44 protein-coding genes and 1 pseudogene are annotated in these 42,378 nt (G+C 62.9%); 23 read left to right on the forward strand and 22 right to left on the reverse strand.

The features are described from left to right. Positions 1-51: 51 nt before the first annotated feature. The 5 genes from Q0094_RS02425 to argE all read right to left on the reverse strand — a co-directional run bounded on the left by Q0094_RS02425 (position 52) and on the right by argE (position 6,099). Entirely contained in the window at positions 52-1,302 is a 1,251-nt protein-coding gene (locus Q0094_RS02425; RefSeq protein WP_297614887.1) for an META domain-containing protein, read from the reverse strand. A gap of 99 nt (positions 1,303-1,401) precedes the next feature. Beyond that, positions 1,402-2,565: a M20 aminoacylase family protein gene (locus Q0094_RS02430; protein WP_297614889.1), complete on the reverse strand. Its 1,164-nt coding sequence runs from the start codon at positions 2,563-2,565 to the stop codon at positions 1,402-1,404. A gap of 21 nt (positions 2,566-2,586) precedes the next feature. After that, positions 2,587-3,750: a M20 aminoacylase family protein gene (locus Q0094_RS02435; RefSeq protein WP_297614892.1), complete on the reverse strand. Its 1,164-nt coding sequence runs from the start codon at positions 3,748-3,750 to the stop codon at positions 2,587-2,589. Between the two features lie 11 nt (positions 3,751-3,761). Further along, positions 3,762-4,934 (reverse strand): M20 aminoacylase family protein, encoded by a 1,173-nt coding sequence (locus Q0094_RS02440; RefSeq protein ID WP_297614894.1) that lies wholly within the window; start codon positions 4,932-4,934, stop codon positions 3,762-3,764. 4 nt (positions 4,935-4,938) lie between these two features. Beyond that, positions 4,939-6,099: an acetylornithine deacetylase gene (gene argE, locus Q0094_RS02445; RefSeq protein ID WP_297614896.1), complete on the reverse strand. Its 1,161-nt coding sequence runs from the start codon at positions 6,097-6,099 to the stop codon at positions 4,939-4,941. 226 nt (positions 6,100-6,325) lie between these two features. Here argE and Q0094_RS02450 point away from each other — a divergent pair, with 226 nt between their 5' ends. From Q0094_RS02450 to Q0094_RS02485, 8 genes are all read left to right on the forward strand, one after another. Beyond that, positions 6,326-7,333, forward strand: a complete 1,008-nt coding sequence (locus Q0094_RS02450; protein ID WP_297614899.1) for an ABC transporter ATP-binding protein — start codon at positions 6,326-6,328, stop codon at positions 7,331-7,333. Beyond that, positions 7,326-8,363 carry an ABC transporter ATP-binding protein gene (locus tag Q0094_RS02455; RefSeq protein ID WP_297614901.1) on the forward strand — a complete coding sequence of 346 codons (1,038 nt, stop codon included), beginning with the start codon at positions 7,326-7,328 and terminating at the stop codon, positions 8,361-8,363. Before Q0094_RS02450 ends, Q0094_RS02455 begins: the two co-directional genes overlap by 8 nt. A gap of 29 nt (positions 8,364-8,392) precedes the next feature. After that, positions 8,393-10,099, forward strand: a complete 1,707-nt coding sequence (locus Q0094_RS02460; RefSeq protein WP_297614903.1) for a peptide ABC transporter substrate-binding protein — start codon at positions 8,393-8,395, stop codon at positions 10,097-10,099. Positions 10,100-10,185: 86 nt separating this feature from the next. After that, on the forward strand, positions 10,186-11,193 hold the full coding sequence (locus tag Q0094_RS02465) for an ABC transporter permease (protein WP_297614905.1): 1,008 nt from the start codon (positions 10,186-10,188) through the stop codon (positions 11,191-11,193). Continuing rightward, entirely contained in the window at positions 11,186-12,142 is a 957-nt protein-coding gene (locus Q0094_RS02470; protein ID WP_297614907.1) for an ABC transporter permease, read from the forward strand. The genes Q0094_RS02465 and Q0094_RS02470 overlap by 8 nt, the downstream gene beginning before the upstream one ends. A 144-nt stretch (positions 12,143-12,286) precedes the next feature. Continuing rightward, positions 12,287-12,613: a multidrug efflux SMR transporter gene (locus Q0094_RS02475; protein WP_297614909.1), complete on the forward strand. Its 327-nt coding sequence runs from the start codon at positions 12,287-12,289 to the stop codon at positions 12,611-12,613. Positions 12,614-12,693: 80 nt separating this feature from the next. Beyond that, a complete protein-coding gene (locus tag Q0094_RS02480) occupies positions 12,694-13,158 on the forward strand; it encodes a (2Fe-2S)-binding protein (protein ID WP_297614911.1) in 465 nt (154 codons plus the stop codon). A 3-nt stretch (positions 13,159-13,161) separates the two neighbouring features. Further along, entirely contained in the window at positions 13,162-15,411 is a 2,250-nt protein-coding gene (locus tag Q0094_RS02485) for a molybdopterin cofactor-binding domain-containing protein (RefSeq protein WP_297614913.1), read from the forward strand. Between the two features lie 71 nt (positions 15,412-15,482). Here Q0094_RS02485 and phaR read toward each other — a convergent pair whose 3' ends face one another. From phaR to phaC, 3 genes are all read right to left on the reverse strand, one after another. Next, on the reverse strand, positions 15,483-16,034 hold the full coding sequence (gene phaR / locus Q0094_RS02490) for a polyhydroxyalkanoate synthesis repressor PhaR (RefSeq protein WP_297614915.1): 552 nt from the start codon (positions 16,032-16,034) through the stop codon (positions 15,483-15,485). A gap of 174 nt (positions 16,035-16,208) precedes the next feature. Then, the gene (locus Q0094_RS02495) at positions 16,209-16,661 is read right to left on the reverse strand and encodes a phasin family protein (RefSeq protein ID WP_297614917.1); all 453 of its coding nucleotides are present in this window, start codon (positions 16,659-16,661) and stop codon (positions 16,209-16,211) included. A gap of 130 nt (positions 16,662-16,791) precedes the next feature. Next, entirely contained in the window at positions 16,792-18,567 is a 1,776-nt protein-coding gene (gene phaC, locus Q0094_RS02500) for a class I poly(R)-hydroxyalkanoic acid synthase (RefSeq protein ID WP_297614976.1), read from the reverse strand. Between the two features lie 147 nt (positions 18,568-18,714). Between phaC and phaZ the strand changes: the two genes are divergently transcribed. After that, positions 18,715-19,977, forward strand: a complete 1,263-nt coding sequence (gene phaZ / locus Q0094_RS02505; RefSeq protein ID WP_297614919.1) for a polyhydroxyalkanoate depolymerase — start codon at positions 18,715-18,717, stop codon at positions 19,975-19,977. Positions 19,978-20,011: 34 nt separating this feature from the next. Here the strand turns inward: phaZ and Q0094_RS02510 are convergent, their stop codons facing one another. Further along, a complete protein-coding gene (locus tag Q0094_RS02510; protein ID WP_297614921.1) occupies positions 20,012-20,668 on the reverse strand; it encodes a hypothetical protein in 657 nt (218 codons plus the stop codon). Positions 20,669-21,189: 521 nt separating this feature from the next. Here Q0094_RS02510 and Q0094_RS02515 point away from each other — a divergent pair. The 7 genes from Q0094_RS02515 (at position 21,190) to Q0094_RS02545 (ending at position 25,555) form a co-directional block, all read left to right on the forward strand. After that, positions 21,190-21,582, forward strand: coding sequence for a hypothetical protein (locus Q0094_RS02515; RefSeq protein ID WP_297614923.1), 393 nt, complete (start codon positions 21,190-21,192; stop codon positions 21,580-21,582). A 93-nt stretch (positions 21,583-21,675) separates the two neighbouring features. After that, positions 21,676-22,062: a hypothetical protein gene (locus Q0094_RS02520; RefSeq protein WP_297614925.1), complete on the forward strand. Its 387-nt coding sequence runs from the start codon at positions 21,676-21,678 to the stop codon at positions 22,060-22,062. Positions 22,063-22,112: 50 nt separating this feature from the next. Beyond that, the gene (gene csgH, locus Q0094_RS02525) at positions 22,113-22,535 is read left to right on the forward strand and encodes a curli-like amyloid fiber formation chaperone CsgH (protein WP_297614927.1); all 423 of its coding nucleotides are present in this window, start codon (positions 22,113-22,115) and stop codon (positions 22,533-22,535) included. A gap of 232 nt (positions 22,536-22,767) precedes the next feature. After that, positions 22,768-23,934, forward strand: a complete 1,167-nt coding sequence (locus Q0094_RS02530) for a helix-turn-helix transcriptional regulator (protein ID WP_297614929.1) — start codon at positions 22,768-22,770, stop codon at positions 23,932-23,934. Positions 23,935-24,028: 94 nt separating this feature from the next. After that, positions 24,029-24,556, forward strand: coding sequence for a universal stress protein (locus tag Q0094_RS02535; protein ID WP_297614931.1), 528 nt, complete (start codon positions 24,029-24,031; stop codon positions 24,554-24,556). 29 nt (positions 24,557-24,585) lie between these two features. Then, on the forward strand, positions 24,586-24,897 hold the full coding sequence (locus Q0094_RS02540) for a hypothetical protein (protein WP_297614933.1): 312 nt from the start codon (positions 24,586-24,588) through the stop codon (positions 24,895-24,897). Between the two features lie 4 nt (positions 24,898-24,901). Continuing rightward, complete coding sequence (locus Q0094_RS02545) at positions 24,902-25,555, forward strand: phosphoribosyltransferase (protein WP_297614935.1); 654 nt, start codon at positions 24,902-24,904, stop codon at positions 25,553-25,555. Positions 25,556-25,558: 3 nt separating this feature from the next. On the opposite strand, the gene Q0094_RS02550 is transcribed toward Q0094_RS02545, so the two are convergent. Further along, positions 25,559-26,587: a hypothetical protein gene (locus Q0094_RS02550; protein WP_297614937.1), complete on the reverse strand. Its 1,029-nt coding sequence runs from the start codon at positions 26,585-26,587 to the stop codon at positions 25,559-25,561. A 17-nt stretch (positions 26,588-26,604) separates the two neighbouring features. Beyond that, positions 26,605-27,030: a DUF2267 domain-containing protein gene (locus Q0094_RS02555; protein ID WP_297614939.1), complete on the reverse strand. Its 426-nt coding sequence runs from the start codon at positions 27,028-27,030 to the stop codon at positions 26,605-26,607. Positions 27,031-27,139: 109 nt separating this feature from the next. Here Q0094_RS02555 and prs point away from each other — a divergent pair, with 109 nt between their 5' ends. Genes prs through Q0094_RS02570 form a run of 3 tightly spaced genes read left to right on the forward strand, consistent with a single transcriptional unit; the run spans position 27,140 to position 28,912 of the window. Then, on the forward strand, positions 27,140-28,147 hold the full coding sequence (gene prs / locus Q0094_RS02560) for a ribose-phosphate diphosphokinase (RefSeq protein ID WP_297614941.1): 1,008 nt from the start codon (positions 27,140-27,142) through the stop codon (positions 28,145-28,147). Positions 28,148-28,202: 55 nt separating this feature from the next. Beyond that, positions 28,203-28,646, forward strand: a complete 444-nt coding sequence (locus tag Q0094_RS02565) for a CBS domain-containing protein (protein WP_297614943.1) — start codon at positions 28,203-28,205, stop codon at positions 28,644-28,646. Then, positions 28,643-28,912, forward strand: coding sequence for a glucose-6-phosphate isomerase (locus Q0094_RS02570; RefSeq protein WP_297614945.1), 270 nt, complete (start codon positions 28,643-28,645; stop codon positions 28,910-28,912). Before Q0094_RS02565 ends, Q0094_RS02570 begins: the two co-directional genes overlap by 4 nt. 173 nt (positions 28,913-29,085) lie before the next feature. On the opposite strand, the gene Q0094_RS02575 is transcribed toward Q0094_RS02570, so the two are convergent. Then, positions 29,086-29,730 (reverse strand): Crp/Fnr family transcriptional regulator, encoded by a 645-nt coding sequence (locus tag Q0094_RS02575; protein WP_297614947.1) that lies wholly within the window; start codon positions 29,728-29,730, stop codon positions 29,086-29,088. 298 nt (positions 29,731-30,028) lie between these two features. On the opposite strand from Q0094_RS02575, the gene Q0094_RS02580 reads away from it, so the two are divergent. The 3 genes from Q0094_RS02580 to Q0094_RS02590 all read left to right on the forward strand — a co-directional run bounded on the left by Q0094_RS02580 (position 30,029) and on the right by Q0094_RS02590 (position 32,076). Continuing rightward, positions 30,029-30,496, forward strand: a complete 468-nt coding sequence (locus Q0094_RS02580; protein ID WP_297614950.1) for a host attachment protein — start codon at positions 30,029-30,031, stop codon at positions 30,494-30,496. 27 nt (positions 30,497-30,523) lie between these two features. Continuing rightward, positions 30,524-31,420, forward strand: a complete 897-nt coding sequence (locus Q0094_RS02585) for a Crp/Fnr family transcriptional regulator (RefSeq protein ID WP_297614952.1) — start codon at positions 30,524-30,526, stop codon at positions 31,418-31,420. Between the two features lie 125 nt (positions 31,421-31,545). Next, positions 31,546-32,076, forward strand: coding sequence for an Hsp20/alpha crystallin family protein (locus Q0094_RS02590; protein ID WP_297614954.1), 531 nt, complete (start codon positions 31,546-31,548; stop codon positions 32,074-32,076). Positions 32,077-32,180: 104 nt separating this feature from the next. Here Q0094_RS02590 and Q0094_RS02595 read toward each other — a convergent pair whose 3' ends face one another. Next, a complete protein-coding gene (locus tag Q0094_RS02595; RefSeq protein ID WP_297614956.1) occupies positions 32,181-32,606 on the reverse strand; it encodes a cytochrome c in 426 nt (141 codons plus the stop codon). Between the two features lie 176 nt (positions 32,607-32,782). Between Q0094_RS02595 and Q0094_RS02600 the strand changes: the two genes are divergently transcribed. Beyond that, positions 32,783-33,430, forward strand: a complete 648-nt coding sequence (locus Q0094_RS02600; protein WP_297614958.1) for a BON domain-containing protein — start codon at positions 32,783-32,785, stop codon at positions 33,428-33,430. 11 nt (positions 33,431-33,441) lie between these two features. On the opposite strand, the gene Q0094_RS02605 is transcribed toward Q0094_RS02600, so the two are convergent. The 9 genes and pseudogenes from Q0094_RS02605 to Q0094_RS02645 form a co-directional block, all read right to left on the reverse strand. After that, positions 33,442-34,386: a DNA-binding protein gene (locus Q0094_RS02605; RefSeq protein ID WP_297614960.1), complete on the reverse strand. Its 945-nt coding sequence runs from the start codon at positions 34,384-34,386 to the stop codon at positions 33,442-33,444. 535 nt (positions 34,387-34,921) lie between these two features. Beyond that, positions 34,922-35,242, reverse strand: a complete 321-nt coding sequence (locus Q0094_RS02610) for a hypothetical protein (protein ID WP_297614962.1) — start codon at positions 35,240-35,242, stop codon at positions 34,922-34,924. Between the two features lie 137 nt (positions 35,243-35,379). Continuing rightward, positions 35,380-35,550 (reverse strand): annotated as a pseudogene (gene cpsB / locus Q0094_RS02615) (mannose-1-phosphate guanylyltransferase/mannose-6-phosphate isomerase); the annotation flags it as partial. Between the two features lie 267 nt (positions 35,551-35,817). After that, positions 35,818-36,639: a polysaccharide pyruvyl transferase family protein gene (locus tag Q0094_RS02620; protein WP_297614965.1), complete on the reverse strand. Its 822-nt coding sequence runs from the start codon at positions 36,637-36,639 to the stop codon at positions 35,818-35,820. Continuing rightward, positions 36,636-37,388, reverse strand: coding sequence for a glycosyltransferase family 25 protein (locus Q0094_RS02625; protein ID WP_297614967.1), 753 nt, complete (start codon positions 37,386-37,388; stop codon positions 36,636-36,638). The genes Q0094_RS02620 and Q0094_RS02625 overlap by 4 nt, the downstream gene beginning before the upstream one ends. A gap of 190 nt (positions 37,389-37,578) precedes the next feature. Next, positions 37,579-38,328 carry an FkbM family methyltransferase gene (locus tag Q0094_RS02630; protein ID WP_297614969.1) on the reverse strand — a complete coding sequence of 250 codons (750 nt, stop codon included), beginning with the start codon at positions 38,326-38,328 and terminating at the stop codon, positions 37,579-37,581. Between the two features lie 270 nt (positions 38,329-38,598). Continuing rightward, the gene (locus tag Q0094_RS02635) at positions 38,599-39,669 is read right to left on the reverse strand and encodes a glycosyltransferase family 4 protein (RefSeq protein WP_297614971.1); all 1,071 of its coding nucleotides are present in this window, start codon (positions 39,667-39,669) and stop codon (positions 38,599-38,601) included. Between the two features lie 101 nt (positions 39,670-39,770). Further along, a complete protein-coding gene (locus tag Q0094_RS02640; protein ID WP_297614973.1) occupies positions 39,771-41,081 on the reverse strand; it encodes an HlyD family type I secretion periplasmic adaptor subunit in 1,311 nt (436 codons plus the stop codon). A gap of 9 nt (positions 41,082-41,090) precedes the next feature. Further along, a complete protein-coding gene (locus Q0094_RS02645; RefSeq protein WP_297614974.1) occupies positions 41,091-41,969 on the reverse strand; it encodes an ATP-binding cassette domain-containing protein in 879 nt (292 codons plus the stop codon). Between the last annotated feature and the right edge of the window lie 409 nt (positions 41,970-42,378).

A 42,378-nucleotide genomic window follows, 5' to 3' on the forward strand; every position in this document is an offset into this window, starting at 1 on the left:
GGGCATGGGGATCTGGTTTGGGCTGGCGCGGACAAGACGCCCGATCATGCGCTAGGGCGCGCTGCCATCGGTTGCGGCGCGCAAGGTCATCACGGCGCCATCCGGGCCCAGCAAGACAAGCGCGCCGGTCGCGTCGATGTCAAAGCCCCTGACCACGGACAGCGCTGCAAGAAAGCGGCGTTCCTGATCCATCAGCGCGGGCGCACAGGCCATCATCGTGGCCCCCGCAGGCCCGATGCTCAGCGTCTCGCCGGTCAGATCAAAGCGGGCGAACCAACGGTTGCACCCGCCCGAACCCGCGACACGGCCATCGGTGCCAAATCCCAGCGACACCCGCGCGCGATCGATCACACCCGCGCCGGCGATATCCTCGACCAGCCAGGTCCGACCATGCAGGAGACGGGCGGGATCGCCGCCACAGCCATGGATCGTGTGATCGCCCATCGACAGGGCGACGGTCTCGGGATGCGGCATGCCGGTCATGGTGTCGCGACAGATCACGGGGCGGCGCAGCAGAACGGCGCGCAAGGCGCGGTCGGGATCGGCCGCAATCACCACAATGTCCCCGGCATCGGTCATTTGCGGCGCCGTGAGCGGCAGGATCAGATCCTGCATCCCCAAGCGGCTCAGGGCCATTACCCCCGCATCGACCCTGACCGACCAGAAGGGTTCGTTGCCGCCCCCGCGCCACGGCGTCTCGGGGGTGGGCAGGGCGAGATGACATTGTGCCAGCTCGATCCCGTCGACCGAGACAAGCGCCGCGTCGGATCGCGACCAGAAAGAGGTCATTGGATCGTCCGGGGCCTCGTATCGGGCCCCCGATGCGGCGGGAACGGCGCGCAAGAGCCGGCGCGCGCCCGCCACATCCAGCACCAGACCCGTATCGGACAACCCCACATGCACATCCACGGCGCCACAGCGGTAATCGGCCACAAATCCCATGGGCGTGTGACGGGCCAGCATGATCTCGCCCAGATCATCGGCACCGTCGGGTGCAACGGTAACAGGCGCACCCAGCCAGACCACACGGCCCCCGATGGCCAGACCGGCGCGCAAGCTGCCCGTGACGGTGTCGGGAAGGTCGATCTGAAACATGATGGGCACCTGCTGCCCGTCGGTCGGGATGCGCGCCTCGGCCAGACGCGACAGATCAGGGCCCAGCACCTCGATGATCACACGCGCCTCGGGTGCAAGAGCCATGCGTTCAAGATAACTGACGCTGCCCGACAGGCTGCGCTGGTCTTGCGCGATCAGCGCATGGGGCAGCACCATAGCGGCAAGGAAAACGAACACACGCCACATGACAGGGCCTCTTGCGGTAACTGGAGACAAGCATAGCCAACGCTGCGCTGTGCGCAAAGTGCTTGCGCACAAGCCTTGGGCCCTTGTCACGCGGTCGTGTCAGGCCACAGGCAAACGCCGTTCGACGATCTCGGCCCACCAGCTGCACCCGGCAGGGATCGCATCATCGTTGAAATTGTATTTGGGGTGGTGGACATTGGCGGTATCGCCATTGCCCACCAGAATATAGGCGCCGGGCCGGGCGTTGGACATGAAGGCGAAATCCTCGCCACCCATGACCAGCGGCGCCTCGGCGCAATCGCCCGCGACGGCGCGCGCCACATCGGCGGCAAATTCGGTCTGGGCGTCGGAATTGACCATCACCGGATAGCCGCGCCGGTAATCGACCCGCGCCACCCCGCCAAAGGTCGCGGCGGTGCCTTCGGCGATGGCCTTCAGCCGCGCCTCGGCCATGTCCTGAATGCCCGCATCAAGCGTGCGCACCGTGCCCTTGAGATGCACGGTTTCGGGGATGACGTTATAGGCTTTCGACCCCGTCTCGAAGCTGGTGACCGAGACCACGACCTGTTTCACCGGGTCGGCATTGCGGCTGGCGATGGTTTGCAAGGCCAGCACCAGATGCGAGGCGATGACCGTGGTGTCGAGCGTTTCCTGCGGTTTGGCGGCATGCCCGCCCTTGCCCGTCAGATAGATGTCGAACTGGTCAGCGGCGGCAAAGAAGGGGCCAGAGCGGATGGCAAAGCTGCCCGTGGGCACGCCGGGCCAATTGTGCATCCCATAGACCTCGGCGATGTTCCAGCGGTCCATCATGCCATCATTGACCATCTCGCGGCCGCCGCCGCCACCCTCTTCGGCGGGTTGAAAGATCACCGCCACCGTGCCGTCGAAATTGCGCGTTTCCGCCAGATATTTTGCCGCCCCAAGCAGCATCGCGGTATGCCCGTCATGGCCGCAGGCATGCATCGCCCCGGGGGTTTTCGAGGCGTAGTCGAGCCCCGTCGCCTCGTGGATCGGCAATGCGTCCATATCGGCACGCAAGCCGATCGTGCGGCCCGATGTGTTCGATCGGCCCTTGATGATCCCCACGACGCCCGTGCGCCCGATGCCGGTCACCACCTCGTCACAGCCGAAATCCCGGAGCTTGTCGGCCACCATCGCCGATGTGCGGTGCGTCTCGAACAGGATTTCGGGGTGTTCGTGCAGATCGCGCCGCCAGGCGGTGATCTCGGGCAGAAGCTCGGCGAAACGGTTCTTGACGGGCATCTTTGATCTCCTTCTCAAGGGTCAGGCGGTCGGCAATCGTCGCTCGACCAGTTCGGCGAAGAAACTGCACCCATAGGGGATGGCCTCGTCGTCGAACACATATTTCGGATGGTGGCACATGGGCGTGTCGCCATTGCCAAGGAACACATAGGCGCCGGGGACCTGTTCCAGCATGTAGCTGAAATCCTCGGACGGCATGATCGGATCGGCGTCGTCGATCACGTGAAGCCCAACCGCGCGCGCGGCGTCTGCGGCACGCGCGGCGCCTTGTGGGTCATTGACCGTCACCGGATAGCCGGGATCCCAGATCATTTGTGCCGTGGCGCCATAGGCGGCGGCGGTATGGGTCACGACATCGCGAATGCGCGCCTCGGCGATGGTGCGATATTCGGGGTCAAGCGTGCGCACCGTGCCGGCCATCCGCGCCTCATCCGGGATGATGTTGGAGGCGGCGCTGTCGGTCCAAAAGGTGCCAACCGTAAGGACCACGCGCTTGAGCGGATCGACATTGCGCGACACGATGGAATGGAGCGCGATCACGATATGGGCGGCAACCAATGTGGTGTCGATGGCGCGATGCGGTTCGGCGGCATGGCCCCCCTTGCCCTTTACGATGATCTCGAACTCGTCCGAACTGGCCTGAAGCGGGCCCGGGCGGGTCATGAGCGTGCCCAAAGGCACGCCGGGCGCATTGTGGATGCCATAGACCTCATCCATCGGGAAGCGGTCAAACAGGCCATCATCGATCATTGCCTTGGCGCCTGCCCCGCCCTCCTCGGCCGGTTGAAAGATCACCACCACGCTGCCGTCGAAATTGCGCGTCTCGGCCAGATATTTGGCCGCCCCGAGCAGCATGGAGGTATGCCCGTCATGGCCGCAGGCATGCATCTTGCCCGGAACCTTCGAGGCATAGGGTAGCCCCGTGGCCTCTTCGATGGGCAGCGCGTCCATGTCGGCACGCAAGCCGATGGCGCGCGTCGATGTGCCCCGCCCCCGGATGATGCCCACCACGCCGGTGCGCCCCACGCCCGTCACCACCTGATCCACGCCAAATTCGCGCAAGCGCGCCGCGACAAAGGCCGCGGTTTCATGCACCTCATAGAGCAGTTCGGGATTTTCGTGCAGATGGTGCCGCCAGCCCATGATCTCGGGCAGCATTTCGGCAAAGCGGTTCTTGATCGGCATGGTTCTTTCCCTCAGCCCGCAGGCATGCGGCGTTCGACAAGCTCGGCAAGGAAGCTGCATCCATAGGGGATGGCCGCATCGTTGAAATCATATTCCGGGTGATGCACCTTGGCCGTGTTGCCATTGCCGATATGCACGAAGGCACCGGGGCGCGATTGCAGCATGTAGCTGAAATCCTCGGCCCCCATGCGCGGCGGACGGCCCCAGCGCACGCGCCCCGGACCGGCGACCGCCTCGGCCACCTCGGCGGCGAGACGCGCGTTGTCCTCATGGTTCACGGTCACGGGATAGCCGCGGTCATAGGTGATCTGGGCGCTGCACCCATAGGCCTCGGCGGTGGCGGTCACGATGGCCTTGATCCGCGCCTCGGCCAGATCGCGCACCGCTTCGTCGAGCGTGCGCACGGTTCCCGCCAGCGTCACGGTGTCGTCGATCACATTGGTGGCCGCCGATTCCGTCTGCATCACACAGATCGACACGACCACCGATTTCAACGGATCGACCGACCGGCTGGCCACGGTTTGCAGCGCCATGACCGTGGCACAGGCCGCAGGCACCGGGTCGATCACGTTATGGGGCTGGGCGGCGTGGCCGCCGCGCCCACGGATGACCACGCGCAGCTCATCGGCCGCCGCCATGATCGGCCCGGGCGCCACGCCGAATTCGCCCACGGGCAGACCCGGTTCATTGTGCATGCCATACACCTCGGCGATGCCGAAGCGGTCCATCAGACCATCCTCGATCATCGCAAGCGCGCCCGCGCCGCCCTCTTCGGCGGGCTGGAAGATCAGCACGACCGTGCCGTCGAAATTGCGCGTCTCGGCCAGATATCTGGCCGCCCCCAACAGCATCGCGGTATGCCCGTCATGGCCGCAGGCATGCATCTTGCCCGGTGTCTTGCTGGCATGGGGCAGCCCGGTCTTTTCCGACATGGGCAGCGCATCCATATCGGCGCGCAGGCCCACACAGGCGCCCCGGCTGTCCGACCGGCCCCGGATAAGGCCCACCACCCCCGCCCGGCCCACGCCCGTCACCACCTCATCACAGCCGAAATCGCGCAGCTTTTGGGCCACCAGCGCCGAGGTGCGCGCCAGATCATAGAGGATTTCCGGATTTTCATGCAGATCGCGCCGCCAGGCGGTGATGTCATCGTGCAATTCGGCCAGACGGTTCTTGACGGGCATGGCGCTATCGCTCGTTCAGCATGCCCAAAAGCCGCTCCATGAAGCCCTCGCCACGGGTCAGCTGTTCGACATGCATGTATTCATTGGCCTGATGGGCCTGTGCGATATTGCCCGGCCCGCAGATGATGGCCGAATAGCCTGCGGCCTGAAACTGACCGGCTTCGGTGCCGTAGCTGACCACGCTTGTCCCGTTCTCGCCGGTCAGGCGGCGGATCAGCGCCTCGGCCACGCCATCTGGTTCGGCGCGCAGGCCCGGCACATCCCAGCGCGGCACGACGGTGATGCCGGTCTCGGGGCGCACAGCCTTCATGCCCGCCTCGATGCGCGCGATCTCGGCCATCATGCGGGCGGCCCATTGGGTGTTGGGCTCTTGCGGGATGCAGCGCGCGGTCAGCACGAATGTGCAATCCTTGGCGGTAATGTTGTGGGCGGTGCCGCCCTGGATCATGCCCACATGCAGCGTGGTATAGGGCGGGTCGTAATCGCTGGCGGGATCGGCTTTTGCGGCGTTTTCGGCATTGGTGCGATTGGCCCAGTCGATCAGGCGTGCCGCCTCCATCACCGCCGAAACGCCGGTATGGGCGATCGAGGAATGCACCTCGTAGCCGTGGACATGCAAATCCAGCCCCACGCCGCCCTTGTGGCCATTGACGATGCCCCATTCGGTCGGCTCGCCGATGATGGCCAGCGCGGCCTTGGGCATATGGGCCTGCATCGCGGCGATCATCGGCGGCGCGCCGGTGCAGCCGATTTCCTCGTCGCGCGACAGGCACAGTTGCAAGGGCCGCTTCACGCCGCGCCGGTGCGCCTCGACCGTGGCCCAGATGGCGAGCGCATCGAACCCCTTCATGTCGCAGGTGCCACGCCCGTAAAGCTTGCCGTCCTTTTCAAGCACGCTGAAAGGATCGCTGGTCCATGCCTGACCATCGACAGGCACGACATCGGTATGGCCCGACAAGATCACGCCGCCGGTGACATCGGGGCCTGCATGGGCATAAAGGCTGGCTTTCTGCCCGGTCGGATCGTAATCGCGATGGCTGGCGATGCCATGGCTGGCAAGGTAATCCCCGACCCAATCCACCAGCGCAAGATTGCTGTCGCGGCTGACCGTGGGAAAGGACACAAGCTTGTCCAAGAGAGCCCGGGGGCTCAAAACATCCGTCATGGCATGCTCCGGCTTGGTTGTAGCCTCGACCCTGTGCCAGCGACGCGGGGCCGTCAAGCCCGAGCGCGCGAAAGCTGCTCAATCGCTGAGCAAATGATGAAGCATCTGGCATGATGCGATGATTGCGGCTTGTCGCATGGAAAATTCATGTTAGCGTCGCCGAAATCTTCAGCCGCTCACCCCACCACAAGAAGCGGCGCGCCAACAGGATGGGGAGCATCTGCTGATGCCCGATGGGGCCACGCCCTTTGTCCTTGATGTCAGGGACCTCAAGACGGTTTTTCGCACCCGCAGCGGTGAGGTCCATGCCGTCAACAATGTCAGCTTCACGCTGAAGCCGGGTGAATTGCTGGGTGTGGTGGGTGAATCGGGTTCGGGAAAATCCGTGACGATGATGTCGCTGATCCGGCTCCTGCCGATGCCACCGGCCGAAATTCGGGGCGGTCAGGTGCTGTTCGAAGGCCAGGATCTGGCCCATGCGCCCGAAGATGCGCTGCGCGCCATTCGCGGGGCACGCATAGGGATGGTGTTCCAGGACCCGATGACCTCGCTCAACCCCGTCTTTACCGTGGGCTATCAGATCATGGAGCCGTTGCGCACCCATATGGGCCTGACCAAGACGCAGGCCGCGACCCGCGCGGCGGAATTGCTCGATCTGGTCGGCATTCCGGATGCGCGCGCGCGGCTGGCCGATTACCCCCACCAGTTTTCAGGCGGCATGCGCCAGCGCGTGATGATCGCCATTGCCCTGGCTTGCGAGCCCAAGGTGCTGATCGCCGATGAGCCGACGACCGCGCTTGATGTGACGATACAGGCGCAGATCCTTGAACTGATCAAGGAGCTGCGTCAGAAGTTGGGCATGGCGATTGTCTGGATCACCCATGATCTGGGCGTGATCGCGGGTATCGCGGACCGGGTGATGGTGATGTATGGCGGCCAGGTGGTGGAACAGGCCCCGGTGCGGGAATTGTTCGCCAATCCGCAACATCCCTATACCCGCATGCTGCTGGAAACCGTGCCGCATATTCGCGGCGCACGCAACGACAAGCTGCGCGTGATCCAGGGCCAGCCGCCGATACTGTCCAAACCACCCGCAAGCTGCCCCTTTCGCGCGCGTTGTCCACAGGCCTTCGATCGCTGCGCGCGCGAAAATCCGGCGCGCTTCGATCTGGGCGCATCCCACGACGTGGCCTGTTTTTGGGATTTCAAATCGGGGGCCGCGCGCCATGTTTGACACCAGCGGCGCGAGGAAACTGGTCGAAGTGCGCGACCTCAAGATGCACTTTCCGATCCGCACCGGGCTGATGCGCCGCCTGACCGGGTCGGTCAAGGCGGTGGATGGCGTCAGCTTTGACATCTACGAGGGCGAAACGCTTGGGCTTGTGGGGGAATCGGGCTGTGGGAAATCGACCTGCGGGCGGGCGATCTTGCGGCTCTATGACCCCACATCCGGCTCGATCGTGATCGATGGCGAAGAAATCGCCCACGCCCCCTTTGACAAGCTGCGCCGCCTGCGCCCCAAGATGCAGATGGTGTTTCAAGACCCGCAAGCCAGCTTGAACCCGCGCATGACGGTCGCGGGCATCATCGGTGAGCCGCTGCAGGAACATACCGACCTGACCGCGGATCAGCGTCTTGAGCGCATCTACGAGTTGATGGATGCGGTGGGGTTGAACCGCGATTTCGCCAATCGCTATCCGCATGCCTTTTCAGGCGGCCAGCGCCAGCGCATCGGGATTGCGCGCGCCTTGGCCTTGAACCCGAAATTCATCGTCTGTGACGAACCCATTGCGGCGCTCGATGTGTCGATCCAGGCGCAGGTGGTCAACCTGCTTGAGGAATTGCAGGCCCGCCTTGGGCTGACCTATCTGTTCATCTCGCATGATCTGTCGATGGTGCGTCACATCGCAAATCGTGTGGCGGTCATGTATCTGGGCCGGGTGGTCGAACTGGCGCCGCGCGACGCGCTGTATGAGGACCCGCTGCATCCCTACACGAGGGCGCTGTTGTCAGCCGTTCCCGAACCCGACCCGGCCATCCATGACGCGGCGAACCGGATCATCTTGCAAGGCGATGTGCCATCGCCCGCCAACCCGCCCGATGGCTGCAATTTCTGCACCCGCTGCCCGCAGGTGATGGAAATTTGCCGCCGGATCGACCCCGACATTCAGGAGATCGCGCCGGGCCGGTTTGTGGCCTGCCATCTCTACACCAAAGAAACCGAGAAGACTGCAGCGCATGCGGCACAATCCACCGGGGCATGAGCACCCAACAAGGAGAGAGAGACAGACCAATGAAAAAACGGTATTCCCTTTTGCTTGGCGCGACCGCGCTGGCCCTTGCGCCGGCTGCGGCCATGGCCGAACGCGGAGCGTCGGGCCATCTCAACATCATTTACTGGCAAGCCCCCTCGACGCTGAACCCGTATCTCTCGGGCGGCACCAAGGAGGTCGAATCAGCCTCGCTGATCCTCGAATCGCTGGCCCGCTTCAACCAGGACGGCACCATCACGCCGTGGCTCGCCGAAAGCGTGCCGACGGTTGAAAACGGCGGCATCTCCGAGGATCTGACCTCGATTACCTGGACCATCGCCGATGGCATCACATGGTCGGATGGATCGGCGCTGACCGCGGCTGATTTCGTCTTTACCTGGACCTATTGCACCCATCCCGAAGGCGGCTGCGCCCAGTCGAGCTATTTCGACGGCGTGACCGCGATCGAGGCGGTCGATGACCGGACGATCCGCATCTCCTTCGCGGAGGCCACGCCCTTCCCCTACACGGCCTTCGTCGGCTCCGAGAGCCCGGTGCTCCAGGCCGCGCAATTCGCCGATTGCCTCGGGGCGCGCGCGCCCGAATGCACGGATGCGAATTTCGGCCCCATCGGCACCGGCCCCTTTGTCGTGGATGAATTCCGGCCCAACGACGTGATCGAATTGTCGGCCAACCCGAATTTCCGCTTTCCCGACCGTCCCCATTTCGCGACCGTGACCTTCAAGGGTGGCGGCGATGCGACCTCGGCGGCGCGCTCGGTCTGTGAGACCGGCGAGTTTGACTACGCCTGGAACCTGCAGATGGATCCGACCATTCTGGCGGGCATGGAAGCACAGGGCCGCTGCGTGGTCATGACATCCTTCGGCACCTCGGTCGAGCGGATCGAAATCAACCAGACCAACCCCGATGCGGCGCTGGGCGATACCCGCTCTACCGCCGAAGGCGGCGCGCACCCCTTCCTGACCAACCAGACCATCGTTCAGGCGATGTCGATGGCCATCGACCGTCAGTTGATCGTGGATGTGGGCTATGGCGCCGGTGGCAAGGCCACCTGCAACGTGCTGCCCGCGCCCGAGCTTTATGCCTCGACCGCGAATGACGCCTGCCTCGTGCAGGATATTCCCGGCGCCATCGCGCTTCTGGATGGGGCGGGGATCGTGGACAGCAATGGTGACGGCATCCGGGAATACAACGGCATGCCGCTGCGCGTGCTTTACCAGACCTCGACCAATGCCGTGCGTCAGGACACGCAGGCGCTGATCAAGCAGTGGTGGTCGGAAATCGGCATCGATGCCGAGCTTCGCAACATCGACGCTTCGGTGTTCTTTGGCGGCGATCCGGCATCCCCGGATACCTTCCAGAAGTTCTTTGCCGATGTGCAGATGTACACCAACAACTTCGCCGGTGTCGACCCACAGGCCTATATGGCCGACTGGGCCTGCGATCAGGCACCCAACCCGTCGAGCCAGTGGCAGGGGGCCAACATCCCGCGCTTCTGCATGGCGGAATACGATGCCATGATCCGCGAGATGGCAGGCACAGCCGATCTTCAGGAACGTGGCCGTCTGGCGCGCGCCATGAACGACATGCTGATGCAGAACTATGCCATCGTGCCGCTGGTGCATCGGGGTGGCGTTTCGGCCCGTGCCGCCACGCTGGAGGGGCATCTGATGTCGGATTGGGACAGCGAACTGTGGAACATCATGGATTGGCGCCGCGCCCAGTGACGGTGTGATCTGACACAGGCCCGCGCCGCCCCTCGTGGCGCGGGCCATTTCCTGACCCGAAACTTCTGACCCGAGGCGTTGGCCCCATGCTGACCTACACGATCCGGCGATTGATCCTTGCGATCCCGACGCTTCTGTTCATCAGTTTCATCATCTTTCTGATCGTCAAGCTGTCGCCTTCGGATCCGACGGCAAGCCTGCCGCTGACCATCCCGCCCGACGTGCGCGAACTGATCCGCGAAAGCCTTGGCGTGAACGATCCCGTTTTTGTGCAGTATTTCAAATGGCTCAAGCTGATGGTCTGGGATGAGCCGCTGCATTTCATCGAAGGGGCGACCGGCTGGCCGGTGGCCCCCGAAGGCCCGCGCATCATTTCCTACCAGACCCGCAGCCCGGTGATGGATCTGATCGCCCAGCGCATGCCCCAGACGCTCTGGGTGGTTGGCACATCCTATATCGTGGGCATCCTGATCGCGCTGCCCTTGGGCATCATTTCGGCCTACCGGCAATATTCGATCTTCGATCAGGTCGGCACCTTCATCTCGATGGTGGGGTTTTCCGTGCCCACCTTTTTCACCGGTGTGCTGTTCATCGTGATCTTTGCGGTGAACCTTGGCTGGTTTCCGTCGGTCTACAACACCACCCATGTGGTGACCGACTGGGACAGCTTTGTGGTGCAGCTCAAGCAGATCATCATGCCGGTGATGGTGCTGGGCCTGTACAATGCCAGCCAGATCAGCCGCTACCTGCGCGCCTCGATGCTTGACAATCTCAATCAGGATTATGTGCGCACCGCGCGCGCCAAGGGGTTGACCGAAAAGATCGTCGTGCTGGTGCATGTGCTGAAGAACTCGATGATCCCGGTGGTGACCGTGATCGCGCTGAACGTGCCGGCCGTGTTCGGCGGCGCGATCATCACCGAACAGGTGTTCAAGGTGAACGGCATCGGCCAGCTTCTGATCATCGCGATTCAAAGCGGCGATGTGCCAGTGGTGCAGACCGTCAGCTTCATCTTTGCGGTGCTGATCGTCCTGTTCAGCCTGATTGCCGACATCTTGTATGGCGTGCTTGATCCGAGGATCCGCTATGACTGAGACCGCAGATCGCACCGCAGCGCCCGCACCGGCCACACCCGCCCTTGCGGCAGAATTCGAGACCTATGCCGCCCCGCGCAATCAATGGTGGGATGTCTGGGATCAATTCAAGACCCACAAGGGTGCGCTGTTCGGGCTTGGGTTTTTCGTCTTCACGCTGCTGTTTGTCTTTGTTGGCCCGCTCGTGTGGACGATGGACCCGCAATTCATCGACATCCGCGCCCGCAATGCAGGGCCCAGCCTTGCCCATCCGATGGGCACCGACCAGCTGGGCCGCGATACCATGGCGCGGATGATGGCGGGCGGGCAGACCTCGATCGCGGTGGGCCTGACGGCGATGGCGCTGGCCTTGCTTCTGGGCACGCTGGTGGGGGTTCTGGCGGGGTATTTCCGGCGGCTTGACGGGTTGTTGATGCGCACCACCGATCTGTTTCTGGCAATGCCGCTCTTGCCGCTGTTGCTGGTCACGATCATGCTGTTTCGCGACCCGCTGCGGGCGAATTTCGGCCCCGAAGGCGGCATTTTCGTGCTGATCGTGTTCATGATCGGCGTCACCTCATGGATGCAGACCGCGCGCGTGGTGCGCGCCGAGGTGCTGGCGCTGAAGGAACGCGAATTCGTTCTGGCCGCCCGCTCGATCGGCACGCCCAGCCGTCGCATGATCACCCGTCATCTGTTGCCCAATGTGATGTCGCCCATCATGGTGTCGGCGACGCTGGGCATTGCCAATGCGATCATCACGGAAAGCGCCTTGTCCTTTCTGGGCCTTGGGTTTCCGTCGGATTTCCCGACATGGGGGCGGCTGTTGTTTGACGCCACCGATTGGCTGACGCAGAATCCCGAGCGCGTGATCTGGCCGGGGATGGCGATCTCGCTCACGGTGCTGTCGGTGAATTACATCGGCGATGGTTTGCGCGACGCGCTTGACCCGCGCATTCGCGGGCGCTGAACCGCCCGCGCAAGCGGGGGCGAAAAACCTTGGGTTTTTCGCGCGGGAAAACTCCGGTTTTCCCCTCCCTTTGCGAGCCGCGCTTGCGGGTCCGACCGGGGCGGCCTAAGCGGAGGTGGAAAGCATATCCCGAAAGGCAGGCCCATGCCCTGGCTCTATCTTGCCATTGCGATCGCCGGTGAAATCATCGGCACCACGGCGCTGAAGGCCTCGGATGGCTTCACTCGCCTTGGGCCCAGTGTGCTGGTTGTCGCGGGCTATGGCATCGCTTTTTTCATGCTGGCTCAGGTGTTGCGTACCATCCCCCTGGGCATCGCCTATGCGATCTGGTCAGGCGTGGGCGTGGCCGCGGTCACGGTGATCGGTTGGGCGATGTATGGCCAAAGGCTGGATCTGCCCGCGCTCTTGGGGATCGGGCTGATCGTGGCAGGGGTCGTGGTCTTGAACATCTGGTCAGGGGCCACGCATTGACGCCACGTCGTGAGGGTCTTGCCCCTTGACGCAAGGCAGCGCATCGCTACCTGATCGGCACAAGACCGCCCGGAGGACAAATGGCCACCACCCTGACCGTCAACGGCACTGCCCATCTGGTCGAATTGCCCGGCGACATGCCGCTGTTGTGGGTCTTGCGCGATGCGCTGGGGCTGACGGGCACCAAATATGGCTGTGGTGTTGCAGCCTGCGGGGCCTGCACCGTCCAGATCGAAGGTCAGGCCGTGCGATCGTGTCAAGTGGCGCTGTCCGATGTCTGGGGGCCTGTCACCACCATCGAAGGTTTGGGCACGCCCGCCGCCCTTCATGCCCTGCAACAGGCGTGGATCGACCATCAGGTCGCGCAATGCGGCTACTGCCAATCGGGCCAGATCATGCAAGCCGCCGATCTATTGGCCGTAACCCCCGCGCCCACCGATGCCGATATTGACGCCGCCATGGCGGGCAATCTGTGCCGCTGCGGCACCTATCCGCGGATCCGTGCGGCCGTCCATGCCGCCGCCGTCGCCCTGCGGGAGGGTTGAGGCATGGCCAATTGGGGCAAGATCGCACGCCGCACGTTCCTGATCGGGTCGGCCGCCATGGCCGGGGGCGTGGCATTCGGCGTCTGGCAATACCGCCGCGAACTGCCCAACCCGCTGGACCCCGGCGCCGATGGGGTGGCATTGAACCCGTGGATCATCATTGATCAAAGCGGCGTCACGCTGATCGCGGCGCGCGCCGAGATGGGGCAAGGTGTCTACACCACCCTGCCCGCGCTGTTGGCCGAAGAGCTGGACGTGGCATGGGACCAGATCCGGGTCATTCACGGGCCCGCCGCGCAAGCCTATTTCAACGCAGGCCTGATGAGCCATGCGCTTCCCTCGACAGATTACGACCGCACCGGCTTTCAGGAAGTGATGGTCGAGGCGATGTCGGTCTTGCCCAAAATGATCGGTTTGCAGGTGACGGGCGGGTCTACCTCCAGCCTGGATGCCTATGACAAGCTGCGCCAGGCGGGGGCCACCGCGCGCGAGGTGTTGAAACAAGCAGCCGCAGATCGGCTGGGCGTCGCCATGGGCAGCCTTGAGACACGCGATGGCCGCGTGATCGCACCGGGGGGCGTCGAACTCAGCTATCAGGATCTGGCCGAAGATGCCGCCCGCATCGGCCCCCCCCGCCAGGTCGAATTGCGCCCGGCGTCGCAATGGAAATACCTTGGCCGTGCCATGCCGCGGCTCGACATGGTGGAAAAGGTCACGGGAACCGCTCAATTCGCCATCGATGTACGCCTGCCCGGTATGCGCTTTGCGACGGTGCGGATGAACCCGCATCTGGGCGGCGCGATGGTGTCCTTTGACGCGCGCGCGGCGCTGGCGATACCGGGGGTAGAGCGGGTGGTCGATCTGGGCCATGGGATCGCGGTGGTGGCGACGACCACCTGGACGGCCATGAAGGCCGCCGAGGCCGTGGCGATCGAATGGGCCCCCGCCCCCTACCCGGACAGCTCGCTCGAAATGCTGACCGTGATCCGCGCCGCGCTGGATGGCCCCGCCAATTCCAAGCTGCGCGACGACGGCGATGTTGATGCCGTGCAGATTGGCGCCGAAGACCAGGTGATCGAGGCCGAATACAGCGTGCCATGGCTGGCCCATGCCACGATGGAACCGATGAGTGCGGCGGCGCATTTCACCCCCCGCGGGTTGGACATCTGGACCGGGTCGCAAGCGCCGGGCTTTGCCGAAATGGCGGCCGCGCGTGCTGTGGGACTTGCGCCCGAACAGGTGCGCTGCCACGTCACCTATCTGGGCGGCGGGTTCGGGCGGCGTGGCGAAAATGATGTTGTCGTGCTGGCCGCACGCATCGCACAGGCCATGGCGGGCACGCCGGTGCTGGTGACATGGTCGCGTGAGGAAGACATGCGCCATGATTTCTACCGCCCCGCGGCCTGTGCCCGGATGCGGGGCGTGCTGCGCGACGGCGCGGCCCTTGCCCTTGATGGTCGGGTGGCCGCGCCATCGGTCAGCCGTCAGGCGATGGCGCGCATGACGGGCAACGCGCCGCCCGGCCCCGACAAGGGCCATGTGGAGGGGATGTTCAACCAACCCTACGCGATCCCCCACTATCGCGTGACCGGGCATCTGGCCGAATTGTCCGTGCCGATCGGCTTTTGGCGGTCGGTCGGCAATTCCTTCAACGGCTTTTTCATGGAAAGCTTCATCGACGAGATGGCGATTGCCGCAGGCCGCGATCCCTTGGCGTTCCGGCTGGACTTGGCCGAAGCCGAACATGCGCCCAGCGCAGGCGTTTTGCGTGCCGTGGCCGAAATGTCGGGCTGGGATCGCGCGCGCGCGCCCGGAACCGGCATGGGCGTGGCGATGACCCATTCCTTTCACACGCCCGTGGCCGTCGTGATCGAAGTGACCGATCAAGACGGCGCCATTGCGCTCAGCCGCGCGTGGATGGCCTGTGACGTCGGGACCGCGCTCGATCCTTCGATCATCGAGGCGCAGATGGTGGGTGGGCTGGTCTATGGTCTGTCGGCTGCGATGATGGAAGAAATCAGCTTTTCGGGTGGCACTGTCGATCAGGGCAATTTCACCGAATATGACGCGCTGCGCCAACACCAGATGCCGCAAGTCGCGGTGCGTATTCTGGAAACTTCGGGGCATATCGGCGGTGTGGGCGAACCCGGAACGCCCCCCGCCGCACCGGCGCTGGCCAATGCGATCTTTGATCTGACGGGCACGCGCATACGTGACCTGCCGCTCAACAAGCGGCTGCGCTTTGTAAGCTGACAGTCGGTGATCTTGGCGCAAAAACACGCCCGGTCGACAGCGCCCGGGCCGCCACGCGATCGGGTGGGATGCTAAAGACGGTTCAGCTTGCTTTGCAATTCGGCCAATTGGCGCTTGATGTCGTCCAGTTCCTGGGAGGCAGGCTTGTCATCGCCGTCGTCGGTGGCCGGGCCTGACCATTGCGCGCCGATGCCGCCCGTCATCGCCTTCAGGAAGACCTCTTGCTGGGCGCGCATCGCCTCAAATCCGGGCATTTTCGCCAAAGGATTGATGACGGTGATGTTTTCCATCATCTTCGATTGGCCCTGCTTGAGCATTTCGAAGCTCATGGTCAGGAAATCGGGCACAACGGTCGAGGCTTGGTTGGTGTAGCTGCGCACAAGATCGGTCAGAACCGCGATGGGCAGAATGGTTTCGCCACGGCTTTCATGTTCGGCGATGATCTGGAGCAGATATTGCCGGGTCAGGTCATCGCCGGATTTGAGATCGACGATCTTGACCTCACGGCCACCACGGATGAAGCCCGCGATATCCTCCAGCGTCACGTAATCCGAGGTTTCGGTATTATAGAGCCTGCGGCTTGCATATCGCTTGATCAGAAGCGGTGCGCTTGTGTCCGCCATGAGCCGTATCCCTTCGTGCCATGCAGCATGCAAAGCCTACGCGCCTGAGCGGGAAATGCAAATTTATTGTGCACGGGCAGAAAATGCGAAGGACAGGCCACATGGGCCTGCCCTTCTGGTGTTCATGCCTGCGGGGAGGACGCCGGCACGAATTCCTGTGCGCTTGCGCGTCGCTCACTTGGCGGCGGAGGCGGCTTTCTTGGCAGCGGTCGTCACTTCGGCGGTCGCTTTCTTGACGGCAGCGGTCGCTTCTTCGGTGGCTTCCTTGCCGGCAGCCATCATCAGCTCGACCGTTTCCATCTGCACTTTCTTGGCGATTTCCGCGAAAGCTGCCATGGTTTCAGCAGCCATTTCAGCCTGAGCCGACGCGAAATCGGTCACCGATTTGGTGTAGTCGGTCGGCTCGGATTTGGCGGCAGCAACATTGGCCAGCTTGGCAATGGTGTCCTTGGTCCATTTTGACGAGATGTCGGTGGATTTCTCGGCGGCGTCCAGAATGACCTTGGTCATCTTTTCGCCCATCGCAGCCGAGGATTTGAAGGCGTCGGTCATGGCCGTCATGTCCATCGGGTAGCTCGACATCATGTCGGACATCATCTTGGTGAAATCGTTGGTCTTGGGTGCCATTGGTCTTCTCCGGGGTGGGCCCCGGTACAACGGGGCTGTGCTGTGCGTATGCAGCATATATGCATGCTGCAGCGCAGCAAGTCAACACTTTTTCTGCGCTGCAGCATTTCGCTCGGTTTCTGTCGTTCGATCAGCCGCTTAGCTTTTCCGTGACAAAGGTACCCGGGGCCGGTCCCAAGCTGGGGTGCGATTCGGACCCCGGCATGCGGGCGGCAACCATGGCACCCGCGCGCGCTGCCAGCCATTTTTCCCAATAGGGCCACCATGACCCCTCATGATAAGCGGCCCGGGCTTTCCAGCCATCGGGTGTGCCGATCGGTTCGGGGCCCTGCCAATGGCCATATTTCTTTTTCGAGGGCGGGTTCACGATACCTGCGATATGGCCCGATTCTGACAAGATGAAGGTCTTGTCCTTTGATCCCATCTGCACGATGCCGCGAAAGCTGTCTTTCCAGGCGGCAATGTGATCGTTTTCACAGGCGATGGCACAGATGGGCAGCGTCACATCCGACACATGCAGCTTCTCGCCCATCAGATCGAACCCGTCACCGGCAAAGCCGTTGTCCTGGCACAGACCGCGCAGATACTGCACCGTCATCTTGCCGGGCAGATTGGTGCTGTCGCCATTCCAGAACAGCAGATCAAAGGCGGGCGGCGGTTCCCCCATCATGTAGCTGCGCACGGCAGGCCCATAGACCAGATCCTTGGCGCGCAGATAGGAAAACGTCTTGGACATGTAGTGGCTGTCCAGATAGCCCTCGGCTGCCACCTGACGTTCGATCGCGTCGACGAAATTGCCGTCGAGAAACGGGGTGAATTCGCCCTGATCGGCGAAATCGGTCAAGGTCGTGAAGAAGGTCGCGGATTTTACCCGCGCCTGCCCGCGCTTGGCCTTGAGCGCAAGGGTCAGCGCAAGGGTCGTGCCGGCCACGCAATAGCCGATGGCGTTGACCTGATCCTCGCCGGTGATGGCACAGGCCACATCGATCGCCTTGAGATAGCCCTCTTCGATATAGGTCTCAAAACCGGTTTCCGCGTAGCTTGCATCGGGGTTTTTCCAGCTGACCACGAACAGCGTATAGCCTTGATCGACGATCCACTGGATCAGGGAATTCTGCGGCTTGAGATCAAGAATATAGAATTTGTTGATCCAGGGTGGAAACATGACCAGCGGTGTCTGATGCACGGTTGGGGTGGTCGGCGCATACTGGATCACCTCGATCATCCGATTGCGAAACACGACCGATCCCTTGGCGGTGGCGATGTTCTGGCCGACCTGAAACGCGGTGGGATCGGCCAGCACCGGAAGCAATTCGCCATGGCGCGCCTCCAGATCGCGCACAAGGTTTTCCAGCCCCTTCACAAGGCTTTCACCTTCGGTCTGCACGGCCTTTTCCAGCGCGTCGGGGTTGGTGGCAAGGTAGTTGGTCGGCGCAAAAAGGTCGATGATCTGACCGGCAAAGAATTCCACCCGCCTCTTGTCGCGCGGGCTGAGGCCTTCGAGCTCTTCGACGGCGTTGCGCATGACTTCGGCGGAAATCAGGTATTGGGTCTTGATTGCGTTGAAATAGGGGTGCGTTTGCCAAAGCGGGTTGGAAAACCGGCGATCTTCGGGTGGGGTGTCGCCGGCGGGCAGGACGAAATGACCCTGTGCCAGCTCTTTTTGCAGGTCCATGTATTGCGTCAGGGTTTGTGACCAATACTGCACCTGACGCTCCATCAGCTTGGCTGGATTGGTCAGGGCCTCTTGCCAGATGGCCATGCCGGCCTTGAGCATCAGATCCTGCCCCGGCCCCTCCAGCCCGGCATCGCCGGGCTTGCGCGCGCTCAGCGCGGCAACGAGTCGTTTTGACAGATCCTCCATCCGCGAGAGGTTCTGGTTCAGGCGCTCAAGGCTCTCACCCATCTCGCCCTCTTTCGAGTCATCTCGTGCCACCTTGATTTCGCCTTGTTAATGGTTCACTTAATCTTAGCTGCGCCAGGGTGAGGGGGCAAAGCGACGATTTGATCCGGGGCCGTGCTTGTGCAGCGGGTCGTCAGGCAGGAGACGTCGATGCGCTACATGCTCACCTATGACATCATGGAATCCATGCGTGTGACCAATCAGTGGATGGGATCCACGGCACGCGCAATGTGTTCCTATCCGCAATTCGGGCTGATCGCGAACCCGATGATCAAGCTGACCGCCGCGTGGGGCGAAGTGACCGAGCGCAGCTTTGCGCGCATGGCCGTCAAGCCTGACTGGGGCATTCATTCGATCCCGGCTGATGACGGGCGCGACCACATGGTCACGGTCGAACGCGTCACGCCCCGGCCCTTTGGCGATCTGATCCGTTTCAAGGTGCATGGCCGCGCGCCCACGGGCCGCAAGGTCTTGCTGGTGGCGCCGATGTCCGGCCATTACGCGACCCTCCTGCGGTCGACCGTGCGCAGCCTGCTGCCCGACTGTGACGTCTATATCACCGATTGGCACAATGCGCGCGACATTCCGGTCAGCGCGGGCAAGTTCGATATCGAAGACTACACGCTCTATCTGGTGGAATTCCTGCGGATCATGGGCCCCGACACGCATGTGATCGCCGTTTGTCAGCCCGCGCCGCTGGCCTTGGCGGCCACCGCCTATCTGGCAGAGCAAGATCCCAGCGCCCAGCCCCGCACGCTGACCTTGATCGGCGGGCCGATCAACCCCGATGCTGCGGCCACCGATGTCACCGATTTCGGCCGCCGCGTGACCATGGGCCAGCTCGAGCGCATGGCGATCCAGCGCGTCGGCTTCAAATATGCGGGCGCGGGGCGATTGGTCTATCCCGGCCTGCAACAGCTTTCGAGCTTTATGGCGATGAATGCCGAAACGCACGCCAAGGCCTTTGGCGACCAGGTCTTGCGGGTCGCAAAGGGCGAAGCGGGCGATCATGACAAGCACAACAAGTTCTACGACGAATATCTGGCCGTGATGGACATGACGGCGGAATTCTACCTCTCTACGGTCGAGCGCATCTTCAAGGGGCTTGAAATCGCCGGGAACAGATTTGTGGTCGCCGGCAAGCGGGTGGATATCGGCAAGATCACCACCGTCGCCGTCAAGACGGTCGAGGGCGGCAAGGATGACATCTCGGCGCCGGGGCAATGCGTGGCAGCGCTTGATCTGTGCACCGGCCTGCCTGCGCAGCGCAAGGCATCCTATCTGGAACCAGAGGCTGGCCATTACGGGATTTTCGCGGGCAAGAGCTGGCGCAACAACATCCGGCCCCTGGTGCTGGATTTCATCGATGCCAATTGCGACATGCCCAAAAACCCCGTGCGCGCCGTGAGCTAAGGGCAAGCCGCGCTTTTGCCCAAGGCCACATGGCCTAGAAGCGCATCACAAGCGACAGCCGCACCGATGTGGCGTCGATCACAAAGCGGCCAGCCTCGCTGATCTGCGCGGTGGCGGTGTTGTTGCCCGATGTGGTCGTCGTCAGAATGAAGACATGGCGATGGTTGTCGACCCACAGCCGCTCATGCACCAGATCGACGCGCAGCGCCGCGCGCGCACTGACCCGGTGTTCCACCCCGATCACAACATGCGCCCCAAGGGCCAGATCATCGACCGCAAAGGGCGAGATCGCCGAGGTGATCACCCCCGATCCGCCCTGTGCGCTGGCAGCTTGCGCGAAAGCATGGCTGACCGAGACCTTGGCCATTGATATCCCCAGCCCCCCTGACATCAAGACGCCCACCCCGATGTCTCGGCCCATGGTGGCGCGCAGCCGATATATCGGCCCGACCCGCCCCAACAGACCCGCAGCGGCACAATTCTGGCCAAATACGCAACGCGGATACTGCGCCAGGGATCGCGGGCCGGGTTGAAGTTCGATCTCGCCGCCCAGATGCATGCCGCCCCGCGCCGCGCGATACCCAAGCCCCGCCAAGCCGATATCGGCCCGCGACCCAGCTTGCCGCAAGCTGTGCCCGTTGACCGTCTGTGCAAATCCATCCAGATCAAGCCCTTGGCGGCCAATGGCCATCCCAAGGGCAAGATAGCGCCCATCCCACGCGGTGTCGGCGCGGGCATCTGGCGGACAAAGCGAAAGGGCAAGCACAAGCCAAAGCAAGCGCGCCCGTGGTGCAAGCCATCGGCTCTGTCCAAATCCGGTTTTCATGATGACGCCCTGCCCCTCGCTACCCCGATGGGTCACAGGCTGGCGCGGCGTGGATCAGGCTGCATTGACCATAGTCAACAGCCTCAACCATACCCGATTTCGGATTGATCGCGGCCAATTTGGGTCAGTCGTCCCATGCGCGGTTGTCTTTTGCACGACGGGGCGGGCAAACAACCCAAACCCCTGACGCAAAGCACCGCACACCGCACTCAATGGCAAGATGATCCGTCCTGTCGGGGCGCAAGATCGCGCATGCGTGCCAAAGCACCAGTCGCCTGTCCGTGCCAGACCATACGTTCGCAAGCAGGCGGGCACCGGCGGCCTGACCGAAGATGGGTCATGTCGGCCGAACTGCGGTCGACAGGTTCATCCAAGGAGATCCAATCATGAAACGTTTCATTATGCCCCTGATCGCTGCCACCGTTCTTGCTGCCGGGGCTGCCAATGCCGGCGGCAACTGGTCGCTCGTCGAGCAGTTCGGCATCGGCAACGCACAAGGCACGATCCAGAACGGCAATTACAACGGCGCCTATACCGGGCAAGTCGGTGGGCAAATCGGCGGTCACGGCGTGCCGGGTGGCTTCAACGGCTCGCTGACCATGCAAACGGGCGTGGGCAATTTCTCGGCCACCAACCAGTGGGGCGGCGGCAACCTGTCGATCACCGATCAACTCGGTGTCGTCAACAGTTCCGCCACGATGCAGCTGGGCGTCGGCCATGAGGCCGAGACGATCCAGCATGGCATCGGCAACACATCGATGACCGTTCAGTCCAACTGATCCGTGTCGGGGGTCGTGGGACCAAGGCCAAAAGCCAGCGGCCCACGGCCCCCAATCGGTCGATACACCACCCCTGAATGGAGGGCACAGCCCATGCCGACCCCATCCCGCTATCGTCTTTCGCTGCACTTTGGCCTGATACTGTGCCTGGCCCTTGCCGGCCCCGTCGCGGCACAGAACCTGTCGGAAACGGTCCAGACCGGCGCCGAAAACAGCGCATCCACCACCCAGGAAGGGCGGAATTTCTCCTTCACACTTCAACAGGGTTTGGAAAACGTTGCCACAGTGGCGCAGACAGGGCGCTACAATCTGTCGGCCTTGTCGCAATCGGGCGAAGGCCATGAACAAACCGTTACCCAGACGGGTGATCTGGCCATTCATTCCTCGACGCAAGCGTCAACCCGTTTGGGTGACCTGGCCATATCCCGCAGCGGCACGGCGGGCGGCATCTCAACGCGGTTCGATGCACTGTTCGAGTGATCCGGCACGCTGCCGGTTTGCGACCGACCCCACCACAGCCCCAAGGGATCATGACCATGGAGAGACTGTCCAGACATCGATCAGGCGCCGTGACGGGGTCGGGGGTCAGCAGGGCGGTGGCGGTGTGCCTCGTGCTGTGCATCGCCCTGTTGATCCCCCAAACCCCAAAGGCCCAGACCAACCCGGATGCGCCTGTCTGCTCGATCCGCATGGACAACGAGGGGCGCGTCATGCAGCTTGTGGGCATCTTTGTGGGCCCCGAACCCGCGGCGGGCAGCTATCGGCTGACCGTGCTGAAGCAGGGCCTGAGCGGGACATCCCGAACGGTTCAAGATGGCAGGTTTACCGCCCGGAGGGATGGGGGCGAGCGGCTTTTGGGGGCCGTGGCGATCCGCGTGTCGGCAGGCGACGCGCTGAGCGCGCTCTTGACGATCCACACAGGCGAGGTGGTGATCTGCACCGCGACGCTGTGAAGGCCCAGCTGCCGTCAGCGGCGTGTTTGACCATCATCAATGCCGCCCGCCACGATTCGCGCGACCTATTGCAAGCGGTCGCACAGGCCGCCACGGCGGCGATCCATCAGGGCCAAGACATCTGGCAACCACCTGACAAAGCGGGAAAACATCAACCCCCTTCCATCGGAGGGGCCCGTAAGGCTTGTCCGCCGGAAGCACGCGCATGCGATGCATGTGCAAAGGGGGATGGATGGCGGACGGAACCTTGCACGATGGTCTTCATGTCTCGCGCCATGAGATCGGCGCGCTCTATGAGGCGGCCCTTGAGGGGCGATTTCAGCCGGCGGTTCTGGATCTGGTGGCCGCGCGTATCCCCGGGGCTGCGGCCCTGCTTTACCGGCAAGACAGCACGCAACCGGCGGCTTGCGGTATCTTGCATCGCGGGCTGGGCGGTTTGGCCATGCCAGCCTTTCCGGCCAGCCTTGCGGCCAACAACCCGCTGTTTCGCGAACATCGCCGCCGGCCCGTGGGTGCCGTGTTTTCGGACACGGCCCTGATGGCGCGGTCCAGCTTTCGCGCCACAGCCTTTTTTCGGGATTGGCTGGCACAAGGCGGCGATTTCGACGCCGCGACCGGTGTGGTCATCGCCCGCGAGGGTCCGGTGCAGACGGTGCTGGAAATCCGTTACCCCACCCATGCGGAACGCCAGGCCGCACCAGCCGCCGAGATGGTGTTGGGTGAATTGGTGCTGCATCTGGCCCAAGCTGCGCGCATTGCCGATCTGACGCTTGGGGCTGGTCAGGCCCAGATCGAGGCGCGCAATTTTCTGGAACTGAGCTCGTTTCCGACCTTTATCGTCGATGCCGCTTGCCGCATTCACGCCATGAATGGGCGCGGCGAGGTCTTGCTCAGGGTGGGCACTGGGCTGGTGTTGGGCATGGACCGAACCTTGCAGGCGGTCGAGCCCGAAGATACCGCCCATCTGCAAGATGCGGTCGCCCAGGCGAGCCTGTCGGTTTCCGCGCGCAGCGCTGTGATGGGCCTGAAGTCGGGCGCACGCAAGGCGCCGCGCGTGCTGACGCTGACGCCGCTTTCCGCGCTCAGCCGAACCGATCTGCCCTGTGGGGGGGGCTGTGCGCAACAGGGGCGCGTGGCGATCATGGTGATTGATGGCGCCGATCAGCTGCGCCTTGGACGCGATGCGCTTTGGGCGATGTTCGATCTGACCGCGCGCGAGGCGGAACTGGCGCTGGCGCTGCTCGAGGGGCGGACCCTGCCGGAACTGGCGCGCGCGCAAGCGGTGTCCAAACAGACCTTGCGCAATCAGCTGTCGTCGATCTTGCGCAAGACCGGAACCACCCGGCAAAGCGAATTGGTGGCGCTCTTGCTGCAAATGGCGCGCGCCCTGCCGCTGTGAGGCCCGCGTTGACGGCTGACAATGCGCACGCAGGCCCCACAGCCGAGGATGGGCCCCAACGCGACAAGACCGAAACCAAGGGAGGCAAGCGGCAATGGCGGATCGAATCCTCGTGGCAACTGACGGCTCGGAAACGGGCGCGCGCGCCGTGGCCTGTGCAGCGGAACTCTCCGACAAGCTGCACCGTGGCTTGAGCATCTTGCATGTGCAACTGCATGCCCGGCCTTCGATCGAGCTGACGCGGCTGGCGGAAACCGAGCATCTGCTCGATCATCTTGCCCGTGCCCCGCACAGCGCGGGCCATTCATCGGCCAGCAGTCTTGGTGCCTATTACGAGGCAACGAAAGGCGCGGTCGAACGCGCCTGGGTGATCGAGGCGATCGGGACCGAGATTTTGGCGCGTGCTTGCACCAGCGCCGCAGACGCCGGCGCCCGCGACATCCGAAGCCGTGTCGCAGCAGGCGATTATGCCGATGAAATCCTCGACATGGCCGAGGCCGAGGGCGCCGGCATGATCGTGTTGGGGCGGCGCGGCTTGGGGCGGCTGCGCGAGGTTCTGGTGGGAAGCGTCACGCAAAAGGTGCTGCATGCCACCGATCGCACCGTTGTCATCGTCCGCTGAGGCGGCGGCGATCGCACACGGGATCAGACATGACCGACCGACAAGACACCGGGGACATGGGCGCGCATCTGGGTCCATGGCCCGAAGCCACCGTCGCCATGTTCGCCGATCTGGGGCTGGCCGAAGACGAGATCGCCCGACATCTGCGGATCGATCGCGCCAAGGTGCGCCAGTTGCAACAGCGCGCGGGCAGGCCCGATGGCCTGCCGCCTTGGGTCGGTCCGGCAGAGCCGCCAGATCCGCCCGCCCTGCCCGATCCGCCCGATCCGGCACCGGCGCCGCGGCGCTGGTGCTGCTGTGCGCTTGTTCGGGCCTTCATCGAGCGGCTTTGCCGGAGGTAACGTGATGGGGCCGATCTTTGCCGACCGAACCGACGCGGGGCTCAGGCTTTTGCCCCCGATCAAGGCGGCGCTTGCAAAGGGATGCGATCTGGTGGTGATCGCATTGCCGCGCGGCGGCGTGCCTGTGGCACGGGTGATCGCATCGGCGCTCAAGGCGCCGCTTGACGTGGTGCTGGTGCGCAAGGTGGGTCTGCCCGGCCAGCCGGAACTGGCGGTGGCCGCCGTGACCAACGGGCAAGCCCCCGAAATCCGCATCAACCACGATGTTGCCCGGATCGCCGGCCTGTCAAAGGCCGACATCGCGCAACTGGCAGCCCCCGCGATTGCCGAAATCGCGCGGCGGCGGGCAGTGTGGCATGGGGTGCGGCCCATGGTGGCGGTCGCAGGCAAGACCGTTTTGGTGGTCGATGACGGTGTCGCGACCGGGGCCAGCATGCGCGCGGCCCTGGGGTGGCTCAGGCGGCAGGGCGCGGATCGGTTGATCGTCGCCATCCCCGTCGCCCCGCGCGAGGTGCTGACGCAGCTTGCCCAGGACGCAGATCAGGTGATCTGTCTGGCCACCCCCAGCCCGTTTCATGCCGTGGGTGCCCATTTCGCCGATTTCCCACAGATCACCGATGCCGAAGTGACCGACGCGCTGGCCCAGAAAGACGGCTGAGGCTCAGCCCAGGGGCGCCAGCAATGCCGTGGCCATGGCCAGAAAGCGCTGTGCGCGCGGAGCCCATTTCCGGGGTGTGCGCGGGTTGGGATCGCGCAGATGGTCGATGGCAAGGCGGGCCTGTGTCAGACAACGGGTCGCGGCATAGACCTGTGCCAATTCGGGGCAAGGTGCCGGGAACCCTGCCCCATCCAGTTGCGCAGACAAGGCCGGGCCGATCCAGTCCGCCCCCAGCAAGCGACAATCAAGCCCAAGGCCCAGCATCTCGTCATGCGGATCGATCAGGCGGAAATCATGGTCGAATTCCACCCGGTCAAAGGCCAGCGGCGGCCGGATCAGACAGACATGTTCGGCCCGCAGATCGCCATGGCCCTCGATCACCAGTCCGGCCGCGCCGCGCGCCAGAATGAGCGGCCGCGCCCGGGCCAGAGCATCGCGGGCGCGCGCCAGCATGCTGTCGCACAGCGCCCCGCCCAGATGCGCCCGCATCTGGTGCAGATGCGCCAGGTCGGTGGCCATCTCACGCGCGAGGCGGGTGAAATAGGTCTGGCCTGCACCGGGCGGCGCAATCTGGCGGCGGTAAAAGGTGATCATCACGCGGCCGAAATCCGTGATCTCCGGGGCGGTGGGCGGTGGCCCTTGGATCAAACGGCAATCGAGCATGGCGCTTGCCGGAAGGCGCGCCATCTCGACCAGCCAATCGACGATCCGCCCCGGCCCGCCCAGCGCAAGACCACCCTCGGGCGTCTGCACCAGCGCGACCAGACCGCGATACACCTCACCGGCCATGGCCCGGTTCAGGCGCAATTCCTCGGCGCAAAGCCGCGCACGGGCCGCAAGGCTGCGCATGTCGGCATGCGGCAGGCGACAGGGTTTTTTCAGCTTGAACACCCGCGTCGTGGTCAGAAACACCAGCGAGGCATGGGTTTCGATGCAGCGCGGCGGCGGGTCATCGGGCCAGGGCGCGCCGCTTTCCAGAAAGGCGCGCTTGTCGGCCAACCCGGGGGGGCGGATGCGGGGTATGGGCGCCATAGACCGGGCCGCAAGGCTCAGTGCCACATGGCGCGGATGGGTTTGCGCAGGGTTTGGCGCACTTGCGCGATCTCGCCCGCCGACACATGGCGCCGCAACAGATCCAGCACCGCCATCACCGCGCGCTCGGGGTCGGGCAACGGCGCCTTGTCGAATGTCGCGCTCACGCGCGCCAGAAGGTCGGATTTGCTGCGTGCCCGGATGGGCATCGCGGCGGGTGACCAGCCTTCGAAAAAGATGCCGCGCATCAACATCGGCAATTGGGCCGCCAGATCGGCGGCCTCTTCGACGGTCAAAAGATCGCGCACCGCATGCAGGGTTTCGCGCAAGAGCAGATAGGCACGGCCCTTTTCCGACCAGCCCAGATCGGCGCATAATTCATTGAGCCATTCGGCCACCACCTGTGGTGCGTGATCGATTGAGGAGATGCCGGTGATCGACATGGGATGTCCTTTCGCGTGATCGCTGCCGCCAAGCTTGGGCGCCGGTGGGCGCCGGGGCATTGACCGCAGGCAATGCGCGCACCGCTCGCACGGCGCATGGTGGCGCGTGATGCTGTTTTTCACGCTCAAGGGATCGGACATACTGGGCCGTCGCATCGCGGCGGCGGGCGGCTGGCCCATCGCCCCCCATGAAGAGCGCGATTTCGACCGGGGCGAACACAAGGCCCGCCCCCTGATCGATCCGCGCGGGCGCGATGTCTTTGTGCTGGCCGCGCTTCAGGGGGGGCCGGAGGCATCGGTCAACGACCGCTTGCTGCGCTTGCTGTTCTTTCTGGCCACCTGCCGCGATCATGGCGCCGCGCGCGTCACGGCCATTGCCCCCTATCTGCCCTATGGCCGCAAGGACCGCCGGACCAAGGCCTTTGACCCGCTGGGGATACGCTATGTGGCGCAGACCATCGAGGCGATGGGCTGCGATCAGCTTGTGACGCTGGAGGCCCATAACATCGCCGCGCTCGATTGTGCCTTTCGCCGGCCGGTGCTGCATCTGGCGACCGACCGGCTCTGGGCGGCCGATATCGCGGCGCGCGTCAAAGACGCAGCGCGCCCGCTGGCGGTGCTGTCGCCCGATCCGGGCGGGGTCAAGCGCGCACAGCTGATGGCCGAGGCCTTGGAGACGGCGACCCAGCGGCCGGTGCGCTTTGGCTTCGTCGAAAAACGGCGCAGCGCTGGCGTGGTGTCGGGCACGCAATTCGCGGGCGATGTGGCGGGGGCTTCGGTCCATGTTGTCGATGACATGATCTGTGGCGGTGGTACGCTCTTGCGCGCAGCCCAAGCCGCCCGCGCCCATGGCGCAGCCCAGGTGCATGGGCTGGCCACGCATGCCCTGTTCACCGACACGCTGGTCGATCTGGTGAGGGGGAACGGGGCTTTCGACAGCCTGACCGTGACCGACAGCGTCGCGCCTTTTGCGCAGGTGGCCATGGGTCTGGCGGGGCGGCTGCGGGTTTTGGGTGTGGCCCCGATGATCGCCGAGGCAATCGCATGCATCCATGATGCAAGGCCACAATCCGCCCCCGCCCCGCCATGCGTGGTGCCCCTTGCGACCCATCAATGACCGCAACCGCGCGCCAGGCCATGCTCAAGATCCTCGATCACACAGGGAGACGGTCATGAAGATCTCGAAAGCCATGCACCCCAAGGCCACATGGGCCAGCGCCGACACATCGGTCAAGGACGTCGCGCGCATGATGGAAAAAAACGACATCGGCGCCGTGCCCATCGGCCAGAATGACAAGCTGATCGGCATGCTGACCGACCGCGACATCGCGCTGCGCGTCGTGGCGCGCGGGCTTGATCCGGCAACCACCACGGCCAAGGACGTGATGACCAAGGGCATCGTGTGGTGCCGCCTGTCGTCGACGGTCGAGGATGCGATCCATCTGATGGAACAAAAACAGATCCGCCGCCTGCCGGTGATCGATGACGACAAGCGTCTGGTCGGGATGCTGAGCCTGGGCGACATTGCCCATTCGGTCAGCCGCGAATTGTCGGGCGAGGTGTTGCATGCGGTGGCCGATCATCACGACGGCGCGGGTCGGGGGGTGGCGACGTGAACCGGTGCTGGGCGGGGCTGGCCGCGCTTGCGCTGGTGGCAGGCTGCGAGAACCTGACGACCGAGCAGCGCACGCTGGTGGGGATCACGGCGGGGGCCGCGACCGGGTTGATCACCGCCGAGGCGCTGGGCGCGGATTCCAACTGGCGGCTGATCGCGGCCTTGGCCGGGGCTGCGGCCGGCACGCTTGTGGCCCAGAACGCAGCCGTCGGGCGCTGTGCCTATGCGCGCGGTGATGGCACCTATTTCGTGGCGGCCTGCCCCTGACCGGGGCGGCGAGCGCACAAGCCGATACCGCCCGTGCAAAGACCCGCGCAGAAAGATGCGCGGGTCGGTCATGGTCCTTGATGTCAATGCAGCGGCTTGCCGCCGAGTTGTGTCAGGATGGTGTCGGGGATCGCGTCGACCAATTCCGGCTCGCCCGCTTCGCCGGCCAGATCCTAAAGACTGTCGATCGCGACCAGATCGGGGCGGATGATCTCGAGCAAGCCGTCGTCGGCCAAGGCATGAAAGGCACGGCTGATCGATTCAGGCCGCGCGCCCAAAAGATGGGCCACATCCGCGCGACTGATGGGAATGCGGACCGTCAGGCGCCCGTTCATCGTGCCAAACAGGTTTTCCACCGTCTGAAACCGGCTGCAGAGCGTCAGCAAGAACCCCGCCAGCCGCCCCCGGACCCGCGGGTTCGACAAGACGATCATCCAGTCGCGGCTGCGGTCGATCTCGGTCAGGAACTGGAGCAAGATGATCCGGTCAAGCGCCGGGGAACGCGACAGCAGCGCTTCGAACGGGCCGCGGCGAAAGGTCAGAAGCGTGCTTTCGATGGCCGCCTCGAGGGCAAACTGCATCGGGCCGTCAAACACCCGCCCGAACATGTCGCCCGGCACCAACAGACCCACCACATGCTGGCGCCCGTCGGGCAGGGTCTTTTGCATCCGCAAGATGCCATCCGTCACGAAACCGACGGTGTCAAAAGCATCGCCCGCATCGGTCAAGACCTGACCCGCATCGAGTTTGCGGACCTGACAGATCTGATTGAGTTCCGCCAAGATGTCCTCGGGCACATGCGCAAGTTCCGGGATCATGCTTGAAACGCAGGTTCCGGTCTTTTTTGGCACGAAAGCCATATTTCCCCCTTGTGCAGTTCAGATGCATCCCTGCCTGCGCACGGCCCGCAAGATCTGGCCCGGCAAAAGCGCCACACACCAGTGTTCGGCAGTGCCGCTTGCGTCATGAGAATGTCACGTACGTTACTAAAAAGGTAACATGGACAATAATTGGCAAAACTTTCATTTGCCTTCATTGAGCAAAGTCAATGCGTTGATCGCCCTGTTTCCCCGAAGGTCAGAAAGTTGACAGGGTATATTATTGGGAGCAGCAATAGTGGCACTTCGCATTTGGGCATTGGTGACGGATGGGATGCGCGCGCGCATCTTGCGCCGTCTCGACAGTGTCGATGGCGAAGACCCGGTTGAGCTGTTCAGCACCTCGGGGGCCAGGCATCTGCGCGACAGCATGGCCATCACATCGCGCGACGATCTGTCAGCCGATGATGACGAAGGCGATGTCACATCTGACGCCCCGGGCGGCCCGATCCGCAAGGATATGGAGGAATTTGCACACGACATTCTTGGCTTTCTCGAGCTCCATCGCCGTGCGGATGATTTTGAACGGCTGGCCATCTTTGCAGGCCCCTTGATGCTGGGTGTCTTGCAGATGGCACTGCCCGCAAGCCTGAAGCGTATCCTTGTGGCAGAGCGTGCCTTGAACCTGATCACGCTGCCCGAGCCTGAGTTGCGCAAGCGGGTGCTGCAATTGATCCATGAAAACGACAAACGCCGCGGCGCCTGAGCGCGGCCCGACCAGGAGAGACTGCCGATGACCCAGATGCACAACAGCCTTGCCAGCGCAGAAGCTTGCATGAATTGCCCGCTGAAAAGCCGCGCGATCTGCCGCGCGATCAATGCGGGGGCAGCGGCCGCCGGGCGCCAAGGTGCGCGGGTGCGGAAGCTGCCGCAAGATTGGGTGATGCGCGATGCTGGCGAGGCACCCAAGCTGACCGGCATCTTGCGCCGCGGCTATCTGAGGACCGAACGGATCCTGGAAGACGGGCGGCGCTGCATCGTCGATCTGGCTGTGCCATCGGATGTGGTCGGAACATTGCTGGATGGGACGGGCAACTGCACCATATCGGCCGCCACCGACATCGAGATCTGTGCCTTTGATCCCAAGATCCTGCGCAGCATGATGGAGCGTGATCCCGCCTTGCGTCTGGAAATCCTGCGCGCGGCCGCCCAACAGCATGCCCGCCAGCTTGAACTGGTCTGGCGGCGTGGCGCGCTCAACAGCCGTGAACGCATCATCGCGTTTGTGGTCATGGCCGCTGAAATCATGCCCGGCGAACCCATGCCGGACGGAAGTCTTGTGGTCTCTATTCCCATATCGCGGCGCGATTGGGCCGATGTCACCAACACCACCGTCGAAACGATCTGCCGGACCCTGGGCCAGCTTGCTGAAGCCGATGTTTTGCACAGCGTGTCGCCCGCGCGATACCGGATCAACGATCTGGCAGCGCTGTCGGAATTGGCTGGTCTGGACCCCGATCTGGACAAGATCGCCCATTGCCGCGGCACATCCGAAGGGCCCTATGGCATGACAAGCCACGCCTTGCAGACGCACACATTGCACATGTCCACCGCATCACGCATGGGCAGCGGGGTCTTGTCGGCGCGGTCACGTCTGCCGGGGGCAGGACAAGGCGCCGCGCGCCAGTAAGCCAAGGGGCGGTGCGGCCCGGCCCTTGATGGTCGTCAATGCCGCCACCGCCCCACGCGCCATAATGATGTCGGAGGCCGGATCGCTGCCGCCGGGTGGCAGCCCCCCACACAGGAGACACACAGATGCCCAAACACAGTTCATCCGTGGATGTGCAGCACGAGGCCGCACCCAGCACCGAGGCAGGCCGCGACGGCTGGGCGCCGCTGGTGACCATGCGCGACGAGATCGACCGCCTGTTCGACGATTTCGGCAGCGGTTTCTGGCGCCATCCGCTGGCGCGGCGCATGGGGCCGCGCGCAGGCTTCAGGGTCGACATGCCGCTGTCGCCGGTGGTCGAGGTGATCGACTGCGACGGTGAATACCGCGTCACCGCCGAATTGCCGGGCCTGACCGCCGAGGATGTGGACATCCGCGTCACCGATGGCATGCTGACCATCCGGGGCGAGAAATCCGAACAGACCCGCGACGAAAAGGCCGATTATCTGCTCAGCGAACGGCGCTATGGCGCCTTTCAGCGCGGCCTGCGGCTACCGACGGGGGCTGATCCCGACAAGATCACGGCGCAATTGGCCCAAGGCATCCTGACGGTGACGATGCCCAAAACGGCGCAAGCCCGCCAGCAAGAACGCAAGATCGAAATCAAGGCGGCCTAACCCCAAGGGGCCGTCTTGGGCGCGCCGAGCAATCGGTGCGCCGCGGGCCCGGCGGTGTTTAGTCCCCACGCCGCCGGGCCCCTGTAGCGCCGATCACGGCGCGGTCATTCTTGGACCGATTCCAGATAGCGCGCGATCGACAGGATGCGGCCGCGCACGACGACCTCGGCCCCGAAATGGCCCGCATCCTCGACCGCCGAAGCCATGTAGCGCGCGCCCCAGACAGGCATGAGCGTGCCATGCGGGCCCACCCCGCTGCGCCCGTCGATCACCTGAATGATCTCGAGCAAGGGGAATTCGCCGTCGTTTTCCGCCGACAGCCGGGTCAGCCCGGGGGTGGGCACGTTGAGATAGCGCGCGACCGGGCCATCGCCCAGCGCGGTTTCGCCGTGACAGGCCGAACAGCTGTACATGTATTCCATCCGACCTGCCTCGTCGGCGAAAGCGAGGGCGGGCATACTGGCCTGTCCGATGAGGGCAAGGGCCAGCACCGGGACAAACCGGCGCGAAACAAGGGTGCGCTTGGGCATCATGATCTCCTGCATGTGGGAAGACTTGGGTGCCCACAGTCTTGGCGCGGATGCGATCGACAGCATTGACGGCACGCAAATGCCCATCCGCGGCGGGCTTGCGCATGGTCAATGCCCATGACCCACGCCCCGCTAGCATCACCCCCTGTTCACCCCGCAGCCGATGGAGGATCATCATGGGCGACAAGGAACTGAGACTGGATATTCTGGAAGAACTGGATCTCGAACCAAGTTTTGACGCGGCCGATATCGGCGTGGCCGTGGATGGCAATGTGGTGACGCTGACGGGCCATGTGCGATCCTTCAGCGACAAGGTCACCGTGCGCGACATCGTCGAGCGCATCCCAGGCGTGCGCGCCATCGCCGATGACATCGAAGTACGCCCCATCGGCGCGCATATCACCGCGGATGACGAAATCGCCAAGCGCATCGTCAACACGCTGAAATGGAACAGCTCGGTGCCGGATGAAAAGATCACCACAACTGTCACCAAGGGCTGGGTCACGTTGGAGGGCGATGTGGAATGGCACTATCAATCCACCGCCACCGAACAGGCGGTGCGCCGCCTGGTGGGTGTCACGGGCGTGAACAACCGCATCAAGATCACCCCCGCAGTCAAACCCGCCGATGTGTCAGACCGCATCCAAAAGGCGCTCAAGCGCGATGCCGAGCTTGATGCCAGCGCGATCCGGGTGAATGTGGCAGGCAGCCGCGTCACCCTTGAGGGGCGGGTGCGGTATCTGGGCGAACGCCGCGCCGCCGAACGGGCGGCATGGTCGGCCCCCGGCGTGACCGAGGTGATCGATCATCTGACGGTCGCCTGACACGACCCGGCTCAGCCGCTTGACCGCAGCCACGCCTCCGCGCCTTGATCGGGCCCGGAGGCGTCGTCGGGCAGACGGGCCATGCTTTCCGCCTCACGCCCGCGCACGACACGATGACCCGCAAGGGGCCCTTGGGTTTCGGTCACGATGGTGCATTGCCCCTCGGGGCCTGCGCCCTCGCGGAAATAGACCACGACCCAATCTTGCGTCCGGCCAAGCTCATGGGCGCGTGCGGTGTTGGAATAGAGCAGCGTCAGATGCCAGTCGTCGCGGCGCAGATGCAGGATCGGCAACCACGCCTGTCCTTCAGGGTTGAAGCGACGGGGTGCGATCTTGCGCAACTGGCCGGCCGCAGCCTTGCGGCGGTAGAGCGCATCGGCCTCGAGCAGCAGGCCAACCGGCGGCGCGGGCGGCTTTGTGCGGCCCGCCCGCCCACGAGGGACGCGTGAAAGGCGCGCAGCCAGGGCCGCCAGGATCGCCGCCCGCCGGCGCGCGCCGACCCCCGGCACCTCGGCATCGCCCAGACGCAGCGCGGCCTCCAGATCTTCCAGCGTTTGCGCGCCAAGCAGATCCACCAGCCGCTCGGCCAGAACGGAACCGATGCCGGGAATGGTCGCAAAGAGCCGCGCCGGTGTCAGCGCCGCCTCCAGCCGGTCGAGTTGCCCCCAACGGCCTGTCGCAAGCATCTCGACGATGGCGGCAGCGATGCCGCGGCCAATACCGCGCAGCGCGATCAAGGCTGCGATGCCACCACGGGCGTGGATGTCTTCCAGCGGCACGTCCAGCGCCACGATCTCATCGGTGGCGGCGCGATAGGCGCGGATGCGAAAGCGGTCGGCGCCTTGTTGATCGAGCAGATCGGCAAAACGCGAAAACCGGTCCGCGATCTGAAGATTGGACAAGATCAGGGCGGGGTCGGACGATGGCTGAGGAACGCGCCGTTCTGTCAAGGACATCGGGTTTTCTCCGTGATTTTCGTGGGTTCGGCCCTTGTGTGCCGCATGGCGACAGGCTTGACGCTTGCCGGGATCGCGGCATTGACGGGGCGCAACACGCACCGCGCATCCGCAAGACCCGGGGGCAGTTCAAGGGGGCGAAAGGGCGCTTGATTGCCGGCCAAACGCCAGCATGCCCCGGGGCGGGGGCGAGGCGGGAGAAGCTGGGGACATCTCGACCGCCCCACCCCCTTGGTCCGGGGCAGGACCAGATCCACCGCGGCTCGGGCATCGTTCATCGGGGTCACCCCCGGATAATCTTTGCCCGACCGCGGTGGATCGGCCCGACAGGTCGATACAGTTTCGGAGGATCGGCCTGTGGTCCCTTGCCCGAAGGCGCCAGATCACTGCCTATGTCCGTTCCTGATCTTCCCATCGAGAGATTTCAGAATGCCGCACTTGAGGGAATCACGCATTGACGGCGCGCAACGGCCCGATCGGCCGGTTACGACGGCGATCCACCCCGCCCAAAAGCCACGCCGATTGGGTCGGTCGCTCAGCCCTGCGGCCATCCGTGTGGCGCGTATCCATCATGCGCCACAGGGCGGCTAAGGCGCAGCACGCTGCGGCCTTCGATCATGACTTCGGTCGCGCTGGATTGCGGGCGTGCAGCAAGCGCATCGCGGCCAAGGTCGAACAGCATCCGTGTGGTTTCCTGAAGCCGATCCTCGGCTTTTTCGGCGCGCGCATTGGCGGCAGCAAGCTGAGCGCGCAGATCATCAAGCTGGGTGCGGTAGAAATCACGCTGGGATTTCGCAATTTCCAGCGCGACCACGGCATCAAGCGGGCGCTGACGGTCGTCTTTTTGTTTGGCCACGGGTGCCCCTGTCTGGTTTGCGCCTCGGTCACGCCGGGGTTAGTCACACCTCACCTTGATACAGTGATCCTCGGGCAGCAATCGCACCAAAGTCTCAGGGCGCACCCAAACGGGGGCCGCGTGAGCGCCGTGAAAGATCAGGTCCGCGCATAGACATCTTCATAGCGGATGATGTCATCTTCTCCGAAATAGCTGCCGGTTTGAACCTCGATCAAGACCATGGGCAACCTTCCGGGGTTTTCCAGCCGGTGGATTGCGCCGGGGGGAACATAGACCGACTGGTTCTCGGTCAGCAAGATCACCTTATCACCGGCGGCCCCCGAACCCTTTCCATGTTTGGGGGAAACGCCCGGCCAATTAAAGCGAACCACCTCTTCAAAGCACGACACAACAAAAAGCCTTTAAGGGTTCGATCAAAAAAGGGCTTAAATCAAAAAGCAGCGCAATACGATCTTTTCCAGTTCGAGACCTCGCACTCATACCCGTAGTCTGCATGAGCAGCTTGATGAAGAATCCGCTGACATCGTGCCTTGCTTGACAAACGAAAAGACCACGACAGAAAAATCAGTAATCGATCATGAAATATGACTCAAACACTCTTTTGCTGAATTGAAAAAATATGCGTTTGGGTAGTGGGACTTTATCGAACTGTCAAAGATCGCCTTGATCTTGAAATAATCATTGGGGGCCATATGAACACGTCGCCCTAACATAATAGCGGCAATCGCGATGTGTAGCCGATTCGTGGACACCTGAGCATAGCGCCCAATCCGCTCCAGCAAACGATCAACGGGCGTGTGCGCTCGCCCAAGCCTCGACAAGTCGACGTTAGATTTGGGCAGCATGAAACCATCTTTGGGCGCTTCTGCATCTTCCCGGAAGAACAGACCATGCGGTTCGATAGGAGCCGCAGACGCAATATCCAAAAAGAACGCCATATCATGGCAAAAGAAACTATCAGGCATGTACTCTTGGCTTTGAAAGTGATCCCGTGCAAAAAAATGTGTATCCTTGGGAAACAAGTTACGATCTATGGGTATTGCAAAGGTTGACGGCAAAATCACAACCGTGTCAAAAGCAGTGGCAAGATTGGCTAATCTCGGCAGAATATCATAGTGTGTGGTCAGCGCACCAGACCCATTATAAATCATGATTGGATCTGGGTGACCTGTTGCTGCCTTGGCAGTTTCAATCGTTAGACGGCCTTTGTGGATATCCTTTGCGCGGATCGGCACATATGAAATATTTGCCCACCTTAGAAAGGCTTCGGCACCTTCACGAATCAAACTATCACCCCAGTTTCCAGGGTTGATAAAGAACACAGCAGGGCGTCCTGCTGCTATCGTCTGCAGTCGCGTAGCAAGTGCATTGAATTCAGGACGATGGCTAGGCTTCATGACAGTCGTCCCTGCGCACGCAATCGCGCCTTAAGTCCCAATAAATGGATTTGTATCAAATGCATCAACCGCAAACGATGGCCGCGCAACCCCTTCGAACTGCGGCGATGATCTGTGGAGATGGTGCTGATTTCCGAGCGTACACCGAATGGTGCGGGCTGGCAGGCGAGACCACGATCTGTCCGCGCAATCCAACGCTGAATTTGCACGTCTACTGGATAACGCATTCCTGTTGCCTGCACCATCATCAAGAAAGCTCGTGCGCCGCCGCGAGTCCACATGAGCGCGGTTGTGGTCACGGGCATATAATGAGCTTGAAATAGAGGCAGCGGACCACTCCAAACTGCGTCTCGAATGGGCGTAAAATATCGTTTTGCAGGACGTGCCAAATTGGCGACATCCCAGATTGACTGCCGCGGCCAGTCCCGACAAAATGCCTGTAGAGTCGCCATTGTGTGCTCTGTGACAGCAACGTCATCTTCCAGTACAAGACCCAATTCAGCATCAGTTTGCAAAAATGCCTCGGCGGCCTTGATATGGCTTTGAAAACAACCCACCTCACCCGGGGTTAATTGACGCCCTATAGTGTTGATGGCTCCAATGCCCAAGGTCTTGTGATCCAATCGACGCCCATCAACTGCTGCCAGCCGCACAAAGGTTAATCCGATTTTGTCCATCTGCACTGCGGTTGCGGACAATCGTTCTGGGCTAGAGTCAAGATTAATCACAAAGGTGGCAAGCTGATCCATATGAGGTCCAAAACAGTTGTCAATGTCAGTAGATAATTAATAGTTGTCACAGGGCTTTAAGTCTATCGCCGATTGCTACCGTAATGGCCATAAAATTATGAAATTTGACAGTGTTTCCCAAGAATGTTTCGTGGCCTTGGCCGCTAGTCCAAGTGGTGGGTTCATGGTGTATGCGCCCATTTTTGCGTGATCATGAGGGCAGCGTATAGAGTGAATTGTTCCGCGTGCGCGCCACAAGACGATATCCCCGGCGGGCAAATGCGGCGGCGCAGCCCGGATAATCGGCATCGGGCTCGGGATGTTCGATCACGATCCGGCGGGGCAACAGCCTCTCGTCGCATGTGTCGAGAAACGGCACGAGCGCACGATCTTCGTTGCCCTCGATGTCGATCTTAAGCCCATGGATCGCCGTAAGGCCGGTTTCGGACAAGATCGCCGCCAGCGTGCGAATGGGCATTTCCCCGCTCGCACTTTGCCTGACTGCGACGATGGCCACGTCATCCTTTCGGATCACCAGATCGCCACGCCCATCACTGTCAGAGACAGCCGCATGAACAGCCACCAGATTGCTCAGGCCGGAGGCGGCGGAATTCCACAGGATGCGCGCGATCATCTTGGGGTTTGCATCGACGCACACGACGCGCCCCATGGGACGCGCCACAGCCAAGGGCAAGGCGTAAAGGCCGATATTGCTGCCGATATCGACGAACGCTGCATCCTCCGGCGCTCCGTCGAGCAGGAAATCGATATCAGTGCCATTGTAGTTGGGCACCAACAGCAGACCGTATTCGATCAGGTTCTGTTCCCCGCGGATACGATAGCCAGCCCGGCGAAAACGGATGTCGAGCGGGCTGCGGCCCAAAGCCAGGATCAACCGCGTCATGCCCCCCCGAAACACGCCGCGCTTCAGGAAGCTGGCGCGACCAAGTCCAATCAGCATGCGCTGAACGACGTTTGGCGCGAAATATCCGAACGGGAGGTGAGAATAAGGATCAAGCGCGGATTGCTCCATCTCCGTGACTGACCGCCAATCGCCTTGCATATCGTGCCACACCTTTTCTGACGGAACAGAAGTAGCAGGTCATAGGCGCGTTGAAAACCTGACACAGCGCAGTCGGGAAGCAACACCATGCGTCGCCTCTGGCGAAAACCACATATCATCGGACCATGCACCGCCCAAGGGGCCGAGAATGCACCTTTTTTTGCGCAATCAAGGGTGGCGTCCTGACCAGAGATCTTCATAAACAGCACCGATGGCGGCGGCCTCGCGTGTGACGCTGAACAGACGCAAGGCGCGGTTGCGCGCCGCGGTCGAGATCACCGCATGGCGCGGCAGATCGGTCAGAAGGGCAAGCGCAGCATCAGCCGCCGATCGCCAATCCTCGGGTGCCACCACCGCTCCTGCCTGATCCGGGCCGCCCTCGGGTCCGGCGAATTCCGCGAAATGCCCCGTCCGGCTTGCGATGAACGGCACACCGCAGGCCATGGCCTCGATCGGCGTGACGCCATACCCCTCGTAGCGCGGCAGCGCCATGAGCAAGCGCGATCCCTGCATGAGACCGGGCATCCGTTCGGCTGGAACATCCCCCGCAAAGATGACGCGATCAGCCAGGCCAGCCGCCGCGACCTCGGCCTTCAATCCCGCGAGAAAGGCCCGGTCCGCCGGCTTGGCGATGCCTGCCACGACGGCGACGGCCCCCGGCAGGTCCGGCAAGGCTCGGATCATCGCCTTTACAAACAGATCGGTGCCCTTTTCGGGTCGGACACGCCCGACGGTCAAGATACCATATTCGCCGGGAAAGCCCGTTGCGCGCCATGCCGCTGCCCTGTCTGTCGCGGGACAAAACCGAACTGTGTCAACGCCATGGGGGACGATGGCCCGGCATCCCGGCACAAAACCTGCCGCTGCATCGGTCGTGGCAATCACGGCATCCATGCGCCCGATAAGCCATCGTGGAAAGGCCGAATGCCGGCGCTGCGCCGCCGAGGTAAAGACGATCCGAATGGGCAAGCGCAACAGATCGCGCGCGATCAGCGCAAGCTGCATCTCGGTGTTGCGGCGCACATGCCAGATCGCAAAAGGCCGATCCTTTGGGGCGGTGCGCGACAAGGCCAAGGCGCGCTTCCTGGTGATCGGGTCCGGGCAGCCGGGCAAGGCACAGCCCACCAAAACGGCCCTGAACCTGTGGATCTGCTCTGGCAAAACCGCAGCGGCGGTGGCCGATACCCCCGTGTAGCGGGGATTGAAGTTGGTCACGAACAGCTCAGGCGCATCTTGCATCAGCGGTCTCCGACAGCCGAACCATAGACAGCGCGCCGGTCTTGGGTGTCAAGCGCGCTGGCGCAAAGCGCAACCATGGGGTGGCAACGCACCATCCTTGGTCAATCGCGCAACGCAAGCTCCTGTATCTTTGCCATCGGCTGCCAGACATATTCCAGCACGGTCCGCTTGCCCGAAAGCACATCGACCGTTGCCGTCATGCCAGGAATGAACGTCACGGCAAGGCCGGTGTCTTGAAGGATCAATTCACCCTCGATCGCCACATCCACCAGGTAATGGCTGGCACCCTGATTCCGGTCATCGACGACGGCATCGGGGCTGATGCGGATCACGCGCCCATCGACTGAACCGTATTTGGCGGAATCATACGCCGACAGGCGGATGCGCACATCATCCTCCACCCTGATGCGCGAGATATCTTGGGGCATGATGCGTGCCTCGATGATCAGAGCCTCACCTGTGGGGACCAGTTCCAGCATCACGTCACCGGTATTCACGAAACCGCCAGGCGTGCGGAAGTTCAGCCGGCTGACGATCCCCTCCATCGGGGCACGGATCACCGTGCGGCTGACGCGTTCCTCAAGCCGGGGCAGCGATTCACGCAGTTCGCTTTGCTCGGCGACGACGGAATTCAATTCGTCCATTGCCCGCAGCACATAGTTTGCCCGCGCGTTTTCCACCTCGGTCTCAAGCTCCTGCATGCCCGAGCGGGCTTGTTCGATCGCGACGCGCGCACGATCGCCTTCGCCGCGGATCTGTTCCAACTGACGCTGCAATTCCAACAGTCGGGTGGCGGGTGCGATACTGTCGCGCACAAGGGGTGCGACCACTGCGATCTCTTCCTCAAGAAAACCTGCCGTACGTTCGGCTGTGCCCACCATGGATTCGGCCCCGCGCAGGTCCTGTTGGCGTTGCTGCAACCGCTGTTCGAGCACCGCAAGCATCCCGGCCAGTTCCGCGCGGCGCGCGGCAAACAAGCTTTGTTCTGTCAGCGCCACCATCGGTGAGCGCGCGCTCAAGTCAGCCGGCACGGAAAAGTCGCCGCCGTTGATTTCTGCCTGCAGTCGCAACTCCTTGATATCAAGTCCAGCAAGACGTTGGGCCAGGCGGTTCAACTCGCTGCTGGCATCGACTGGATCGATTTCAAAGAGCACCTCGCCTTCGGCGACGACGGTGTTTTCCGACACGTAGCGGCGCAAGATAACGCCCCCTTCTGACGCCTGCACCATCTGGTTCTGGACCGAGGAAACAATCCGACCTTCGCCTCGGGTCACGCTGTCCAGTTCGGCCCAATTTGCCCAGATCAAAGTTAACCCCAAAAGCGCAACAATGCTGAGCATGATCGCCGATCCGGCCAGACCTTCACGGCCGGCCATGTCACGCGACAAGGTTTTGAAATCGATGTCAGCCATGTTGCCCTCTTACCGCGCTTGTGCCTTGAGTTTTTCGGGCGTCGTGTCTGCAACGATGGTGCCTTGATCCATAACCAGAACGCGGTCGGCAAGTTCGAGCAACGTGTTGCGATGCGTCACCATCACCAGCGTTCGGCCACCAGCCCAAGCTTTCAATCGCCCGATCACGGCCTTTTCTGTGGCGGTGTCCATCGAACTTGTCGGCTCGTCCAAAACAAGCAGGTTGGGATCATGCAAAAGAGCCCGGGCAAGGTTGATTGACTGGCGCTGCCCACCCGAGAGCCCCTCGCCCCGTTCGCGCAATTCCATGTCATAGCCTTGCGGATGGCTGGAGACAAAATCATCAACCCCGGAAAGCCTGGCGATGTTCAAAAGATGCGCATCGTCATATTCATAGAACCCCATCTGAAGGTTCTCTTTCACCGTACCCGAGAACAGCCAGGTTTCTTGCAACATGACACCCACATTGCGCCGCACATCCGATTTGTCGATCTGGCGCAAGTCCACGCCATCAATCAGGATGGAGCCTTCACCGGGTTCGATCAGTCCCGAAATCAGGCGCGACATGGTCGACTTGCCCGAGCCCATCCGGCCGACAATGGCAACCTTTTGCCCCGCAGGGATCTTCAACGAGAAATTGCGAATGATCGGATTGGTTGCACCCGGAAAGGTGTAGCTCACATTCTTGAATTCGACCGCACCGGACAAATGGGGGCGGCTCAGCCGTGAACGGTTGCTGTCAATCTGGTCAAAGGTATCATTCATGACAGAGGAAAGCGCGCGATAGGCTTGGCGCGCGCCGTTGGCCCGGGACATTGCCGAAGCCAATTGCGACAGTGGCGCCAGTGTCCGCCCACCCAAGATCACGGCGGCGATCATCGCGCCCATGGATGCTGACGCGCCGAGGCTTCATGCGGACAAGCAACAACATCTGTGTTTGATAGCTTCGCGGCCGCGCGACGGCATCACATCAAGAATGCCCACACAGCCGAGAGCCCCACGTGGTCTCGAAGCTCACACTCTCAGAAATGTTGCTGTGCGCCCTTCAATCGCGTGCGGTCCCGAAACGCACAGCTGCGGCACCGCCGTCAGCCACCTGAACTAAAATAGGGAAGACGAGCATGAAAGATTTCAACAACACCACAGCCAACGTGGGACAGAAAATCTTAGCGATCGACGCACTTGTGCAAACAGCGGCTTCCAAAGCTTACATCATAAGTGTTGAGCCTGGGCAGGAGCTGCCCATTGGTGTTCAAAACGCTAGCTACCGAGGTCAAGACGCGGCTTTCATCCGGGT

This window comes from uncultured Roseicyclus sp. (genome assembly GCF_937892565.1).
Lineage (GTDB): Bacteria > Pseudomonadota > Alphaproteobacteria > Rhodobacterales > Rhodobacteraceae > Roseicyclus.

What these genes read in the sequence shown, in the direction of transcription:
- Q0094_RS02435 (WP_297614892.1), bottom strand. Translation starts at nt 3,750, where the DNA reads ATGCCGATCAAGAACCGCTTTGCCGAAATGCTGCCCGAGATCATGGGC.
- Q0094_RS02430 (WP_297614889.1), bottom strand. Translation starts at nt 2,565, where the DNA reads ATGCCCGTCAAGAACCGTTTCGCCGAGCTTCTGCCCGAGATCACCGCC.
- Q0094_RS02595 (WP_297614956.1), bottom strand. Translation starts at nt 32,606, where the DNA reads ATGCCCAAGCGCACCCTTGTTTCGCGCCGGTTTGTCCCGGTGCTGGCC.
- Q0094_RS02425 (WP_297614887.1), bottom strand. Translation starts at nt 1,302, where the DNA reads ATGTGGCGTGTGTTCGTTTTCCTTGCCGCTATGGTGCTGCCCCATGCG.
- Q0094_RS02545 (WP_297614935.1), top strand. Translation starts at nt 24,902, where the DNA reads ATGGGGCCGATCTTTGCCGACCGAACCGACGCGGGGCTCAGGCTTTTG.
- Q0094_RS02440 (WP_297614894.1), bottom strand. Translation starts at nt 4,934, where the DNA reads ATGCCCGTCAAGAACCGTCTGGCCGAATTGCACGATGACATCACCGCC.
- Q0094_RS02470 (WP_297614907.1), top strand. Translation starts at nt 11,186, where the DNA reads ATGACTGAGACCGCAGATCGCACCGCAGCGCCCGCACCGGCCACACCC.
- Q0094_RS02620 (WP_297614965.1), bottom strand. Translation starts at nt 36,639, where the DNA reads ATGAAGCCTAGCCATCGTCCTGAATTCAATGCACTTGCTACGCGACTG.
- Q0094_RS02515 (WP_297614923.1), top strand. Translation starts at nt 21,190, where the DNA reads ATGAAACGTTTCATTATGCCCCTGATCGCTGCCACCGTTCTTGCTGCC.
- Q0094_RS02460 (WP_297614903.1), top strand. Translation starts at nt 8,393, where the DNA reads ATGAAAAAACGGTATTCCCTTTTGCTTGGCGCGACCGCGCTGGCCCTT.
- prs (WP_297614941.1), top strand. Translation starts at nt 27,140, where the DNA reads ATGCTGTTTTTCACGCTCAAGGGATCGGACATACTGGGCCGTCGCATC.
- Q0094_RS02555 (WP_297614939.1), bottom strand. Translation starts at nt 27,030, where the DNA reads ATGTCGATCACCGGCATCTCCTCAATCGATCACGCACCACAGGTGGTG.
- Q0094_RS02635 (WP_297614971.1), bottom strand. Translation starts at nt 39,669, where the DNA reads ATGCAAGATGCGCCTGAGCTGTTCGTGACCAACTTCAATCCCCGCTAC.
- Q0094_RS02590 (WP_297614954.1), top strand. Translation starts at nt 31,546, where the DNA reads ATGCCCAAACACAGTTCATCCGTGGATGTGCAGCACGAGGCCGCACCC.
- Q0094_RS02480 (WP_297614911.1), top strand. Translation starts at nt 12,694, where the DNA reads ATGGCCACCACCCTGACCGTCAACGGCACTGCCCATCTGGTCGAATTG.
- phaR (WP_297614915.1), bottom strand. Translation starts at nt 16,034, where the DNA reads ATGGCGGACACAAGCGCACCGCTTCTGATCAAGCGATATGCAAGCCGC.
- Q0094_RS02625 (WP_297614967.1), bottom strand. Translation starts at nt 37,388, where the DNA reads ATGGATCAGCTTGCCACCTTTGTGATTAATCTTGACTCTAGCCCAGAA.
- Q0094_RS02475 (WP_297614909.1), top strand. Translation starts at nt 12,287, where the DNA reads ATGCCCTGGCTCTATCTTGCCATTGCGATCGCCGGTGAAATCATCGGC.
- Q0094_RS02640 (WP_297614973.1), bottom strand. Translation starts at nt 41,081, where the DNA reads ATGGCTGACATCGATTTCAAAACCTTGTCGCGTGACATGGCCGGCCGT.
- Q0094_RS02645 (WP_297614974.1), bottom strand. Translation starts at nt 41,969, where the DNA reads ATGGGCGCGATGATCGCCGCCGTGATCTTGGGTGGGCGGACACTGGCG.
- Q0094_RS02530 (WP_297614929.1), top strand. Translation starts at nt 22,768, where the DNA reads ATGGCGGACGGAACCTTGCACGATGGTCTTCATGTCTCGCGCCATGAG.
- Q0094_RS02520 (WP_297614925.1), top strand. Translation starts at nt 21,676, where the DNA reads ATGCCGACCCCATCCCGCTATCGTCTTTCGCTGCACTTTGGCCTGATA.
- Q0094_RS02605 (WP_297614960.1), bottom strand. Translation starts at nt 34,386, where the DNA reads ATGTCCTTGACAGAACGGCGCGTTCCTCAGCCATCGTCCGACCCCGCC.
- Q0094_RS02535 (WP_297614931.1), top strand. Translation starts at nt 24,029, where the DNA reads ATGGCGGATCGAATCCTCGTGGCAACTGACGGCTCGGAAACGGGCGCG.
- Q0094_RS02510 (WP_297614921.1), bottom strand. Translation starts at nt 20,668, where the DNA reads ATGGCCATTGGCCGCCAAGGGCTTGATCTGGATGGATTTGCACAGACG.
- Q0094_RS02630 (WP_297614969.1), bottom strand. Translation starts at nt 38,328, where the DNA reads ATGCTGATTGGACTTGGTCGCGCCAGCTTCCTGAAGCGCGGCGTGTTT.
- Q0094_RS02540 (WP_297614933.1), top strand. Translation starts at nt 24,586, where the DNA reads ATGACCGACCGACAAGACACCGGGGACATGGGCGCGCATCTGGGTCCA.
- csgH (WP_297614927.1), top strand. Translation starts at nt 22,113, where the DNA reads ATGACCATGGAGAGACTGTCCAGACATCGATCAGGCGCCGTGACGGGG.
- Q0094_RS02465 (WP_297614905.1), top strand. Translation starts at nt 10,186, where the DNA reads ATGCTGACCTACACGATCCGGCGATTGATCCTTGCGATCCCGACGCTT.
- Q0094_RS02550 (WP_297614937.1), bottom strand. Translation starts at nt 26,587, where the DNA reads ATGGCGCCCATACCCCGCATCCGCCCCCCCGGGTTGGCCGACAAGCGC.
- phaC (WP_297614976.1), bottom strand. Translation starts at nt 18,567, where the DNA reads ATGGGTGAGAGCCTTGAGCGCCTGAACCAGAACCTCTCGCGGATGGAG.
- argE (WP_297614896.1), bottom strand. Translation starts at nt 6,099, where the DNA reads ATGACGGATGTTTTGAGCCCCCGGGCTCTCTTGGACAAGCTTGTGTCC.
- Q0094_RS02565 (WP_297614943.1), top strand. Translation starts at nt 28,203, where the DNA reads ATGAAGATCTCGAAAGCCATGCACCCCAAGGCCACATGGGCCAGCGCC.
- Q0094_RS02450 (WP_297614899.1), top strand. Translation starts at nt 6,326, where the DNA reads ATGCCCGATGGGGCCACGCCCTTTGTCCTTGATGTCAGGGACCTCAAG.
- Q0094_RS02495 (WP_297614917.1), bottom strand. Translation starts at nt 16,661, where the DNA reads ATGGCACCCAAGACCAACGATTTCACCAAGATGATGTCCGACATGATG.
- Q0094_RS02575 (WP_297614947.1), bottom strand. Translation starts at nt 29,730, where the DNA reads ATGATCCCGGAACTTGCGCATGTGCCCGAGGACATCTTGGCGGAACTC.
- Q0094_RS02455 (WP_297614901.1), top strand. Translation starts at nt 7,326, where the DNA reads ATGTTTGACACCAGCGGCGCGAGGAAACTGGTCGAAGTGCGCGACCTC.
- Q0094_RS02485 (WP_297614913.1), top strand. Translation starts at nt 13,162, where the DNA reads ATGGCCAATTGGGGCAAGATCGCACGCCGCACGTTCCTGATCGGGTCG.
- phaZ (WP_297614919.1), top strand. Translation starts at nt 18,715, where the DNA reads ATGCGCTACATGCTCACCTATGACATCATGGAATCCATGCGTGTGACC.
- Q0094_RS02600 (WP_297614958.1), top strand. Translation starts at nt 32,783, where the DNA reads ATGGGCGACAAGGAACTGAGACTGGATATTCTGGAAGAACTGGATCTC.
- Q0094_RS02585 (WP_297614952.1), top strand. Translation starts at nt 30,524, where the DNA reads ATGACCCAGATGCACAACAGCCTTGCCAGCGCAGAAGCTTGCATGAAT.